Consider the following 57,108-nt stretch of genomic DNA (forward strand, 5'->3'; position numbering starts at 1 on the left):
ATGTTGCCTGTATAGATTTACCCTTAGAGAAAATCCCCCATCTTGTTAATCCAACTTTTCTTTTTGGCATCTCTTCAAATTTTAGAAAAATGGTTTATTTTGTAATGTCTTTAGCCCTTTTTGCGATTTGTGTTTTATTGCTTGTTAAAGGAAGTGTTAGTATGTGGGATGCTTTAGGGAATTTTAATAACTTAGATATTAAAGATGTTTTTGAAGCTACGATTTTAATCACACTTTCTTTAGCGATTTTTGATTTAGTGAGTGCTATTTTCGAAGAAGAAGTTTTAGGGAGGCATAAATCCCAAGATTCTAAAGTTGTGCATCAAACAATGATTCGATTTTTAGGTTCTATTATCATTGCTTTAGCAATTGAAGCCTTAATGCTTGTCTTTAAAATGACAATTACAGAGCCTGATAAGTTAATTTATGCGGTGTATTTAATTGCTGGTGTTACTTCACTTTTAATTGGTTTGTCGCTTTATGTTAAATTTACAGCAGTAGTGCGTAAAGGTTAATGCAAGAGTCTATGTTAGGGATTATTAATTATAAAATTGGGAATTTAGCAAGTGTGCAAAATGCTTTTAGAAAGCTCAATCAAGAAGCAGTTATTATAGAAGATCCACAGAGTCTTAAAAAGTGTAGCTTACTTGTATTGCCTGGTGTTGGTGCATTTGGCGATGCTATGGAGCATTTAAGCAGAAGTGGTATGCAAGAGGCTATTTTAGAATATGTAAAAAGTGGGAAGTATTTATTAGGGATTTGTCTTGGAATGCAACTTTTATTTCAAAGGAGTGAGGAGTTTGGAGAGCATTTAGGGCTTGGTTTGTTAGAAGGCGAGGTTCTTAAGATTGCAGGATTAAAAAAGGAGGAGAAGATACCGCATATGGGTTGGAATCTTGTTAAAAGGTATCAAGATAGTCCCCTCTTTAAAGGTGTACCCGCAGAGTTTTATTTATATTTTGTGCATAGCTTTTGTGTGAGGAATCTTAGCAATGCTATAGGCGTTAGTCGCTATGGTATGGAATTTGCCTCTATGGTGCAAAAGGATAATATTTTTGGGATTCAGCCCCATCCAGAAAAATCACATAATGTGGGCTTAAAAATCTTACAAAATTTTATACACTTAAAGGATTAAAATGCAAATTATCCCCGCAATTGATTTAAAAGATGGCTATGCTGTAAGATTAAAACAAGGCGATATGCAAAGTGCAAAAATTTATGATAAAAATCCTTTAAATCTTTGTGCTATTTTTGAAGATTTGGGTGCGGAATATCTCCATATTGTCGATTTAGATGGTGCTTTTTTGGGGAGACCCAAGAATAGAGCCATTATTGAACGAATTTGCAGGGATTGTAAGCTAAAAATTGAAGTGGGTGGCGGGATTCGGAATGAGGATACCATTAAGGGCTATTTAGATATGGGAATTACCCGTGTAATTTTAGGTTCTATTGCATTACAAAAGCTAGATTTTGCTTTAGCTATGGCGGAGAAATATCCTATTGTCATAGGGATTGATGCAAAAGATGGAAAAGTTGCTATTAATGGGTGGGGAGATACACAAAGTATTTTAGCCCAAGACTTTGCTAAAGAGTTTTTAGGGAGCAAGATAGAGGCTATTATCTGCACAGATATTGCACGAGATGGAATGCTTGAGGGGATTAATATAAGTTTTACCCAAGCAATCGCTAAAGCAAGCGGAGTTTTTACTATTGCTAGTGGAGGTTTATCAAGTCTAGAAGATTTGCAGATATTAAAAGATAATGGAATTAAAGCAGTGATTGTAGGTAAGGCGTTTTATGAAAGAAAAATCGATCTACAAAAAGCCTTCCAAAAATTTGGAAATTCGTAAAAATTTATTATTGTAAGTAGCAATTTATGCTATTATTATATTTAGCAAAAGCGAAATAATTAGTTGCAATTTTAAGGAGTTTATCTTGAAAATGGTTGTTGTTGATGATAGTTCAACTATGAGACGAATTATAAAAAATACTTTGGCACGACTAGGTTATAATGATATTTTAGAAGGCGAAAATGGTGTTGAAGGCTGGGATAAAATGGATAAAAACGCTGATGTTAAAGTGTTGATTACAGACTGGAATATGCCCGAGATGAATGGTTTGGATTTAGTTAAGAAAGTTCGTTCTGATGAACGATTTAAAGATATTCCTATTATTATGGTTACAACAGAAGGTGGTAAAGCAGAAGTTATTACCGCACTTAAAGCTGGAGTAAATAACTATATTGTTAAGCCTTTCACTCCTCAAGTCTTAAAAGAGAAATTAGAAGCTGTTTTAGGCATAAATGATTAGAAATGGATCCCTGTTATAATTCCCTCATTGTCAAAGCAGATAATTTTTTATGGCTTTTAAAGGATAAAGCATTAGAGATTACCAAAGAAGCTATAGAAGAAATAGAAAATGGTTTTATTATAAGAACTTTTAGTGATGTCCGAGATATTCGGCTTGAGCTTCAAAATTTTACAAAAAATATAGAAAGTGTTATGGGTCAAGAAATTTCTTTAGAATTTAAAGAAGCACAAGAAAAGAATCAAGATTGGATTGAAAAATATTATCATTCTGTTTCTCCATTGGAATATGGGAAATTTTATATTCATCCAACCTGGTATGCTAATAAAAAAGAAAAAATCAATATTATTATTGATCCTGCACTTGCCTTTGGAAGTGGTCATCATGGGAGCACTTTTGGTTGTATAAAAATGCTTGATAGTTTAGCATTGGAGAATAAGAAGATTCTTGATGTAGGCTGTGGAAGTGGAATATTATCTATTCTAGCAAAAAAATGTAAGGCAGAGGTGTGGAGTTGTGATACAGATAGTATAGCTGTAGAATCTACACAAGCGAATATGCTAAAAAATAATGTTACAATAGATACTATATGGCAAGGTTCTTTAGAGATGATAAAGGAAAAGGAAGGGTATTTTGATGTTGTAGTAGCTAATATTTTAGCTGATGTGCTTATTGCATTACCTTTAGATAGGTTTGTAAAAAAGGGTGGAGTTTTGATATTATCTGGTATTTTAGAGAAGTATGAATCTAAAGTTCTTGATAAGTTCAAAAACTTAAAAAAGCTAAATGGAGAAACTATAGAAGAATGGGTAACCTTAGCTTTCAATAAAAATTAATAAGGATATACCAAAATGAAACAACAAAAACCTAATAATAATCAAGAAAAAAAACCCGGTAACTTTTTTAATCAAAATCCTCTTTTGATGTTTGTTATTTTTGCCATCATTGCTATTGTGGTTTTCCGATTTATCTCTCCTAGTGGAGATAGTTTAAACGCCTTTAATGGGGTTAGTGCCACTAAAACAATTAACTATTATGAATTAAAAAAACTTATTGAAAATAAAGAAGTGAGTTTTGTAGCCATCGGACAAACCAATATTAAAGCAACTTCTATAAGCAATGGTTCTAAAATTGTTTATAACGCTCAAAGGGTAAATCCTGATAATACGCTTATTCCATTGCTTGATGAAAAAGGTGTAGAATACACAGGTTATAATGAGAGTAATTGGCTTAGTGATATGCTTTTTGGCTGGGTATTGCCTGTTTTTATTTTCTTTGCCATTTGGATGTTCTTAGCTAATCGTATGCAAAAAAATATGGGAAGTGGGATTTTAGGTATTGGTAGCTCTAAAAAGCTTGTAAATGCGGAAAAACCCAATGTGAAATTTGAGGATATGGCGGGGAATGTTGAGGCTAAAGATGAGGTTGTAGAGGTCGTCGATTTTCTAAGGAATCCTGATAGGTATGCTGCATTAGGAGCAAAGATTCCTAAAGGAGTGCTTTTAGTTGGTCCTCCTGGGACAGGAAAAACACTTCTTGCAAAAGCTGTAGCTGGAGAAGCGAATGTTCCGTTTTTTTCTGTGAGTGGAAGTAGTTTTATTGAAATGTTTGTTGGAGTGGGTGCTAGTCGTGTGCGAGATTTATTTGAAAACGCTAAGAAGGAAGCCCCTAGTATTATTTTTATTGATGAGATTGATGCCATTGGTAAAAGTCGTGCAGCAGGAGGAATGATAAGTGGCAATGATGAAAGGGAGCAAACTTTAAATCAGCTCTTAGCTGAAATGGATGGATTTAGTTCCGATTCTTCCCCTGTTATTGTTCTTGCAGCAACGAATCGTCCCGAAGTTTTAGACCCAGCACTTTTGCGTCCGGGTAGATTTGATAGACAAGTTTTAGTTGATAAACCAGATTTTGAAGGAAGGGTTGAGATTTTAAAAGTGCATATTAAAAATATCAAGCTTTCTAAAAATGTTGATTTATTTGAAATTGCTAAATTAACTGCAGGACTTGCAGGAGCAGATTTAGCAAATATTGTTAATGAAGCAGCCTTACTTGCAGGGCGTAATAATAAGAAAGATGTGGAACAAAATGACTTTTTAGAGGCTGTAGAGAGAGGCATTGCCGGATTAGAGAAAAAATCGCGGAGAATTTCCCCTAAAGAGAAAAAAATCGTTGCTTATCACGAGAGTGGGCACGCACTTATTGCAGAGATTACTAAAGGAGCAAAAAAGGTTACTAAAGTCTCTATTATTCCACGCGGTTTAGCTGCACTTGGCTATACACTTAATACGCCAGAAGAGAATAAATACCTTATGCAAAAACACGAATTACTTGCTGAAGTGGATGTCTTACTTGGTGGTAGAGCGGCAGAAGCAGTGTTTTTAGGAGAAATTTCAACAGGTGCGAGTAATGACTTAGAGAGAGCTACAGATATTATTAAAGCAATGGTGAGTTATTATGGTATGACCGATGTGGCAGGGCTTATGGTTTTAGAGAAGCAAAGGAATGTATTTTTAAATGGTGGGCTTGGGAATTCTAGAGAATATAGTGAAGAAATGGCAGAAAAAATGGATACCCATATTAAGAAAGTATTAAATGAACGTTTTGAAGCCGTTAAGGAATCTTTAGAAATTTATAGAGAAGCTATTGAAAATATGGTAAAAGAATTATTTGATAAAGAAAATATTGATGGAGAGAAGGTTAGAGAGATTATCTCTGCTTATGAGAAGGCGAATAATTTACCTACTCGCTTAGTGATTGAGCAAAAAGAAGAGGCTTAAAACCATAATGAGAACAACTACAGAAATCATCGCAAGAGAAGGGTGGAAACCATTAGTTATTGGTGTTATTGTTTTATTGCTTAGTTGGCTTTTTTCTTCGGGATTCTTAGGTTGGCTTGCTTTTATCTTTATAGTAGGTGTTTTGTATTGTTATTATAATCCCGAGAGAATCCCCGAAGATATCGCGGAGAATTTAATCTTATCTCCTATTGATGGCAAAATTGAGAGTATAGAAAAAACAGACAATGGAATTTATTTAGAGATTGATAAGCCTCTTTATTTTTGCGGATTATTAAGAATGCCTTTTGAAGGAAGTATGAAGCAAAAGGAAAAGATTAATGGTGTGTTGAATGCTTCACCCATTATTGGACAGAGGACACTTTTGGAGTTTTTTCATACACAGGGAATGAAAGTAGAAATGTTTATATACCCTAAAGCCTATCGTAATAATCTTCATTTGTATTTTGGTGAATCTAAATTTAAAGTAACACAGAGAATAGGCTTTTTTCTTAAGGGTAAAGCAAGGATTGGAATCCCTTTAAATACAGAATTAAAAGTTTCTGTTGGAGATAGAGTATTTGCTGGTTCTAGTGCTTTAGGTTATGTTTATTAATGAAAATTGACCCCTTGTATTTATTGCCAAACCTCTTTACAGGCGCAAGTATTTACCTAGGTGTTTTAAGCATTGCTTATGCCTTTGTAGAGCGATTTGAGATTGCTTGTTGGCTTATTTTAATTAGTCTTATTTTTGATGGATTAGATGGTAGGATAGCACGTTTAACAGGAACGACAAGTAGGTTTGGTGTGGAATTTGATTCTTTAGCAGACATTGTGGCTTTTGGTGTTGCTCCTGCCATAATTTTATTTTTTTATGGTGGATATAATTATGGTAAATTTGGTATTGTGATAGCCGGGCTTTATGTAGTCTTTGGTGCTATTAGATTGGCACGTTTTAATGTTACAACAAATCATAATGAACCTAATATGTTTATTGGGTTGCCTATACCCTCTGCCGCAGTTTTTATTGTGGGTTGGTTACTTTTTGAAATAAACTTTTCTAAAACTTATCCAGAAATTTCAGAATATATTTTAAAGTTTTTGATTATATCAAGCTTACTAGTAGCCCTTTTGATGGTTAGTAATGTCCGCTACCCTAGTTTTAAAAAAATGAATTTTGAAAAAGTAAATTTTGGGAAAATTGTTGTATTATTAATGATTATTTTAGCAATTTTATTTATTTATCCTATTTATACCATTGTTGTTGGGATTACTTGTTATGTATTATTTGGTCCTTTAAGGACTTTTTATCATCTTTTAAAAAAACGTTTTACTTAAGGGGTAATAGGTGAGAGTTTGTTGTATTTGGCATTATAGCTATATTTTTAAAAACCTTTTGACCTTTTGCAGGTTTCTTCCTCTGGGATTTTTTCTCTAGCATTCATTTAAACACATTCTAAGAAAATAAAACTTTAAGGAAATATTATGGAAATGGTAAAGATTTTTGATACAACATTAAGAGATGGTGAACAAAGCCCCGGTGCTTCTATGAATACAGAGGAAAAAATCAAACTTGCAATACAATTAGAAAAATTGGGGGTTGATATAATTGAAGCTGGATTTGCAGCGGCTAGTCCGGGGGATTATGAAGCAATTTCTAGAATCTCGCAAACTCTCAAAAAAACAACTATTTGCTCTCTTGCAAGGGCAATCCCAAGAGATATAGAAACTGCTGCTAGAGCCTTAGAAAAAGCTCAATCTAAAAGGATTCATACTTTTATCGCTACAAGTCCTATACATATGGAATATAAGCTTAAAATGCAGCCTAATGAGGTGCTTAAAAGGGCTATAGAGGCTGTAAAACTTGCAAAGAGCTATTGTGAAGATGTAGAGTTTAGTTGTGAGGATGCTTGTAGGAGTGATATAGGATTTTTAAAAGAAGTCGCACTTGCGGTTATTGAAGCAGGAGCTACAACGCTTAATTTGCCTGATACCGTAGGTTATCGCCTACCTTTTGAAATAGGCTGTATTATTCGAGAGATGAAGCAATGTGTTGGAGAGAGTGCTATATTATCGGTTCATTGCCATAATGATTTAGGTCTAGCGGTGGCTAATGCTATTGCTGGGATTCAAAATGGAGCAAGACAAGTAGAATGCACTATTAATGGATTGGGAGAGAGAGCGGGGAATACTGCTTTAGAAGAAGTGGTAATGATACTAAAGACGCGTCAAGATGTTTTTGAAGATTTAGATACGCGTATTAATACTAAAGAAATCTATGCTTGTAGTAAGCTTGTTGCAGATATTACCGGAATATGTCCACAACCTAATAAAGCAATCGTTGGTAAAAATGCTTTTGCACACGAGAGTGGGATTCATCAAGATGGGATGCTTAAGCATAGGGAAACTTATGAGATTATGAAAAGAAGTGATATTGGGATACCTGAAAATAATGGTTTAGTTTTAGGTAAGCATAGTGGTAGAGCAGCCTTTAAGGATAAATTAGAAAGTTTAGGCTTTAGTGGAATTTCTCAAGAATCTTTGGATGCCGCTTTTGAAAGGTTTAAAATACTTTGTGATAGAAAAAAGGAAGTCTATGATGAGGATATACGTTCTATTATGACAGAGGAATCTACCAAGATACCGCAAGTTTTTGAGCTTGTGAGTTTGCAAATTAGCACTTGTTCTAGCGGGTTTCCTTATGCGGCAATTTGCATACAAAAGGATAATGGACAAAAGGTTGATGCAGCCATAGGGAATGGAAGTGTTGATGCGATTTTGAAGACTATTGATAGAATTAGCGGTTATAATGGAGTCTTAAAAGATTATAAAGTAGAAGCTGTGAGTGAGGGTAAAGATGCCTTAGCTAAGGTTGTGGTAAAAGTAGAATTTGATCCAAATAAACCAGCGGTAATTGGACATGGGCTACATCTTGATACTTGCCAAGCAACTGCTAAAGCCTATCTTGGTGCGTTAAATAGCTATCTTTGTATGAAAGAATTAATTGTTACTAAGAAAATGCGGTAGATTTAGAGAATGGTTAAAAGATAATTTAAAAAAGGGATTGTGAGTAAGGAAAAGAGAATGCCAAATGCAATAGAGCTTATAGCAAGATTTGAGTCTAATTTAGCTTTCATAATGATAGCACCTGCTAAGGTCATTGTTGGCATTGCGGATTCTAAAATAGTTACTTTTGCAATGGTATTAAATTCTAAGTCTATTATCATCACTAAGAGAATAAATATAAAGGGTGCTAAAAGTGTTTTGCAAAAAATTACAAGAATCGCACTCTTATAAGAGGTTATAATCGCATTAAAGCTAAGAGAAAGACCAATAGCAAAAAGGGCAATAGGGGTAGCGGTGTTACCAAAAATTTCTATGGGAGAGAAGATAAAATCAGGAATGGGAAAAAGTCTTAATAAAAACCCTAATGCTAAGGCGATAAAGGGTGGAAACCTTATAATTTTTTTAATATTCTCCCACAAATTTATTTTTTGATAGGTGCCTAAAGCAAGAATGAAAGGACTTAAAAGCAACATAGGCAAAGCAGTGGCTAAAGAATCATAAAAAATAATCTCTCCAATAAATCTTTCACCATAAATACCGGCAATTACAGGGACGCCTACAAACAGTGTATTGCCAAAACTTGTGAGTAGAAATATACTTACTAAAGTGCTTTTAGAAAATTTTAGAATATAGCCTAAAGTTACCGCAAAAACTCCTGCAATAAAACAAGCAATCAAGCCCATACCAATAAGGAGCAATAAAGAAGTTTCAAAATTTAAATGGTAAATTTTGTCAAAAATAAGACAGGGAAGTGCAAAGGTAATGACAAAATCTAAAAACATTCGGGATTGTTTTTGTCTTAAAACCTTGCTTCGTTTAGCAATATATCCAGCAAATAAAAGAGAAAAAATTGTAAATAAAGGATTGAAAATAAGCATTTTTCACCTTTTTTAAAATGGATATTGTTGCTCCAAAGTGGAGTTAAGCTAACGTATGACTATACTAAAAACTCTCCCCCCACGATTGACTAATATTCGTTTAGATTGTCCTTTATAGTGATTGAGTGCTTCATTGAAACTTTCAGCATCTTTAATGCTAAAACTTTCTACCTGTGTGATAATATCGCCTTCAATCAATCCAACTTCCTCAGCTTTACTACCTTGTTGAACCCTAGTTACAAAAACACCTTGTAAATTATTAGGAATACTAAAACGCGTTTTAATCTCTGTATTTAATGTAACTATTTCTAAGCCATTAATGCCTCCAACTACGCTTCCATTTGAGCTTGTATTGTTTAGAGCTTTTGTAAGTGTGATATTAAGTGTTTGTTCTTTTTTATCGCGTAGGATTGTTAGGGTTACTTTATCTTTTGGATTATAAGTGCCAATGATATTTTTAAGCTCTGCAGCAGATCTAATAGGTATTCCATTGACTTTTGTAATTAAATCCCATACTTTCAAACCTGCTTTTTGAGCTGGAGAATCTTTTTCTATAGAAATAACTACAGCACCCTTTTGTTCTTTATAAACATCTTCTAAGTCATTATTGACATCTTGAATCCCAACGCCTAAATACCCACGTTCAATGGTTCCTTTTTCGATTAGGGTTTTAGAGATTTTTTTCACCATTTCAGAGGGGATGGCAAAACCAATTCCGTGGTTTCCTCCTGTTCTTGATAGAATAGCAGTATTAATCCCTATTAATCCTCCCCTGCTATCTACTAAAGCGCCTCCACTATTTCCGGGATTAATAGAAGCATCAGTTTGTATGAAGTTTTCATAATCATTAATTCCAATTCCTGTTTTATTAAGTGCAGAGATTATTCCTTGAGTTACACTCTCTCCAACTCCAAAAGGATTCCCAATGGCAAAAACAATATCTCCTACTTGGGCTTCATTGCTAGAAGCGAATTTTAAAAACGGAAGATTTTTAGTATTGATTTTGATAATAGCTAAATCAGTTTTTTCATCTTTTCCAATCACTTTTGCTTCATACTCTTTATTGGATTCTGGAAGAGCTACTGAAATCTTATCTGCACCATCAATAACATGGTTGTTAGTTACGATATAGCCATCTGAAGAGATAATCGTTCCACTCCCTAAACTTCGCTCAATTCTATCTTTTGGGACGATAGCACCAAAGGCATCCCCAAAAAATTGTTTAAAAAATGGATCATTTAAAAAAGGATGCCCTTGAATGTTAGGAGTTTTGATCTTTTTTTGTGTAGAGATATTCACCACAGCTTTTTTTGCTTCTTTGATAGAATCATAATAAGAATAAATAGTGTTTTGTGAAATATCTGGGGACTCTCTTGAAGTAATACTAGGAAGTTCCGCTACTTCAAAGGCGTAAAGATTACCCATTAATAAGGCACTTAGGAATAAGATTTGAATTTTCATTGTAGGATCTCCTTAAAGTAAAATCTATCTAACATTATCACAAAAAAATGTAAATGAATAAATAATAATACGAAATTTTAAGCATTGTTTTGTGATAAGAAGTTACTTTTGAAAGTATAAATAAATTTAATACAAATACTTAAGCAAATGCTTTCTAAAATAGCTGCGAGAATAAAGGCATAATATTCCTCATTACTAATAGCATTAAAATGCTTTCCAAGTTGTGCAGTAGCTACGAGAAAAGTTAAAGGCATAGAATGGCTAAAGGCAAAAAGAATAGTTTTTTTATAACTTTTAAAATAATTTTTATAAGCAATAAGTGCGGCTATAACTCTTAGAGCAACCATTATAAGGATAATAGAAAATGTTTGTGAAAAAAGACTTGGGTTGCTAATGATGAGTTTTAAATCTAAAGTGGAGCCTACATAGATAAAAAATAATGGAATAAAAAAACCAAATCCAAAATCATTAAGCTTTTCGCTTAAACCCTTTTGGTAGTGGAAATAAGTAGAGAGAATCATACCTGCTAAAAATGCTCCTAAAACAGTTTCTAATTCTAGAATCTGCACGATTCCAATCATTGATAAAAAAAGCATAATAGAAAAGCGAATATCTTGGTTTTTAGTAGAATCTTTAGGGATGGCAAGGAATTTTAAAGTTGGGAACCACCAAAAAAGTATATCCGCAATTTTGAAAATTCCTATGATAACACCTAAGAAAGCAAATAGGACAAAAAGTGTTTCATAGAGTTTCCAAGTTAATCCATAAGAATAAGTGCCATTTAAAATTACTAAAACAATAATACTAATAAGCTCACCTAAGATTCCAACATTAAGCGCAAGTTGTAGCCACGAAATATTTTTGGGATATTCTTTAAGCATCGCCATAATCATACCTAAGCTCATAATAGGCAGTGCTGCGATATAAAATTCACTTAAATCTTTGTAAAATACATAAAGTAAGGCTATCCCATAAATAATTAGCAAATAAAGGCTAGCGGATTTTAAAAATTTCCCACCAAATTTTTTAAATGTTTTTAAATCAACTTCTAAGCCACACAAAAACATTAAAAACAAAAATCCAATATGGGCTGTGAATTCTAAAGAAGGGGAATGTGTAAAAAAATTAAAATAAAAAGCAAAAGCACCTAATAAAATTTCTGTTACAACAAGTGGGATTTTCGTAAGAGAGCTAAGAAAGGGAGCAATAACAATTAACAAAGAAATAACACCAAAGGTAAGAATATTCTCCATAAAAATCCTAGCGTTAAGATGAGATTTTGAAGTATAACAAAAGCTTCTTTAAAAGAATCAATTTATCCTTATTAAGGCTCTTGCTTATGGTAAAATACTTTAAATTTAAGATTTTAGGAATTTGGTTGTGGAGAGAGGTTTTTTTAAATCTTTATTACCCACTTTTAAAGAGCAAGAACAAAAAGTGGAGATTTTGAAAAAGCAATGTATTTTAAAAGCAGGAATGTATTATTTTGATTGGACAGCTAGTGGATTAGCAGCATTTTGTGTGGAGAGCAGGATTCAAAATATTTTGCCTTTTTATGCTAATACGCATTCTGAAAGCTCCAAACATTCTGAAATAATGGGTAGGATTTATCAAAATGCTCGTGCAATTATTAGTAAATCTTTTAGCCTTGATGAGAGTTTTGCGGTAATCTCTTGTGGTTTTGGGTCAAGTGCTGCTATTAAGAAATTTCAAGAGATTATGGGGATATATATCCCCCCTAAGACTAAGCAAATCTTAGGAGATTCTTTAAAATCCTTAGAGTTACCTTTAGTAATTGTTAGTCCTTTTGAGCATCATAGTAACGAACTAAGCTTTAGAGAAGGGCTTTGTGAGGTAGTTAGGATTCCTCTTAATGAATATGGGTTGGTAGATTTAGAATCTTTAGAGTTAATATTAAAGCAAAATAGAGGGAGAAAAATTATCGCTTCTTTTGCTTTAGCTTCTAATGTGAGTGGGATTATCGCTCCTTTTGTAGAAATTTCTAATTTAGTGAGAAGCTATGGAGGGATTATGTGCTATGATATGGCAAGCTCTTCAGCATATTTTGATATACCTTGTGATTTTTATGATGTTGCCTTTCTCTCTCCTCATAAGCTCTTAGGAGGAGTTGGCAGTAGTGGAGTATTAATCATCAAGCGCGATTTAATTGATAAAACACTTTCCCCAACTTTTTGTGGTGGGGGTGTAGTAGGCTATGTTTCACGTAGTAGTGCTAGGTATTTTGCTAATGAGGAAGTTAGAGAGGAGGCTGGGACTCCAGGTATATTAGAGTTTATAAGGGGCGGATTAGCCTATTTGTTGCGGGATGAGATTGATAAACAATGGATTTTAGCGTATAAAGAAGAAATTGCTAGAATCTTTAAAGAATTTTTAGGGAATGAGAAGCATGTTATTGTCTATGGTAATTTAGATTATAACGCTTTAGGGATTTTTCCTTTTAATATTAGGAATAAATCCCCCTATGAAATGGCAGGAATTCTTTCAAGGGAATATGGTATTCTTGTGCGTGCTGGTTGCTCTTGTGCAGGTCCTTATGGACATGATTTATTGGGACTAAAAGATAATGAGACATTTTTACAAAAGCCCGGTTGGATTCGTGTGAGTTTGCACTATACGCATACGCCTAAAGATGTAGAATATTTATGCAATGCGTTAAAAAGACTTTGTGATTAGATATTTTAGGTTTGCTAAAGTGTTTTTAACATACAATCCAACAAAGACTTAATGAGGAGTTTTTATGCGTTTAAATGGTTCTGAAATGGTTATTCACGCTTTGAAAAATGAGGGGGTAAAAGTCGTATTTGGTTACCCCGGCGGTGCTGCTTTAAATATCTATGATGAGTTGTATAAACAAGATTTTTTTGAGCATATCTTAACAAGGCATGAGCAAGCTGCTATTCACGCTGCTGATGGCTATGCAAGAGCAAGCGGGGAAGTGGGGGTTGCCATCGTTACTAGTGGTCCTGGAATTACCAATGCCATTACAGGTATTGCTACGGCGTATATGGATTCTATACCTTTAGTTATCATTAGCGGACAAGTCCCTACAAGCTTAATTGGGACAGATGCCTTTCAAGAAATTGACGCAGTGGGTATTTCGCGTCCTTGCACGAAACATAATTATCTTGTTAAAAGCATTGAAGAGCTTCCTAGAATCTTAAAAGAAGCCTTTTATATCGCAAGGAGTGGTCGTCCAGGTCCTGTTCATATTGATTTACCCAAAGATATTAGTGCTACAATTGGAAAATTTGATTATCCTAAAGAGATTACCTTGCAAACCTATAAACCCACCTATAAAGGAAATATAAGACAGATTAAAAAAATCGCACAAGTGATAAAAGAATCTAAAAAGCCTATTTTATATTTAGGTGGGGGCTGTATCGTTTCAAATGCTGCTAAATGTATAAGGGAATTTTGCGAATTGACACATATTCCAGTTGTTGAAACTTTAATGGCACTTGGCGTGTTACCTGCTAATCATCCTGACTTGTTAGGCATGGTTGGAATGCACGGAAGTTATTGTTCTAATATGGCAATGAGTGAGGCGGATTTAATCATTGCTTTAGGGGCTAGATTTGATGATAGGGTAACAGGAAAATTAAGTGAGTTTGCTAAGAACGCACAAATTATTCATATTGATATTGACCCAAGTAGCATTAGTAAAATTGTTAATGCAAATTACCCTATTGTAGGAGATGTTGGAAATGTTTTAGAGGAGTTAATCCCACTTTTAAAAGGTTATGAGGGTAAAAATATTGCTAATTGGAGAGAAACGCTCAAATGTTATGAGAAGCTTCATCCTCTAAGCTATGAAGATTCCCAAGAAGTTTTAAAACCTCAATGGGTTATACAAAAAATGGGAGAGATGTTAGGCGATAGTGCATTTATTACAACAGATGTTGGGCAGCATCAAATGTGGGCGGCACAATTTTATCCCTTTTGCTTCCCTAGACAATTTGTAAGCAGTGGTGGTTTAGGAACTATGGGGTTTGGATTGCCTGCTGCTATGGGGGTTAAAAAGGCTTTTAAAGACAAAATCTCTATTAATATCACCGGTGATGGCTCAATTTTGATGAATATTCAAGAAATGATAACTTGTTTTGTGGATAATATCCCAGTTGTGAATGTTATTTTAAATAATAGTTATTTAGGGATGGTTCGCCAATGGCAGAGCTTTTTTTATGATAAAAGGTTTGCCCATACGGATTTAAGCACGCAACCAGATTTTGTAAAACTTGCGGAATCTTTTGGCGGTGTAGGTTATGTTTGTGATACTAAAGAAGAATTTATTGAAGCTTTACAATTAGCCATTGATTCGAATAAACCTGCTTTATTAGATGTCCGCATTGATAAGCTAGAAAATGTATTGCCAATGGTGCCAACAGGTGGGGCTTTGTTTAATATGTTATTAGAATATAAGGAGTAAGTATGGAGATTAAACGCATTATTACCGCCATTGTTTTAAATGAACATGGTGTATTATCTCGTATTAGTGGGCTTTTTGCCGGTAGAGGGTATAATATTGAATCCTTAACCGTCGCTCCTATTTTAGAAACTGAACTCTCGCGTATAACTATTGCTACCAAAGGGGATGAGAGGGTGCTAGAGCAGATTTTAAAACAACTCCATAAACTTATTCCTGTTTTGAAAGTTTTAGAAGATGAGCAAATTGTAGAGCAAGAATCCGTGCTTGTGAAATTTGACAAAAAAGAATTTTTAAGTGAATTAAGTGTGATTTTTGACTCTTATAATGGAAAGCTTGTTGAAGTGAATGATAAATATGCTATTTTTATGGCTTGTGATAATCACGAGAGGATTAATGGATTATTAAAAGCCATCCGTTCTTATAAGCCAAAAGATGTTGCAAGAAGTGGCATTTTAGCCATTGAATCGCATTAAAGTGTATTCTATGCAGTTAGATACACTCCTTAGTTTTTTGAAAGAAAAGGGAATTTTAGAGAGGGTGGTGCAAAATAGAAATGGAGAATGGGTAGAATATCACCTCTCTCAATCTTATGAAATACAAGCAATACAATCCCCAGAATTTGCTACTAAAGATGACCTTACCTTTTTAGAGAAAGAAAAATATGCTTCTTCTGTGCTTAGGACAAAAGCCTCCGCTGTAATGCTTCGTAGTAATGATTTAAAATATCTTCCTAAAGAAAGTCTTGGGGTTTTAACCCCTAATCCTTATCTTGCCTTTGCTTATTTAACGCAGTTTTTTGTTAAGCCTCTATTTGGAAGCCCTAAAGAACCTATTGTAGCAGAGGATGTGCAGGTAGCGTCAAATGCTGTAATTGGTAAAGGAAGCGTTATAGCAAAAGGGTGTGTGATAATGGCAGGAGTAGTGATTGGGGAGAATGTTAAAGTAGGTAAAAATTGTATTATCTACCCTAATGTTTGTATCTATAATGATTGTGAGATTGGAGATAATGTTAGGATTCACGCAAATTCTGTTATAGGAAGTGATGGTTTTGGTTATGCGCATACGCAAAATGGAGAACATATTAAGATTTATCATAATGGTAAAGTTGTCTTGGAAGAGGAAGTGGAAATTGGCTCTAATACTTCCATTGATAGGGCAGTATTTGGTGAGACGCGGATTAAAAGGGGCGTAAAGATTGATAATCTTGTGCAAATTGGGCATAATTGTTGCATTGGAGAATATAGCATTATTGTCTCTCAAGCTGGTTTATCAGGTTCGACAACCACAGGACGCAATGTAGTATTAGGAGGGCAATCAGGAAGTGCAGGGCATTTGCATATTGGAGAATTTACCCAAATTGGGGCTAGGGGAGCAATCTCTAAAAGCCTTCCTGCTTTTGGCAAGTTTTCTGGGCATCCACTTTTACCCTTACAAGATTGGTTGAAGTTACAAGTTTTTTTGAAAAAGATGATAAAAAGGCCTTGAAACGATTAATATTCATTCAATAATTTAGGTGTAGCACAATATCTTTGATAAACAAACTAGTGTAGAGATTTTGGCAAAGCTGTGTTTATCCTAAGGTGTAATTAATAAAAATAGTCCTACTTAAAGGATGGTTTGCTCTTGAACTTTTGTTTAAATTAACAATCACAAAAAGTCTTATTTCACAAAACTAAGCCTATCTAAGCCTTTGCTTTAAAAGGAATGTAGCCTAAAAAGAATAAATAAAAGTTTTATGAGCCTAAAAGACTTTTAAAGAGGCTTTAAAAGAATCTTAAAAGTAAAGATTATCTGGGTGGTGATTCAACCAAAAAACTTTGATTAAAAGGGCATTTAATATTCTTGTAATGCTTAATGAAATAAGGATTCTTAAGTATTAGGGCTTAGTAAAGAAATTTTCAGTCTATGGATTTTGATGATTTTTTAGCAAATGGAATCTTTTTGGAGCAGAGCAAAAACCTTTTCTATAATTATTTGGGGTTTTATATCTTTAGCATTTTTACTCTCACTTTGCAAACACCATTCAATCTTCCCCCAAGTTCCCCATCTAGCAATATTTACCTTATCAAAAATTGTAATTGCTTTAGCATTACACGCCCCAAAAATATGAGCCACCCCACCTTCAAAGGCAAGAGTCAGTAAAGCTCCTCTAGCAAGAGCTGCAACTTCATCAAGTGTTTTTGTGTTTTGGTATTGACAATTTTGTAATTTTGCTAATGCTTCACACCTAAACTTATCATCACTATCTCCTATTACAACAACAAAAGGCAGAGCTTTGATAATTTCTTCTAAATATTCTAAGGGATAGGGATTATTTTTTAATCGTCTGCTTGAGATATGAAAAAGTATATAGGGGGGCATATTTCTATTGTTATAGCAATGGGGATACGCATAAATGGTCTTCTCTCCCCCATATTCCACGCCTAGCGGTGCTAAAATATCAAAACATACCATTACTTCGTGGTGGCTAGTAATGGGGGTTTCCACAAAATTTGGTATGCCTTTAATCCTTGAATCTTCTTTGCTGCCTGCCCCATAGCAGATTTTCCCCCTTGCACATTTAGCAAATAAGCTAGAATATTTAGAGGGTGCTATGCGTAAGATGGCAACCACATCATAAGATTGTTTCAAAAGACAAAACAATATCCAACCTTTATGGAATAAGGCTTTTATTTTAGTATAAACTCCCTTTGTGTGTTTGGTTTTAGTGTAGATATAAATCTTATCCAAATAAGGATTGTGACCACCCTCCCCGATAATAACAGGGGCATTAAGACTATTTACAATAATATCAATTTGTGCTTTGGGGTATTTTTTCTTTAAGGCTTCAAAACAAGGGGTGGAGCAGACTAAATCTCCGATATTATCATTCCTAATGAGTAAAATTTTCATTTAACACTTTCTCATATACTGCTAAAATTTGCTTTCCCATAACTTCAGAGGAGAATTTTTGTAGGATAAAATAGGGGTTGATTTTTATGCAATGGGGATTGTCTAGTAATTCCTTTAGGGCTTGTGAAAATGTTTCTAAAGTTGGCTTAGGAATCAACAAAAAGTTCTTATTATGGTATAAATCCTTAATACTTCCAACATCACTAGCAATACTTGGAATCTCCATTAAAAGAGCTTGCATTAAGCTCTGTGGCACGCCCTCCTTTTCAGAAGTTAGCATAAAAATATCAAGCATTGCTAAAAACTCTGCTGGTTTTTCAATATATCCTAAAAGCTTAATATATGCCTCCGCATTCTCTTCCCCTTCCCCGCCTTTAATAAGTCCCTCTAAGTAGGGGAAACTATCTCCACTTCCACCAATAATAAAGTAAGTATGGGGATATTTTTTATGAATCTCTCTAGCCACTTGTATAAAAATATCCTGCCTTTTGGCATATCGCATAACCCCTAAATTTCCAATGATAATTTTATTTTTTGGGATTTTATAAGATTCTTTGAGCATTTCTTTATCATAAAGGCTCTTTTGAAATATCCTAACATCAATTCCTGTAGGAATGGAAGCTATTTTTTCTGGTTTTATATGATTATCTCTTATCATAGCTTCCCTAACGCTCTCGCCTGTGGTAATAATAAAATCTGCTAAATTATTAATGAAATTTAATCGTGAAGGGTGGATAGGCGTGGATAAATGCCTAGTGCGAATGAATTTCTTTCCGCTTCCAATGCTTGCTAAACCCCCACACCAAGTATCAATTCCGCTATGGGTATTAAGAATATCATAATGTTTTAATAACCGCTTTAATTGCCAAATACTAAGAATATCTGTTTTTCTCCTAAAAGGAAGAGTGAAAGTTTCAAACCCTAAATTTTGAGATTTATTTAAAATCTCTGCATTCTCCCTGCAAGCTAATGCACATTCCACACCAAGATTCCGCATTACTTGCATTTCAAGGAGGATTCTAATCTCTTGTCCTCCATAACCATTACTCCACTCTGTGTGTAAAACCTTAATCTCCATAAAGCACCTTTAAAATCGCTAAAGGGTATAAAAAATGCTCTAAGTTATGAATCCTTTGTGTATAAGATTGCAAACTCTCTTGTTTGTGTTTGATTAACACTCCTTGTGCTATTAACTCTCCACTATCAAGCTCGTTGCTGACATAATGCACGCTAACACCCCCTAATTGCATAGGAGCATTAAAGCTCTCCTCTATGCCTCTAGCTCCTTTAAAAAGTGGTAGAAGCGAGGGGTGGATATTGATACAAGGGATAGATTCTACAAAATAGGGTGTTAGCACTCTCATAAATCCGGCTAAAACACATAAATCAATCCTAAAAGATTGTAAGATTTCTACTAAATCTTTATCAAAAGATTCCCTACTAGAATAAACCTTGCTTTCTAAAACTTGTGTAGGTATTCCCAAAGTTTTAGCCCTTTGTATTCCATAAGCATTACTTTTGTTACTAAGAGCTAAAACAACTTCTATTTTAGGAGAATCTTGGCACTCAATGTATTGCTTATCTATCCCACTAATTAATAAGCCCTCCTTTTGAATGAAAGCTCCTGCTTGTTTGAAGGCTTTTTGGTGGAGAGTTTTAATAATTATTTCTAAATTACTGCCATTTCCGCTAAAGAGTATAGCAATCTTTTTTGCCACTTTATTTTCCAAAAAATTCGGGTTTATTTTGCTTTAACTTTTGGATATTAGCTAAAATCTCTTTGACCCCATATTCTAAGCTTTCCTCATCTAAGCCCTCAATATAAGAATCTAAAGCATCTTGAAGTTTAAATTCTTTAACACCTGAGAGTATTAAGGCGACACATAGCATATCACTAAGCTGAATGGCAAGCTCTTCTATCTCTTCTTCTAATTCTTGAATGGTTTTTTTATTCATGCTGCTCTCCTAAAATACTTTGGATATTTTCATAAATATCCTCATATAAAAAACTCTCCTTAAATCCCTCTATTTTCCCTCCACTTGCATTAGCGTGTCCTCCACCATTGAAATATTTTTTAGCTAAAACACTCACATCACAAGCATTATTAGCCCTTAAACTAACATTTCCTTTAGCATTAACATCTAAGAAAAAATGAAATTGTGGATTTTGCTTTAAAAATAAATTGGCTAAAACAGAAATACTCCCGATACTATAACTTAAAAATCCTTGGTATTCCTCGCAAGTAATATGGCATTTATCGAGGTATTTTTTCAATAGCTCTACTTGGAAGTTTGAAGCTAAATTATCTAGGGTATCACTCATTAAACTACCCTTTAAAAACTTTTTCTTTAAGCTCAAGATTTCATTATCTAAGAGGATATGCCCCCTCTCTTGGTTTAAAAATTTTGAAGCTTCCTTAAGGAGTGCAAGTTTATAAGTCCTATCTTCATTTTCAAACATAAAACGATTAAGTTCTTTGCACTCTACAATCAAACGCATAGCAACTTTGCCAAATTCAAACCCATATCCTTCCTCTCTCCATAAGTCAATGCTATTTATCATTTCAACCATTGGCTCTAGCCATAGTCTTGTAGAATCTGGTAAAGAAAATCTAGCTAAAAAAGTCTCATAAACAATTTTTGTTGCACAATTTTTAGTATCTAAATAATACCATTCATATTTATTTGCACATTCTTGTCCGCTTTTATGATGATCTAATAATTCAAGCTTGACTTTACCCCCTGTTAAATTTAGCTCTAAAATTGATTCTTTGAGGGATTGACATTCACTTAAGCTAAGGTTTAAATCACTAATAATAATCCACGCTTCCTCTGTAATATTAGCTTTAATATTTCTAAAGATTTGCTCTAACCTTGCTAAAACTTCCTTTCCATAGTTTGCATTATAAAAATATACATTAGTGTTCTTGCTAAAAAATTCATAACTCACTAACTGACAACCATAGCCATCTAAATCAATATGGGAGAGGTGGTGGATTTGCATATTTTTCCTTATAGGGAGAAGTCAATAGTCCCCAAAATTTCATATTTACTTTGATAATCAATTTCTGCGGTGCTTAGCACTACCATACTACGTGCAAAGCCATATTGTTCCATAAAGATTGCTAAAGGTTTCCTAAGCACCATAGGCACTCCCCCTACAATCATAGGCACAGCACCCATTGAAGCGGATTTTTGGTAAGACTCATTAAGGGCGTCTAAAAAGTTTTGCGATTCTGTTGGGCTAAGTTTTAATCTCTGCCCCATTTTTTGGGGTTCTGGAAGTCGTTCTAATAAAAATTGCTCTAAAGTAGGGGATAATATAAAATAACGCAAGATTCCATCATCACTTTGAAAATTATGACTAATAAGCCGCTTTAAGCAAGCCCGCACATATTCTGTAAGGGTTGGTAAATCCGATTTATAAGCAGGAGCACCATCAGCAATAGCCTCTGCAATGCTTAACATATCTTTAATAGGGATTTGTTCGTGTAATAGCTCTTTTAAAATATGTTGAATAGTCCCTATTCCAACGCCTTTAATCTCCTCTGCTAAAATAGGATAATCTTTGCTTAATTTTTCTAATAAATTATGCACTTCTTGACGCGTTAATAATTCTTCTGCGTATTGTTTAATAAGCTCTTGGATATGGGTGCTAATCACAGTTGCACCATCAATAATGGTATAACCCTCTATAATAGCATCTTCTTTTTTGTCTTCATCAATCCAATAAGCATCAAGCCCAAAAACAGGCTCTTTAGTTGGCACACCATCTGGAATCTCACCCACAAAACCACTAGAGGCAATGGCGAGGAATTTATCAACCATAATCACTCCGCGTCCAACTTCAATTTCTTTAAGTAAAATCTGGTATTCATCAGGAGCTAAGTTTAAATCATCCCTTAAATGCACCATAGGCACTAAAATTCCATATTCTGTTGCCATTGTTTTGCGGATAGCACGAATTTTATTCACAAGCTCCCCACCTTGTGCGGGGTCTGCAAATTTGATGAGTTGATAACCTAAACCAACGCGTAAAATCTTAACTTTTAAGGCTTTTTCAATCTCTGCTTCTTCTCTTTTTTTGCGTTCTTCCTCACTTTCTTGCGGAGCTGGAGGCGTGGGCTGTTGATCTTGGGTAGCGTTTCTTTTTAAAGGTTTGTCTAAAGATGGTGAAGAATCTGTTTCTAGGGATTCTTGTTTTTTAAATTTTTGTAGCAAGGATTCAACATATCTCCAAACCTCCCCATCTTTTTGCTTGTTTAAAAGTAAGGCTAGAGATAAAAAAAGTATGCCTACAAAACCCAAAGAAATGGTAGGAAGTCCTGGAACAAGTGCAAAGAGTAATAAAATACTTCCAACAATCATTAAAGTTTTAGATTCATTAATAAGTTGGTCGATAATCCCCGAGGCAAAATTTTCTCCCTCTTTGCTGAAACGTGTTACAATAATGCCTGTGGCGGTAGAAACAACAAGGGCTGGTATTTGTGAAACTAGACCATCTCCAATGGTTAAAATGGTAAAAGTCGCTGCAGAATCTGCAACAGACATATCTTTTTGAAAAACACCAATTAAAAATCCGCCAATGATATTAATAAGTGTAATAATAATCCCAGCAACCGCATCCCCCTTTACAAATTTATTAGCACCATCCATAGAACCATAAAAATCGGCTTCGGCAGCTAATTCATCGCGTCTAGCTTTAGCCTCCTCTTGCCCGATTAATCCTGTATTTAAATCCGCATCAATTGCCATTTGCTTCCCGGGCATCGCATCTAAAGTAAATCGAGCCTTAACTTCAGAAACCCTTGTAGAACCATTGGTAACAACCATAAAGTTAATAATTACTAAGATAATAAATAAAATAATCCCAATAACATAATTTCCACCAACAACAAATTGTCCAAAAGCTGTAATAATGCTACTTACTGCCTCTGTCCCTAAATGCCCATTACTTAAAATCATCCTTGTAGTGGCGATATTTAAGGATAATCTAAAAAGGGTAATGATTAAAAGCAAAGTTGGAAAAGCAGAAAAATCTGTAGGTTTTTTGACATATAAAGCGATTAAGATAATTAAAGCAGAAAGCGCAATAGAGGTTGCAAGAAAAAAATCTAATAATCCGCTAGGTAAGGGAACGATGATAATAGCTAAGATTGCAATAATAAAAAATACAACCGTTAAGTCTTTTGAACCTGTTAAATAAGATAAAAAAGGCGTGATTTTCGCTAAAATAGATTTCTCTGCATTTGTCTTTGCCAATTCTACTCCAAAAATTTACAAAATTAGTTTGTAATTCTAGTGAGTTTTAACCTATAAAATCATAAAATCAAGAAATAATTTTTAGTATTTTTCATAAAATCTATGTTAAAATACATCCTTTTAAAAATTACCAATCAGGAGGTCTATGATGGCTCAAGATTCGGCGAAAAAAAGAGAAATTACTTCTGCTTTTGCTAGAAATTCCAAAGATACAGGTTCTGTAGAAGTGCAAGTTGCACTTTTAAGTGATAGGATTAAAACACTCACTGAACATTTAAGGGTGAATAAAAAAGATCATTCTAGTCGTTTAGGATTAAGAAAAATTGTTTCACAAAGAAAAAGATTGCTTTCTTATCTTAAAAAAACAGATTTTACCCGTTATGCAAGTCTTATTGAAAAATTAGGTCTAAAAGATAGAGGATAATCTCCTCTTAAGATCCTAGAAGAGTTTGTGTAAAACTCTGTAACTCTAAGAGAAAGTCTTTTGTTGAGTCTATTTGTGTAATATGTTTAACAAAGGCACTCCCAACTACTACAATAGGGACAATCCTTCTAAGAGCTATAATCTGTTCTTTGCTCTGTATGCCAAATCCTAAGGCAATGGGTTTATTGCAATTATTTTTAACTTTATGAATATAGGCTAAAAGTTCAGGGGTGATTTGTGTGCAATCCCCTGTAATCCCATTTCTTGCTACTACATAAACAAAACTCCCGCTTTTTTGGGTGAGTTTTTTTATCCGTAAGGGAGGGGTGTAAGGTGCAAGTAATGCAATGTTTTCTAATCCAAATTCCTTAGCTAAGGAAAAAAGATTTTCATCGTTTTGTAAAGATAAATCTGGGACAATAAGTCCAAATACTCCAGATTCTTTGGCTCTTTTTAAAAAAGATTCTATCCCATAGGCAAAAAGAATATTTGCATAAGTCATAATTAAAAGTTTGGTTTTGCAATGATTTTCTAATAGTTTTGTATGTAGTGTTTGTAGTAGTGTAAAACCTAAATCCGTATTAAAACCAGATTTTAGAGATTCCTCACAAGCGTTTCTAATCACTTCTCCATCGGCATTAGGGTCAGAAAATGGAAACTGCACTTCTAGAAAACTTGCTCCCCCTAAAGCAATTCCAAGTGCTGCTTCTAAACTCTTTTGAAAATTAGGATACCCTGCAATAATATGTCCCATTAAGGTAACTTCTTTCATAACTCTCCTATCTCTGTAATTTCATTACTTAAAAAGTCTTTCCACCGCTCTTTTTGTAAAGCTTTAGCGGTAATAAAAATATCTTTATCGCCTCTTCCTGAGACATTAACAATAATCTTTTTAGAATCAACTTCTTTACAGATTTTTAAAACCCCAGCTAATGCGTGAGAGGATTCTAAAGCAGCAATAATGCCCTCATTTTTTGCAAAGAATTCTAAGGCATTTAAAGCTTCTTTATCATTTGCACTTTTAAATTCTAAGACCCCTATTTCTTTTAAATGAGCAAGTTGAGGACCAATCCCTGCATAATCAAGCCCAGCAGAGATAGAATAAGTCTCTAGTAAATTGCCATATGTATCGCTTAAAAAATAACTCTTATACCCTTGAACAATCCCTAAATGGGAATTTGTATTATCAATCCTTGTGGCATTCTCCCCTATACCTTGTCCTATTCCCCCTGCTTCTATGCCAATTAAGCGGATATTATCCTTTAAATAGGGGGTAAAAAATCCTATTGCATTACTTCCTCCCCCTACACAAGCTATCATAATATCCGGATTTCCTTTGAAAAATTTTTGCGTTTGTGTTTTCACTTCTTTGCCAATAATGCTTTGCAAATCCCTTACAATATCTGGATAAGGATAGGGACCAAGAGCACTTCCAAGCACATAAAAAATATTTTTAGAATCTTTGCTCCATTCCCTTAAAGCTTCATTGACAGCGTCTTTTAAGGTTTCACTCCCGTTTTTTACGCTTATAACCTTTGCTCCTAGAAGCTCCATATTGAAAACATTAGGAAATTGCCGCTTAATATCTTTGCTTCCCATAAAGATTCTACATTTTATCCCTAATTTCGCACAAGCCGCACTTACTGCTAATCCGTGTTGCCCTGCTCCTGTTTCTGCAATAATGTGATTTTTACCCATTTTTTTAGCGAGCAATACCTGTCCAATAGCATTATTAATCTTGTGTGCTCCAGTATTTGCTAAACCTTCAAATTTCAAATATATCTCATTATTTAAGATTTTACTAGCATTTTTAGCAAAGATTAAAGGCGTAGGTCGTCCTACAAATTCCTTTAACAAGCCCACAAAATCTTGTTGAAAGCTTTTTGTAGGAAGAATGTGCTTATAAGCTTCTTCTAGCTCTTTTAAAGCAGGGTATAAAATCTCTGCCACATATTGCCCACCAAAGGCGTGTGTTTTAGAATCTTCTAATCCAAAAAAACCCTTTTTTGAACGCAAAAAAATATTATCTTTCATTCTATTTAGCTTTCTTTTTAAGTATGAAGTATTATATCTAAATCCAAAATTTTTTTAGCAAGAATCTATTGTATAATACGCCTAAATCATTTAGAGAGTTTATAAAAGAATGTTTAGTTTTTTATCCCCTAAAGAATCATCTTTGCAATCTCCTTTAGATGCTAATGATTTACAACCTGCCATAGCCTTTGAAAAGATTGAGAGCCACTCTTTTACTCCTTTAATGCTCTGTCAATCTCTTAATGCTCCGGTATTACTTGAATCAGCTTATTTAAAAACTGGAAAAGGACGTTTTTCTATTTTGGTTTTAAAAGAGGCTTTTAGGATTACCCAAGAAGGTAAAGCTTATTATTTAAGAAGTGGCGAGCAAAAATATTCCCTAGAGCTTATTCCTATGCCTAAAAACCCAAATTTTTTAGATTATTTAAAGATTTTTAGAGATTTAACCCCACCTTTAGGTGAGGAATTTATGGATTTACCTATTCCTTTAGGGGGAGTTGGGTATTTGGGTTATGAATTTTTTGGTGATATTGAAGCTATTACTTTTAATAAACCAAAGCTTTATGATTGTTATACAAATGCTTTCATCTTTGGGAGAGATTTTATAATTTTTGATCATTTTTATGAAACCCTCTTTATCTTTAGTGTAGCTTATGCCAAAGAGGTAAATCCCTATAACCCTAAACAAAGAATCCAAGAAATCTTACAATCTCTAAAACATTTATCCCAACAAGAATGCACTCAAGAGAATATCACTTCAGAGATAATCTCTGCTAATAAAGAAAATTATTACACCACAATGGTTCAAACCCTAAAAGATGAAATTTACAAAGGCAATCTTTTGCAATGTGTGCCAAGCCAAAGTATGCAGATAAAAAGTAATCTTCCACCCTTACAAGCTTATAAAAATTTACGCACTACTAACCCAAGCCCTTATATGTATTTTTATAATTTTGGAGATTTTCAAATTATTGGAAATTCCCCTGAAGTATTGATTAAAGTTTCTACTCCTAAGGATTCTAATATTGCTAAACTCACTCTATGTCCTATTGCTGGGACGCGTCCTAGAGGCAAAACACAATTAGAGGATTTACAAGCAGAAGAAGAGTTAAGGAATGATCCTAAAGAAAATGCCGAACATCTTATGCTCCTAGATTTAGGACGCAATGATATAGGAAAGGTTGCTATGGGTGGAAGTGTAAAAGTAACACAACAAAAAGTTATTGAAAAATACGCAAGGGTTATGCACCTAGTCTCTGAAGTGCAGGGGGATATGGATTTAAAAATCCATAATAAAATAGATGCTCTTTTTGCGGCTTTTCCTGCAGGGACTGTTAGTGGGGCACCAAAAATTCAAGCTATTAAAACCATAGAAGAATTAGAGGAACATCAAAGGAATATTTATGCGGGAGCTATTGGGTATTTTACGCAAAATTGTGATATGGATTTTGCTATTGCTATCCGCACAGCCATTTACCAAAGTGGTATTTATTATCTACAAGCTGGAGGTGGGATTGTTTATGATTCAAACCCCACATTAGAATATATTGAAACACAAAATAAAATGCTCTCTTTAATTGAAGCTATTATCGGAAAAGAGGGAAATACACAATGATAGTCCTTATTGATAATTATGATTCCTTTACTTATAATATCTACCAAGCTTTTTATCAGTTTAACTACCCTATTAAAGTCTTGCGTAATGATAAAACTTCCATTGAGGAAATTATGGCTTTAAAACCAAAATTTATTGTTATAGGACCTGGACCAAAATCCCCAAAAGAAGCGGGAATTAGTGTTGAAATTGTAAAAAAGCTTAAAGGAATTTATCCAATTTTAGGGATTTGTTTAGGGCATCAAGCGATTTTAAGTGCCTTTGGTGTAGAGATTAAAAATGCTAGAAATATTGTGCATGGAAAAGTAGAACAGCTATTTCATAATAACAAAGGAGTTTTTAGGCATATTAGTCCTAATACCCCTATTGTGCGATACCATTCACTAGTAGGTAAGAAAGAGGAGATTCCTGATTGCTTTTTAGTGAGTGCAATGAGTGAAGATGGTGAAGTTATGGCAGTAGAGCATAGGTATTATCATCTCGTAGGTTTGCAGTTTCATCCCGAATCTATTGGGAGCAAAGAGGGGATTAAAATGCTCTTAAATTTCTTGCATTATACAAGGGAAGAGATACCCATTAAAGCCTATCTTAAAAAAGCATTGACTCAAAGATCTCTAAATTTTCAAGAAAGCTACAACTTTATGGACGAGCTTACAGAGGGGAATCTCACAGAAGCACAAATTGGGAGCTTCCTAACAAGTTTAGAGATTAAGGGCGTGGATGAATATGAGTTAGCCGGTTTTGCTTCTGTGCTAAAAAAGAAAGCCATTGCCTTTGAAATGGATAAAACCTTACCTATTTATTTTGATATGGTTGGCACAGGAGGCAGTGCTGTAAAGACTTTTAATGTCTCTACAACTTCTAGTTTGCTTTTAGCAACTTTAGCTAAAAAGCAAGGTTTTGGAATTATTAAGCACGGCAATAAAGCTATTACTTCTAAGAGTGGCTCTGCAGATTTACTTGCTGCTTTAGGGGTTAATGTCAATATGGATATAGCTAATATTTATGCAATTTTTAGAGAAATCAATCTCACTTTTTTATTTGCCCAAAAATTCCATTCTGCTATGCGTTTTGCGGCTTCTGCTAGATCTTCTTTGGGCTTTAAAACCGCCTTTAATCTCATAGGTCCTCTAAGTAATCCAGCACCCATAACCCACCAACTCATTGGTGTTTTTGATAAAAGCTATACAGAGATTATGGCAAAAGCTTTAGCGATTTTAGGTATCAAAAAAGCCCTTATAGTTAGTGGCTTAGATGGTTATGATGAAATCTCTTTGTGTGCTCCCACACAAATTACTACCTTAAAAAATGGAGAGATTAAAACAACTATTTTTAATCCTATTGAAGTGGGCTTAGATTTTGTTAATCATTCTTTATTGGTAGGTGGGGATTCTTCAGAGAATTTACGCATTGCCTTAGATATTTTTGAAGCTAAACCCTCCCCAAAGTTAGATTTAGTCGCTTTGAATATGGGTGCTGCATTGTATGTATGTGAGCAAGTAGAATCGATTAAAGAAGGATATTTTTTAGCTAAAACTATTATCCAAAAGGGTGAAGTCTTTGAGATCATCCAAACCTTTAAAACACTTAGCCAACAATATATGGAGGATTAATGCCACAATCAATACAAAGTAGGGTTACTATCCTTCAAGAAATTATAGAAGCAAAATCTAAATATCCCATAAGGGCTACAATAAGGAATACCCCTATTACTAAGCCCTCCTTTGAAAACTTCCCTTTTATTATCGCAGAAATTAAACGTTCCAGCCCATCTTTGGGTAATATTAACGATATTCCCTCACCCCAAAACCTTGCTAAAGACTACCTAAATGCAGGTGCTAATGCTATTTCTATTTTATGTGAAAAGGATTATTTTAAAGGGGATTTAGAGGATTTGCAGGAGGTAAAAACTACCTATCCTAATGTTTGTGTTTTGCGCAAAGACTTTATTACCCAAATAGAGCAGATTCAAGAATCTTATGATTTTGGTGCGGATATGTTGCTTTTAATAACCGCTTTATTTGTGGAACAAGTCAATGGTTTTAATCAGCTTAAAAAACTCTATGAGCAAACCTTAGCACTTGGATTAACGCCTTTGCTTGAAGTGCATAACAAGGAAGAAATTGATTTTTTAAAGCCCCTTAAGCCTCTGCTTATTGGGATTAACTCCCGCAATTTGCATAACTTTAAGATTGATAAAATCGCTGCTTATAATCTGCTTTTTTATGCCAAAGAGCAACTCAATAGCCAAGTGCTCTTTGAATCTTCTATTAACTCGAGCTTTGATGGCTTTATCGTTGGTAATATAGGATTTGATGGTATCTTATGTGGGAGCTATTTAGTCAAAAGCCCTAATGCCTATGAGGCTTTAAATGCCTTGAAATATTCTGTAAGTGTTGCTAGAAACTCTCCTAATGCCTTTTATCAAAATGTTTTTAGAATCCTGCAATCTCCTTTGGGATTCTTAAAAATATGCGGAATTACTACCAAGGAGGATGCGTTAATGTGTGCTAAGGCATTAGAGAACCATTTGGGGGGCTTGTTGCCTTTTGATAAAATAGCCGCATTAGGTTTTATTTTTATCAAAGATTCACCACGTTTTGTTTTGGAATCTGTAATAAGAGAAATTTCACAATCCCTTAAAGACTATCCTAAAATCTTAAAAATTATCGTTATACAAGATGATAAAGAGTCTATGCAACAAGCCATAAAGCTCTATGAGGAGGGGATTATTGACGCATTACAATTACACGGGGTTTGTGGGGAGAGTTTTGGCGGAATTTCACTCAAAGCGGCTAATTTTCCCTTTTATGAAGTGTGGAATATAGAAAAACCATCAGACTTTAATGCTTCTATAAGTCCTTTTGTCTTATTTGATTCTAAGAGTATCTTAGGTGGGGGTAGTGGGGTAAGCATTGATAAGGAAGTATTACAATCTCTTAAAGCAAAAGTTGATAATTATCTTTGTGTAGCTGGTGGAGTAGGAATAGATAATATTCAACAATATAAAAATTTGGGGGCAAAAATGTTGGATGTTAATTCAAGTTTAGAATCTACCCCTGCTAAAAAAGATTCTAAAAAACTTCAAGCTTTTTTAGAAAAATTTACTTCTTTGATAACACATTCTTAAGTAATGTATTATTTTGTAAAATGCTAGAATAACGCAGGAATTTTATTGTTTTTAAGGAAGTAGAAATTTATGCGTTTTGGAAAAATTGATTATTTAAATCTTTTGCCTTTTGAAGTTTTTATACGCTCTTACCCAACACCTTCTCATTTTAAATTATTTTATCAGAAGAAAAAATCTTATCCTGCTAAGCTTAATACAGAGTTTCTATTTGGTCGCCTTGATGCTGGGTTTGTTTCTTCTATTACCGCACTCTATAATAAAAAAAATAAAAGATTCTTAGCTTCTTCTATCGGAATTATTGCAAAGAGTAAGGTTTTAAGCGTTATTTGTCTTAATACAGAAGAGGGAAATGATTACCAATCGGCAACTTCTAATGCACTTTTAAAGGTTTTAAGGCTTAAAGGACGCGTGCTAATTGGAGATAGGGCTTTAGTAGAAGCTTTGAAAAGAAAAAAAGAACAACAAGATTTTATCGATATGGCACAATGTTGGAGCGATAGGGAGCATTTACCTTTTGTGTTTGGTAGGCTTTGTGTAAGGGGGCATTATGGTTTTTTTATAAAAATGATCCAATCTTTTCAAAAAAAGTCTATTAGAATCCCTCATTATTGGCTTATGAAATATTCTTACAAAACAGGAGTGAGTAAGAAAGATATTTTAGAATATTTAAAACTTATTTCTTACAAAATTGATAAAAAGGCATATTATGGAGTGGAAAGGTTTTATAGAGAATTACGAATTTTAGGAATAAAATCCCCAAAAAGATTCTAAAAACATTGCTAAGAAACTATCCTTTAATATTAAATGCAGTTTTTTTTTGTATAATATTAGCCCTAAAAATATTTAGAAATCCCCAAGAAATTTGGGTATAGGAGTAAAAATGGAGCAGACATTATCCATTATCAAACCTGATGCGGTTAAGAAGAATGTTGTTGGAAAGATTATCGATAGGTTTGAAAGTAATGGCTTAAGGGTTGCTACGATGAAAAAAGTGCAGCTTAGTCAATGTGATGCAAAAGAATTTTATGCCGTGCATAAGGAGCGTCCCTTTTTCGCAGATTTGGTAGATTTTATGGTAAGTGGTCCTGTAGTTATTATCGTGTTAGAGGGGCTAAATGCTATTGCAAAAAATCGTGAGCTTATGGGTGCTACAGATCCGAAAGAAGCAGCAGCGGGGACAATTAGGGCAGATTTTGCTGATAGTATTGATGCTAATGCTGTTCATGGTAGTGATAGTTTAGAAAATGCTAAGAGAGAAATTGCATTTTTCTTTGCTAACAGAGAAATTTATTGATTATAGAATGTCTAAAATACCTTTTAGTAAAGTTTTTCAAGTTTGTAAAAATGGAGAAAAACTACCCTTTAGGGTTGAGCTTGAAGGCGTAGTGCTAGAGGGCTTTTTATCACTTAAGAATGCTTTGGGATTGGTTAGATTAGAGGCATTCTTAAAAGGGCAAATGCCTTTGATTTGTGATTTAAGTGGAGAAACCTATTTTCAAAACTTAAATGAAGTATTAGATTTTTATTTGAGTGATGGAGTGATTAGTTTAGAAAGTGGAAATTTTAGCGATATTGTTGAATGTGAAAGTGGAATGATTGATTTAGAAGAGATTCTAAGAAGTGAATTAGAAATGATTCGTTGTGATTATCATATTAAAAATTAAATAAGGAGTGTAAAATGGCAGTTCCAAAAAGACGAGTAAGTAAGACAAGAGCGGCAAAAAGAAGGACGCATTATAAAGTTGCTTTAGCAACCCCTATAAAGGATAAGGATGGAAGTTGGAGAATGCCTCATCGTATTAATAAATTCACTGGAATTTATAAAAGTTAATGGTTTGGATTGAATCTCTATGAGAATCGCTATTGATGCAATGGGCGGTGATTTTGGTTCTTTACCGCTTGTAGAAGGTGGTTTATTGGCATTAAAAAAATCTAATTTTACCTTAGTGCTTGTGGGGGATAAAAATATCCTTTCTCCCCTTATCCCTTCTAAGCTTAGTAGTAAAATCGAAATTATCCATTGTGATGATGTTATTACAATGGAGGAGGGTGCCACTTCTGCTTTGAAGCGGAAAGATAGCTCTATTTATGTAGCTATTGAAATGCTAAAGGATAGAAAAGTCGATGCCGTTGTCTCTGCAGGACATAGTGGTGCTACAATGAGTCTTGCTACGCTTAAGATTGGTCGTTTAAAGGGTGTATCGCGTCCTGCTATTTGCACCTTGATGCCTCGTATTGATGGGAAAAGAAGTTTGGTTGTCGATGCAGGGGCTAATGTAGATTGTAAGCCAGAAAATCTTTTTGAATTTGCGGTTATGGGCTATGAGTATGCAACCGCTATTTTAAAGTATCCACAAGCAAGAATAGGGCTTTTAGCTAATGGTGAGGAAGAATGTAAAGGGAATGAAATCACAAAAACCGCCTTTGACTTTCTTAAAAATCATCCTAATTTTGTCGGAAATGTAGAAGGCAATAATATTTTTGATTCTTCTGTGGAGGTAATTGTTTGCGATGGTTTTACCGGAAATGTTGCCTTAAAGGCAAGTGAGGGTGTTGCAGATTCTATTATTTATCTGCTTAAGCATTACATTAAATCTTCACCTATGGGTATATTTGGCGCACTTTTTATGAAAAATGTTTTTAAGAAGCTTAAAAAGCAAATTGATTATGCAGAATATGGAGGTGCTCCGCTTTTAGGCGTTGATGGTAATGTGATTATTTGTCATGGTAAAAGTAACGCTAAAGCGATGAAGAATGCCATTTTTCAAGCTATTGCTACGATTGAAAATAATATTAATGATAGAATCTTACAAGCACTGCATCAGTATAAAATTTAATCAATTAAGGGAATTATGGAGATGGAAAAACCAATTTATGCTTCTTTAAAATCTATTGGTGCTTATGCTCCAGAAAATATTGTAACCAATTATGATTTAGAAAAAATAGTGGATACAAGTGATGAATGGATTGTGAAACGTACCGGTATTAAAGAGCGTAGATTCGCAGAGGCTAATGAGGCTACAAGCGACCTTGCGACAAAGGCAGCAAAGATTGCATTAAAGAGAGCAAAAATAACCCCCAAAGAAGTTGATATGGTAATTGTAGCGACTATCTCTCCAGATTTTTTTTGTATGCCTTCCACTGCCTGTATCGTTGCTAATAAGCTTGGGATTGTAGGAAAACCAGCTTTTGACATTTCTGCGGCTTGTAGTGGGTTTGTTTATCTACTCTCTTTAGCTAATGCTTTTATTCTCTCAAAAATGTATAAAAATATCCTTATCATAGGGGCGGAAAAAATTTCAAGCATTTTAGATATGCAAGATAGGAATACTTGTGTGCTTTTTGGGGATGGTGCTGGGGCTGCATTAATTGGCGTTACTAGTGAGAGGGAAAAAAGTATTGTAGATGTCCAAGTTTCTTCTAATGGGGAGTATCAAGATTTTTTGATAACCCCAGGTTGTGGGAGTAGGTATCCAGCAAGTCAAGAAGTGTTAGAGCAAAGATTGCAATTTCTTAAAATGAAGGGTAATGAAACTTTTAAAGTCGCGGTAAAAACGCTTAGTAGTGATGTTGTTGAGATTTTAGAGAAAAATCATTTAAGCATTGATGATATTGATTTTTTTGTTCCTCATCAGGCAAATCAACGCATTATTTCTGCTGTGGGTGATGCGTTAAATATAGATTCACAAAAGGTGGTGCTTACGGTGCAAAAATATGGCAATACTTCAGCGGCTTCTATACCTATGGCTATTAATGAATTCTATGAAGAAGGTAGAATCAAAAAGGGTTCAAAGCTGCTTTTAGATGCTTTTGGTGGGGGTTTAACTTGGGGTTCTGCTATCCTTACTTTCAATGGGGAGTGAGAAGTTTTGCTTAAAAAACTATGAATCTCCTTAGACTTTCTTTCTTAATTGTCGCCTTGTATTAACCAAACAAAAAGTTGTAATAAAAGTGAAAGCTATAAGCTTAATACTTTTACAAAGATTCTACTAAACACTAAACAAATAGTGTTGCATTTAAAATTGAAATTGTTAAGGGGAGATAATGAAAAAAGATGACTTGAATCTAAAAGTGTTTGAGGCTAGTAAGGGAGGTAAAATTGATGATAATATTGAGATTAAAGATAGTAAAAATATTGTTAAAAAGGGATTACGCTATTTTTAAAGTATTTCATTTCCTAAAACTTTGTATTTGCCCATATAGTAACTTTTGTAGAGGTTAAATATCAAGGTGATCAGGAAGTTTTAAAAAATATCACATAAAGATTCATTGTTGTGGAGTTTATCACTTTTGGTAGGTTGGCATTCTAAGATACCATTTTTTAGGATAAAGGATATTTTTTTATCGCCATTAATAGCTATAAATCCATTTTTTTGTGTTTGGAAAGAGCAATTACTAGGTTTTAAATCTAAATGTGTATAGAGTCCCATTAAGTCGATATTTGGATTGTTTGTTTGGTTGATTTGTTTTTTAAGTGCAATTTTGAAATTAAAAATTTGCATTTGAAGTTTTGTCATACAAGAACTTTGTTGGTAATTGGTAAATTTTGGTAAGGCAAAAGAAAACAAAACCCCCATAATTAACAAAGCTAAAATAACTTCTAAAAGGCTAAAAGCCTTTTTGGAGTTAAAAAACAATAGAGCTACTTAGGAGAGGTATAATAAGTGGGGTGTTAGGGATTAAACGCAATTCAAAAACGAGTTTTTCACAAAGATCTCCTTTTTGATTAGCAACAATAGGCGTAGAAATTTCTAAAAATTTTACAGATTGTGGAGTGGTTGCCTGTGTGCCATTTTCATCACTTAATAATCTTGCACTAATGCAAGGAGTAGCATTGTTATTAAGTTTGGTAGAGATTTTATAGTCCCCAATATCCCAATTAGAGGGGCTTAAAGTAATAGCGGTATTAAAAGTTCCTTGCCCTTGGGATAAGAAAAAAGCTGGAAAAGAGCTTTTTAATGTATTAATATCACTTTTGAGGGCAACGAGTTTTGCATCCTCCCTGCTTGCAGAGATTTTAGGGATTGCAACAGCAGCTAATATCCCTAAAATTACTAAGATAAAGATTAATTCTAGCATTGTAAAGGCTTTTTTACTTTTCAAAGGGATTCCTTAATAGAGTAAAACATAAGTTACGCGTGAGCCGTGAACCCCAAAAACGGTTTGGAGTTCAATATCAGCAGTTCTTGAAGGACCTGCTACAAAAATGATATTAGAAGGTAATATCTCCCCACCACTTCGGTTTTTTTCATAAGTTTTAATGGCGATTGTAGCTTCATAGAGATTTTCAACAATGCTATTTTTTTCTAAAAGATAAATGCAAGTGTTGGTAATGAGTGAAGATAGACGCGGAGCGTTGGTATTGGAGCTAAGCCCAATAATCCCTAGATTGGCTACAGCACAACGTGCCTTAACAATAGAAGTATCAATCCCAAAACATTGCTCACGCATAGTATCAATACTCTTTGTGTAAGGGATTAGCCTAAAATCTGATTGGAGGTTTTCTAAAGGCAGCTTAATATCTGTATTATACAGCACTTCTTTAGCTTTAATTTCTTTTAAGGTATCTTGCAATGTTGTAAGGAGTGTATCTAAGGTGCATTCTTTAATGATGGCTTTATTATTAGTTTGGTTGATTTTATATTCTTCGATGAGATTAGATTGCGTGATTTTCATAGGGCTTTGGTAGGATATGGGTGTGTAATTAATAGTATTTTGTTGCAAAGAATCTCTAATGTTTTTGAGAATAGCTTCTTTACTCATAAATTACTCCTTGCATTTGGGATACTTTTTTGTGAAGATTCCCATTTATTGCTGGAAACTCCCTATAGGTAACCCATTGCTTTAATAAGGGTAGGATAGGAGAGATGGGTTTGCTAAGTGGGGCTAAGAGATTGGAGAGATAGAGCATAAGACGCCATTGTTTTGGGCTTGTTGCTAGATTAGAAAAACTTTGCATGGCTTTTATTTCAGCAGGATTTTTTGTCTCCTTTGTAGTTCCTATGACATTTTTTCTCCCTTGTCCCACTCTCTCACTTCGTAAATCTCTAATAAGCTCTGCTAAGGGTATTTTTACAGGACATACTTCAGAGCATCTCCCACAAAGTGAGCATAAATCAAGCATAGGACTAAATTTGTTTAACCCAAAGAGTTGAGGAGAAATAACCTTACCAATAGGGCCAGGATAAGGGCTAAGATAAGCGTGTCCGCCAATTTTATCATAAATAGGGCAGTGATTAAGGCATGTCCCACAGCGGATACAGCTAAGGGATTGGTAATAATGAGAATCTTTTAGCATATTAGAGCGGTTATTATCTAAAAGTATAATATGCACTTCTTTAGGACCATCTAACTCACCCTCTTTTCTAGGGGAGGAAATAATATTGTTATAGCAAGTAACAGGAGCTCCTGTAGCAGAGGGTATTAAAAGAGCGTTTAAAATAGAAGCTTCTTCAAAGCTTTCAATAACCTTTTCAATACCACAAAATGCGATATGTATATCACAAGCGGTTGTGCTCATTCTGCCATTACCCTCATTTTCTAAGAGCCATATCGCACCTTCATTGGCAATAGCGAAATTGACCCCGCTTAAACCTATTTTAAATTCTTGAAACTCTTTGCGTAGATGAATCCTTGCAATTTCATTGAGTTTTTCTGGTTCTGTTTCTAAAGGAGCATTGAGCTTATCGCGAAAAATCTCACCGATTTGATGGCGATTTTTATGAATGGCGGGAACTACGATATGCACGGGTGGTTCATCAATAAGCTGAATGATAAGCTCTCCTAAATCGGTTTCAATAGGATCTAATCCTTTTTGTTTTAAGAAAGCATTAAGATGCGTTTCTTCACTTGCCATAGATTTGCCCTTCAAGATTTTATTGACACTATTTTGTTGCATAAGCTCATAAACAATTTCATTAGCTTCTTGGGGTGTGCTAGCCCAATGCACTTTTAAACCATTTTGGGTGGCATTTTTTTCAAAGGTTTCTAGCAAAGAATCAAGTTTGCTTAGATTCTTATTTTTGAGTTGTTTTGCCTTTTCTCTTAGGGATTCCCAATCTATAAAACGATTAGCAATAAGATTTTTGCGGTTGGTTTTAAGCGTATCCATACCATTTAAGAGATTATTGCGTAATTGTGCATCTTGAAGCTTGCTTTGGATAATGCTATGGTATTGCTCTTTGGTGGTTTCCATACCCTATGCTCCTATTCTTTGGGCTAAGAAATCATAAAAGTGCATAGTTTTTATATTGACTCCTTGTTTTTTCATTGCTCCACTAATGTTTAATAAACAGCCAGAATCTGCACTTAAGAGATATTCTACCTTACGCGATTGTATGTCTTGTATTTTTTGGCTTACCATAGCATAGGATATTTCTGGTTCTTTAATGCTAAAAGTTCCTCCAAAACCGCAACATTCTTCTTCTCTTTCTAGCTCGATAAGTTCGACATTTTTTAAGCTTTTGATAAGAGATTTTGCAGAAGCAATACATTTAGTTACCCTTAGGGCGTGGCAATTGCTGTGCCAAGTTACTTTAGTGGGGCTTCCTTTATCCTCATAGCATACTTTAAGCTCTTTTTCTAAAAATTCGCTAAGTTCAAATACTCTTTGGCTAAAGTCTTTTGCTTGTGATTGATAAGGAGTATTTTTAAAAAGCTCTTGATAATCTACTCTCATCATACCCGCACAAGAACCACTAGGGACGATAATGGGTTCCTCTCCTTTAAAAAGATTCATTATATAAAGAGCAATTTTTTTACTCTCTTCATAATAGCCAGAATTATAGCTTGGTTGCCCACAGCAAGTTTGGTCTTTTTTAAAAATGACTTCTACCCCTTCTCTTTGCAATAATTTAATGCTATTAATACAGGTATCTGCAAACGCAACTGCTCCAATACAGGTCGAGAAAAAGAAAACACGCATTTAAACTCCTTGTGTTATTTCAAGGTTGATCTGAAGAAATTGTATCTGTGAAATTTATCACAAAAAACTATATTTTTTATTGAAGTTTAGAATAAAAGCAATTAAGGTAAGTATTGTCTGTAAAAGTTTGTAACACATTTAGAAGTGTGAAGGAATAGTTTTTTAACAAAAGATGTAGAGGTAGTAGAAATTTAAGAATCAATTTTTTATAATGATTTTGTTGAATGTATGAATTATTTAAGGAGAAAAGATGTGGTTTCAAATTTATGATCCACTAGGGAATCAATGGCTAAGTGCTTTTGTGGCGTTGTTGCCTATTCTTTTGTTTTTTGTTTCTCTAGTTTATTTGAATTTACAAGGATATGTTGCGGGTTTTCTAACCGTGGTTTTAGCAACATTAATTGCTTTATTTGTCTATGATATGCCATTAACTAATGCTATAGGAAGTTTGATTTATGGCGGTTTGTATGGATTATATCCTATTGCGTGGATTATTATTGCGGCGATTTTTCTTTATAAATTAACCGTAAAATCTGGATATTTTGATATTTTAAGGGAATCTATTATCGCCATTACTCCTGATCAAAGAATTCAAGTTATATTAATAGGATTTTGTTTTGGAGCTTTCTTAGAGGGTGCAATTGGATTTGGGGGTCCTGTTGCCATTACTGCAGCACTATTGGTAGGTTTGGGGCTTCGTCCTTTGTATGCAGCAGGGCTTTGTATGATTGCCAATACTGCTCCAGTAGCTTTTGGGGCAGTTGGGATTCCCATTATTGCAATGGCGGGTGCGTTGAATTTTCCAGCGCTTGAAATCTCATCAATGGCAGGACATATGCTCCCTCCCCTTTCTGTGTTTATTCCTTTTTTCTTAGTGTTTTTAATGGATGGGTTGAAAGGTGTTAAAGAAACTTGGCCTGTGGCATTAGTAGCAGGTGGAAGTTTTGCCCTTATTCAATACCTCACAGCGACCAAGCTTGGGCCTGAGTTGCCAGATATTGCTTCGGCAGTAGTTTCTATTATCGTAGTGGCATTATTTCTTAGGATATGGAAACCTAAGAATGTTTTTAAATTTGATGAAGAAGTCGGTGGAAAAGCTAATGTGGAAAATAAACCTAATTATAGTGTAGGGCAGATTATTTTAGCGTGGTTACCCTTTGTTATCTTGATTTTAGCCATTATAGTTTGGACCCAACCTTGGTTTAAAGCCTTGTTCGCTAAAGATGGGGCTTTGAATTTTCTTGTTTTTAGATTTGAGATTTCGGGGCTTATAGGGATTATGCAAAATATTCCTGTTGTGCCAGAGCCAAAAGCTGTAAATTCAATCTTTACCTTCCCATTAATTAATACGGTTGGAACTTCTATTTTCTTAGTGGCAATTATTACGATGATAATACTTAGGGTTAAAGTTTCTACTGCTATAAAAACTTTTGGTGAAACTTTAAATGAGATGAAGTTTGCGATTTTAACGATTGCCTTAGTTGTCGGATTTGCTTTTATCTCAAATTATAGTGGAATTTCAGCAAGTTTAGCTTTAGCACTAGCACAAACAGGTGATGCTTTTGCATTTTTCTCTCCAGTGGTTGGTTGGATAGGAGTATTTTTAACAGGAAGTGATACAAGTTCGAATCTACTTTTTGGTGGATTACAACAATTAACCGCAAGAGCACTTGACATCCCAGAGGTTTTATTCCTGGCAGCGAATTCCGTAGGAGGAGTTGTAGGCAAAATGATAAGCCCACAGAGTATTGCTATTGCTTGTGCGGCAGTTGGATTAGTAGGCAGAGAATCAGATTTATTTAAATTTACGGTGAAGTATTCTATAATTTTTGTGATTGTTATCGGTCTTTTTACTTATGCTCTTGCTATGCTTCATAAAAATGGAGTGATTGATTTATTAGCTATTACTACATCATAAGATTAATCCCTAAGATTAATCCCTGCTTTGGGGATTAAATTATTCCTAATGTTGCATAAATAGCAGCATTCTCACTGCGTAAAATATTACAATTTAATGCACTATATACGGATTTGTTTTTAAATAATATCCTCTCACTTGGGCTAAATCCCCCCTCAGGTCCTATTAAAATAGATTCCTCTTTTAGGTTTTTTAAAGATTTACCGTTGAAGTCTAAAATTGCTAAATTAGGGTATTTAGTTAGTATCTCTTCAAGATTATTAAGAAATTCAATTTCTAAAGCCGTAATTCTCCCGCATTGCTCACACGAATTTTCTAGGATTTTTTTAAGCCTTTCTTTAGAGAGTTTAAAGTTTTTTTGTGAATATTCTGCATAGAAAAATGTGATTTTTCGCAAATTAAATTCATTGAGTATAGGGAGTGTTTTTTCTATATTTTTTGGTTCGATGATTGACCAAATCAAATGCCCATTTGGTGGATTAATAAGTTCTGTCTTTTTAGAAGAAATTAAATGGAGTAATGCTTCTTTTTTGTCTAAGGAAGCAATGGAATAGGTATAACAATTTAAATCCCTAAGATTCCTAAGATATAAGAATTGTGTTTTTTTGGTTCTTCTTGTTCGAAAGAGGTGATGATAACTATCGCCTTGTAGTTTTAAGCACTGCTCTCCAGCGTTTTTATGGATAAGGAATTGCATTATAAAATGAAAATGAGTAAAAATAAGCCAATAAAGGCACATGTATCAAAAAGATATTTTCTTAATGCCCATTGGAAGAATAGCAGTCTTATATTAGGGTTAGATTCCACTTGTATAAGTTTTTGTTTTTTATGTCGTTTGATTTCAAGGATAAAGATGAGTAGCCAAAGAATAAGCATAATAAAAACTTCGGGGATTATTGTAAATCTAAGCATTGCCCAAGATACTAATCCACTAAAAAGACTTGCACTAAGAAAAGTGTAATAAGCAGGAGCCATAAGGGCTAAAAATTTTAATTTTTGCGTATGTGAGGTTTTAAAAAGAAGTGCATAAAGATTAATAAGTGGAGGCAAAAATAACAGAAGTGATAAAAGTAAATGCACATAGATTAGTTCAAGTTCTATAAAATCCATAATTTTCACTTTATATAAATAAGTGAATTCTAACAAATAAGTCAGCATTTTGTAAAGATGAGTATTCTAGAGGGGTTAGAATTTTATAAAGTGAGTATCAAAAGTAGTTGGGAATTAGAGTTTTTTTGTTATACTTCTTACTTTGAAAGTCACTTTTTTGAAATTCCATTAAATCTTCGCATTTCTTTAAGTTAAGGGAATATAGTATGCCAATTAAAATTTATGATAGTGTAAAAAAGAAGAAAGTAGATTTTATTCCACTTAATCCCCCAGAAATTCGTATGTATATTTGCGGTCCTACGGTTTATGATGATTCACACTTAGGACACGCAAGGAGTGCAATTGTCTTTGATTTATGGCGTCGAGTTTTGGCTGAAAATGGATATAAAGTTTTGTTTGCAAAAAATTTCACCGATATTGATGATAAGATTATTAATAAATCACTCCAGAGTGGCTTAAGCATTGAGAATATTACACAACACTATACACAAAAATATCTTGAAGAAATGGAGGCTTTAGGGGTTATTAGGGCAGATATAGAACCTAAGGCTACACAGAGTTTAGAGAGTATTTTTGCGATGATACAACAGCTCTTACAAAAAGGATTTGCTTATAGGGCTGCTAATGATGATATTTATTTGTCTGTCAAAAAAGATTTAGAATATGGTAGTTTAAGTGGTAGAGATGCGGAATTAGAGACACAAAGTAGAATTCAAGATAGTCAGCAAAAAAAAGATTCTAAAGATTTTGCTTTGTGGAAAAGCTATAAAGGAGAGGGTGATATAGGATATGAATCTCCTTTTGGCAAGGGTCGTCCAGGTTGGCATATAGAATGTAGTGCAATGATTAAAAAACATTTGGCTTATGCAGGTGAATACGCTATTGATATACACGGAGGAGGGGCAGATTTGCTTTTTCCTCATCATGAAAATGAAGCTTCACAAACGCGATGTGCGGATAATCAAAAAATTGCTAAATATTGGATACATAATGGGTTTGTAACTATTAATGGTGAAAAAATGGCAAAATCTTTGGGTAATAGTTTTTTTATTAAAGATGCGTTAAAAAATTATGATGGTGAGATTTTGCGTTTTTATCTCCTAAGCACCCATTATCGTATTGGGTTAAATTTCTCTGAAGAGGATTTGTTAAGTTCTAAAAAGCGATTAGATAAAATTTATCGCTTAAAAAAGCGAATCTCTCCTATACAAGGCATAGAAGAAAAAGGTTGTTCCAAATTTAAAGCAATGCTTTTAGAGGCATTAGGGGATGATTTGAATATTTCAAAAGCTTTAAGTGTGGTTGATGAATTTGTTAGCAAAGCTAATGAATCTTTAGACAATAAACAAACCAAAGAAATTCCTGCTATTACGGGGGGTTTAGCTATTATACAAAGACTTTTAGGGATTGGGGGTAAAGATGCCTTTGCTTATTTTCAACTAGGTATTAGTAAAGACCAAAGAATGGTAATAGAATCCTTAATCCGCAAACGTTTAGAAGCAAAATTACAAAAAGATTTTAAACAAGCTGATGCCATTCGTTTAGAGCTTTCTTCTATGGGTATCCAAATTATGGATACCCCCTCTGGGAGTGTTTGGGAGAAAATATAGTGGAAGGTTGGGAATTAATTAGTCTTTTTATGATTGCATTAATAGGCAGTTTTGGGCATTGTATTGGGATGTGCGGAGGCATTGTTTTAGCCTATTGTAGTTCTTTGCCTAAAGATTTAAATAAAAGACATATCTTAGCTTATCACTTACTTTATAATTTTGGACGCATTAGTGTTTATATTGTTTTAGGTGCTATAGTTGGATTTTTAAGCAGTATGTTTGCAATTAATCCTTATTTTCGTGGAGGACTTTTTATATTTGCTGGAATAGTTATGGTATTAGCTGGAATATCTCTTTTGGGTAAAATCAAATTTTTGGTTTTTTTAGAACATTCTTTACAAAACTCTCAATGGTATCAAAAGGAATTTAAAAAATTTTTATCCCTAAAAACACCTTTAAATTTATACTTGTTAGGGATTTTAAATGGTTTATTGCCTTGTGGTTTTGTGTATGCGTTTTTATCAAGTGTAGTGGGTTTTGCCAATGCTTTTACAGGAGGGGTGATTATGGCAGTTTTTGGAATGGCTACTATGATTCCTTTGTTAATAATGGGGTTTTTAGCTAATACTTTATTCTCTCAAGCAAGATTAAGAAAAATTGTTATGAATATTGCCGCTTTAGCTATTGTTATTTTTGGTGTTTTGATGGTGCAAATGGGGGTAAAGTTTTTTTATCCTACAGAAATGGAACACAAAGTGCATATGCATTAGGTAAATATTGCAAGAAGATAATCATCACAATTCTTAAAATTGGGTAAAGATATTAAGAATTAGTTTATTCTTAAGGCAAAATTATTTATTATATTATGGTTTAAGAATGGGAGTTTAAGTCAAGATGAATCTCAAAAAAGCAATCCGCTATCTTTTAGCTACTGTTGTAATAGGGGTTGAAATCGATAATAGGTTTTGTTACATTACAACAAAAATTTATAAACGTGCTAAAGTTATTGAGACCCAAACAAAAACATTTAAAACAAACCCTGGCGAGTTACCTATGTCAGCAGTTAGATACATTAATTCAATTCGGTTTAAAAAGCCTTTTACCTATATTTCTTCTTTATCTACTTCGATTATTCAAGGGGTGATGGATACTGCTAATGAAGATGATTTTATTAAATATGGGGTGAATGTATCAGATATTGAGTCTAAAAGAATTGATGATTGGTTTGTGTATTGCTCTAAAGAGGGTATTGCAGAGACCAGAAAACAATTTTTAAAAGTTGGAGTGGATTTTGTGATTTCCCCTTTTGCGTTGTTGTATTCTTTGATTAAGAATACTGTCGAAGATACTTGTAACCTCTATATTTTGTTTCAAAAGTCTAATATTACAATGATGGTGGCCAAAGGAAAGAATGAGATTCTTTTTGGTGCTTATTATATTCTAGAGAGCAAGATTAATTTGAGAGACAATACTGCTAAAAAGCATTTAAGTGAAGATTTAGACGATATTGACGAATCTGATGTAACCAATGATATAAATCACGAATTATATAGTCTTGGAGACTTAGATTTAGCAGATGAGTCTGATTCTGATGAGGAGTTAATTGAGTTTTTAAAAGATGAGTCTGATGATTCCATTGAAGAAAATATTGAAGAAAGTATTGAAGAAAGTATTAACGATAATCATCAAGAATCTTTTGATGATTTTTCACGTGTAAGTTATGCGGCTAAATTCATTCAATCTGCTGTTAGTGAGTTTTATAATAATAAGATTTATAAAAGTGATTTTATCACACAAATTATTTTGTTTAATCCTCACAAGATTGATAAAGAAGTGTTAAAACATATTGCTAATGTTACAATGTTGGATTTAGATGTTCGAGCTTGTAATATTTCTGATATTCTATCAAATTTAGGCTATGAATCTTATAAATTCTTTGAAGAGAAAGAAATGATATGAATTATAGTTTTACGCTTCCCAATAAGAAAACTTTATTAAAAAAAATCTCGCGTATTTGGTGGGGTTATATTTTTTTAACCATCTTTATTTTATTGGGATTTGTCGTTACACTTAAGATTCAGGGATTCATTATGAGAGAGGAGATTGAAGCATCACTGCTTGAGAGAGAAAACTTATTGCAAGACATTAAAAATTATCAAACACTTCAGATACAAGAAGAATATAAGGTTAGATTTGGTAGTGCCATTGCTTCACAGAATATTATCCTTAAAGAAAGTGTTGAAAATCTCTTTGGGATGATACCTGAACAGATTACTTTAAAAAAAATAGAGATGAGTAAAACCCAACTTACCCTCTATGGAGTAACACCCTCTAAACAGGTTTATACATTTTTACTTGAAGTGCCATTGCGTTCTATTTTTAATCAAAGTCGGGCTGATTTTTATGCTTTGCCAAATGGTTGGTATAATTTTATCTCTGTTAGTAAAATAAATGAAGAGAATGAAGAATGAAGGCATTTTTAGCACAAATTGATTGGATTAGAAATACTTTCTTTTTTGTTTTTTATTTCTTTTTGGTTGTGATTATATTTCTATCTTTAGTGAATCCCCAACTACAAGAATTTAAAAAGGAAAATACGAATTATCGTAAGGAATTACATATTACCCAGCAAGTGCAAAAGCAAAAAATGCAAACTGCAGAGACTTTAGCAAAATACCAAATGGATAATCATACCCTCTTAAGTGCCTTTAAAGCGAATATTACACAAGAAAAAATCAAGAGCAGACTTTCTTCTATTTTTGAAAAAGTAGATGTTGTTAAAAATGGTGAAGCTTATCTTAAAAATGGTTATTTAGCGCAAAATTACATTGTAAGCGGTAAAATTGTGGATATAAAGGCTCTTAATGATGCATTAATACAAGTTATTAGTTTGGAAGGCATTGTGCATCTTGTATTCCCTATTCATATAGAAGCAGAAGAAGGAGTTTTGGTATTTTCCTTCTCCTTAGAAGTATATTCTTTGCCTTAAATATCAAGAGTTTTCTTAATTGCCCCTTCAATAGCATTTTTAGAATCAGGCTCTACGACTCTCTCTCCCATTTCTATACCATTTTTGTAAAAGATTAAAGTTGGGATTCTTCTAATTCCAAGAGATTCTTTTAAGCTCTCTTCCTCATCGGCTCTCACTGCAAAGAAGTTGACTTGTTTGTCATACTCTTTAGCTAAAATTTCAAGAATAGGCTCTATTTTTCGACAATCTGGACACCAAGGCGCACCAACAGCTACAAGAGATACCCCTTCTTTGATGGAGTTTTCATAAGTTTGTTGTGTTAATTTTGTCATTGTTTATCCTTTCAAAGTTTAAGTTAATTAGGCGATATTGGTAAAAACTGCTTGAACATCATCGTCATCTTCGATTTTATCAAGCAATTTTTCAATATCCACAAGCTGTTCTTCACTAAATTCTACAGGAGTATTGGCAATCCTCTCTAAAGCGGCTTTTTTAACTTCTATTTGGAGGGATTGTAGAGCATTAGCTAAAGTCCCAAAGCTCGTATAATCTCCATAAATATGCACAATTTCTTCTTCAATCTCCATAGAATCTAATCCTACATCAATGAGAGTAAGCTCTAATTCTTCTAAATCTTTAATATTTGTTTTAGCAACTTCAAAATGTGCTTTGCGGGAAAACATAAATTCTAAGGAATTATTAGTAAGCATTGTGCCACCAAATTTATTCACATAGCTTTTAAGATTAGCAACAGTTCTTGTAGGATTATCGGTAGCACATTCTACAAAAAATAAAGCTCCATAAGGGGCTTTTATTTCATAATTTACTTCTGTAATTTGGATTCCATCTTTACCCAAAGCCCTTTTAATAGCAGCTTCAATATTATCTTTTGGCATATTTTGGGCTTTAGCAGCTAAGATAGCACTACGCAATTTAGAATTCATATCAGGATCTCCACTCCCGCCTTCTTTAACCGCAATACTAATTGCTTTGCCTAATTTTGGAAAGAGTTTAGACATTTTATCCCAACGTTTTTCTTTGCTTGCTCTTCTGTATTCAAATGCTCGTCCCATAAAACCTCGAATTCCTATAAACTTGATATGAAATTATAGTATTTTACTATATTGTTTTTCAAGTTTCTATATTATTTTTTTAAAACTATTGACACCCTAAGGGTTTTTCTATATAATTCTACCTCTTTTATTCCGGATTAGCTCAGCGGTAGAGTAGGCGGCTGTTAACCGCTTGGTCGTAGGTTCGAATCCTACATCCGGAGCCACATTTATAATATCCCCCTCTATTTATAAGATCTTAGTTGAATTCTAATAAACCATCATTTGGAGAGCTTGCGGTTGCATAAGGTTTTTTAGGGATTCTACCTGCAAGATAACTTGCTCTTCCAGCTTTTATTGCATCACGCATAGCTTGAGCCATTAAAATAGGGTTTTTTGCCTGTGCTATAGCGGTATTTGTTAAAACACCATCTGCACCAAGCTCCATTGCTATGGCACTATCAGAAGCACAACCAACCCCAGCATCTACGATTACAGGAATTTTGACTGCAGCTTTAATAAAGGCTATGTTATAGCGGTTTTGGATACCAAGTCCGCTACCAATGGGTGCAGCTAAAGGCATTATAGCACTTGCTCCTGCATTTTCAAGCTTTTTTGCCATTACGGGGTCATCATTAGTATAAGCTAAGATATTAAATCCTTCTTTGGCTAATACCTCACAAGCATTTAAGGTTTCAATAACATCAGGATAAAGAGTTTTTTGGGTATCCCCTATAATTTCAAGTTTAATAAAGTCAATTCCAGTTGCTTCTTTGGTTAAACGAAAAAGTGTAATAGCCTCTTTAGCATTGACACAACCTGCAGAATTAGGGAGAAAAGAGATATTTGTATGTTTAAAATAATCTAACAAATTCTCCTCATTAGGGTTTGTGATATTAACGCGTCTTACCGCTACAGTTATCATCTCTGCCTCTGAAGCTATTGTAGCATCATAAGTGGTTTTAAAATCCGGATATTTTCCACTACCTACAATCAAGCGACTTTTAAAATTTTTATTCCCTATTTGTAAAATATCATTTTCCAACATTATCTCCTTAATTTTTTGCTTAAATGTAGCGGATTTGCTCGATTAAATCAAGGGGACTAAGTGCAAAATTTGCATTTTTTGTGGCAAATTTTTTCGCACAAAGGCTATGGGTTAAAATTCCTTGTATGCAGGCTTCTAAGCAATCATATCCTTGCGCTAAATAACCCCCAATGATTCCTGCTAAAACATCCCCACTTCCACCTTTTGCAAGAGTATTTGTTCCTAAAGGATTGATAAAAACTTCTCCTTTTTTGGCTAAAAGGGTATTTGCACCTTTGAGCACTAAGGTGGTATTTGGGTAGTTTTGGCTAAATTCTAAGGCTAAAGGAATGCGGTTTTTTTGCACTTCAGAGATAGAAATTTCTTGATTATTAAGTTGTTTAAGAATCTCTATAAATTCTTTAGGGTGTGGAGTAAGGATAAGATTGGTGAAGTTTTTTAAAAAAGCTTTAAAGTCTTCGTGATAGAACATATCTGCATCTAATAAAAGGGGAATTTCTTTATAGGGTTGTAGAGTTTTTATCAGGGATGGAGACTTTCTCCCATACCCCATTCCAAGCAAAATAGCTGTGGTATTAGCAGGGAGATTCTTTGTTTGCATAATCTCTATAGGGCAATTTGGGCATTCCCCAATGATGCTAACAAGCCCAGCACCTATCCTAAGTCCAGCGAGTGCAGCAAGAATCCCAGCACCTCCCTTTTCACCTATAAAAATACTTAAATGCCCAAAATCTCCTTTGTTGCAATTATTTGTTTCTCTTAATGGGGGGTTAAAATCTTTTTCTTCTAAGAGATGAAAGGGGGAATTTGGGGTAAAAAGATTTTCTTCTATGCCTAAATGTAGTAAAAGAATGTCTCCTACAAAATCTTTAGCATAATCACTAAAAAGCCCTGTTTTTAACGCTCCCATTGTAAGTGTGAAATTTGCCCTAAAGGCTAAGGGTTTATTTTGGATAAAACGAGGATTTCCTGCTTTATCAATCCCACTTGGAATATCACAAGCAATCTTTAAAGCCTGCATTTGATTAAGCAAAAGGAGTAAATTTTCTAAGTTTTTTGGAAGATCCCCTCTAAATCCTATGCCAAAAATACCATCAACAATAATATCAAATTTTTCTTTATGTTCTAAAGTTTGTATAAAGTTTAGCTCACAATGTGATTCTAGACTTTTTAGTCGTTGAAATTGTAGAAGAGCAAGCCTACTTTTAAGGGCGAGGGGTAACAAGATAGTTATTTTACATCTTCCACAAAGCATTCTAGCTAAGGCTAGGCAATCAGCACCATTATCTCCAGCTCCACAGATAAACAAAATCTTTGAATCTTCTTTACAAAAGGGTAACATAAATTCTCTCATTCCTCTAGCTGCATTTTCCATAAGAATTTCAGGAGATAAATAAAACTTATCAATGGCATTTTTATCAAGCAAACTTGTATTAGTAAATATTTTTTTCATCTTTTTTCCTTGATTTGCTTTTTAAAATCTTAAATAAAATATGTTATAAATTCAATCAAAGATATTTTGAATTTAAGGTGTTTATGAATTATAGTTGTTTTTTGTTACTTTTGGTGGTATGTTTAGTAGGGTATCAAGGGAATGCTAAAGAATCTATGAATAAAGAAAGTATTGATATGGCTTCTGAAACATTGTTAAAAAAAGAAAAGCCATCAAGCTTCAGACAGCATTTGGATAATTTAAACTTACAATTACAACAAAAAAATTTGCGTAATTTGCAGCTTGATAGTGCAGGGTTTAAGAAACATCAAGAGTATTTTGAAGATTTTTATAATCGTAAAGATTTATCAAAACCCTCTTCTAATAATCCTAAAGGTAATTTTGATAAAGCCTTACAAAAGCAGTTAAAGCAAATAGAAAAATTACGCGAAGATAATAATAAAATTTGGTAGATAACGCTTAGTCTTTACTTATTCATAAGTAACTTTTTAATATAATGCTTCATTTGAAACTCAAAGGTTTTGTGATGATAAAGCGCGTGTTGGTAAAGTTTTCTGGTGAAGCATTAGCAAGTGAAAGTGGTTTTGGGATTGAGAGTTCTATTTTAGATTATGTTGCCCTAGAGCTAAAATCCCTAGTAGATATAGGTGCAGAAGTTGGTATTGTCATTGGCGGTGGGAATTTCATCCGTGGTGTGAGTGCGGCAAAGAGTGGATTGATTAAACGTACAAGTGGAGATTATATGGGTATGCTTGCTACAGTGATTAATGGAGTGGCTATACAGGAAGCTTTAGAATACCACGGGCTTGATGTTCGCGTTCAGAGTGCTTTAGAGATTAAAGAAGTTTGTGAAACTTATATTAATCGTCGCTCTATTAGGCATTTAGAAAAAGGACGCGTTGTTATTTTTGTCGCAGGAACGGGGAATCCATTTTTCACAACAGATACGGCGGCTACTCTAAGGGCGGTAGAGATAGGTGCAGAAATAATTATCAAGGCGACAAAGGTTAATGGGGTTTATGATAAAGATCCTGTGAAATTTAGTGATGCTGTGATGCTTAAGCAGCTTAGTTATGAACAAGCCCTAAAGGATAATATTAAGGTAATGGATGATACGGCTATTGCCTTAGCAAAGGATAATGCTCTTCCTATTATTGTTTGTAATATGTTTAAAAAAGGGAATCTTTTAAATATTGTTCAACAAAACGAAGATGCTATTTATTCAAAAGTTGCGAATCTAAATTTATATAAGGAAATAAAATGAGAATAGAACAAATTGCTTCTAAGGCATTAGAAAAAGTAAATTTTGATAGATATTTGCTTTCTAATATTTTATTTGTGAGAATTGATGAGTTAAGTCGTGGGGCTAAACCTCTAGTTAATAAAAATGTTAAAAGTGATAAACTCTCCGATATTGCACTTTTAGAAGTCGCAGAGGGAAAGATTGGGTTAGAGAAAATTGAGGATTTTAAAAATTAAGGATAATTTTTAAGGATTAGCAAGGTTGATTTTTGGATTTTTTAAAAAAAGTTAGAGAAATTACAAGTCCAAATAAAGCAATAGAGTTGCTTTATTCTATGGTTGAAGAAGTTCCTAGCATACAAAATGCCATTGCTTTTGCTACACAAGCCCATCAAGGGCAGGTAAGAAAGAGTGGAGAGCCTTATATTGTCCATCCCTTATTGGTTTCTTGTATTGTAACTTATTTTGGTGGAGATGAAGAGATGGTGTGTGCTGCACTTTTGCACGATGTTGTAGAAGATACACCTTATACTTTAGAGGAAGTAAAAAGGGATTATGGGGCAGATGTTGCTTCTTTAGTGGATGGATTAACAAAAATTGTTGCCATTCGTGCAGAAGAATTACCCTCTTCATATTCTAGTGAAAAACTTGTTGTAGCAGCCCTAAGCTTTCGTAAAATGTTAATTACTTCTGTAAAAGACGTTAGAGTGCTTGTTGTGAAGCTTTGTGATAGGTTACACAATATGCTAACCCTAGATGCCCTAGCATCTAATAAACAAAAGAGAATCGCAGAGGAAACTTTAGTTGTTTATGCGCCCATAGCACATAGACTTGGTATTTCTTCATTAAAAAATGAATTAGAAGATAGAAGTTTTTATTATATTTTTCCTCAAGAATATAAAAAAATTGATGATTATTTTTCTAGGCATAAGCAAATGATTCAATTAAAACTGAATGCTTTTATCCAAAAAGTTGAAAAGAGCTTAATTCAAGGGGGAATACCTGTAGGAGATTTTAGTATTACAAGTCGTATTAAACGGCATTATTCTATATACCTTAAAATGCAACGCAAAGGAATTTCTATTGATGAGGTTTTGGATTTACTAGCTATTAGGGTAATTGTCAAAAATCCTTTAGAGTGTTATAGGGCACTTGGAATCTTGCATTTAAAATATAAACCTATAATGTCTAGGTTTAAAGATTATATTGCCTTACCTAAAGAAAATGGATACCAAACTATTCATAGCACACTTTTTGATGATTCGGCAATTTTTGAAGTGCAAATTCGGACAGAGGATATGCATAAAAGTGCAGAGTATGGGATTGCAGCACATTGGAAATACAAAACAGGTGGCAATAATAATGCCCCAAGTTTAGAATGGCTTAATAAGTTACAATTTCAAAATAATTCTGTTGAGGAATTTTATGAGCTTGTTAAGAATGACTTATACCGTGAGGATATTGTAGTCTTTTCTCCTGATGGGGATAATTATTCTTTGCCTATTGGTGCAGTTGTGCTAGATTTTGCCTATGCAGTGCATACGGAAGTTGGTAGCAGGGCTAAAGAAGCGTATGTAAATAACCAAAAAACCTCTCTTTTAACAAGATTAAAAAGTGGAGATATTGTAAAGATTGTAACTGCTAGTGAGAATATTTTGCGTTGCTCTTGGGCTGATGCGGTTAAAACCTCTAGGGCAAAAAGCCAGATTCGTAATAATTGTGCTTCTAGGATAAAAGAGATTGAACGCAAAAGTGCTATTAATATTATCGCAACAATTTTTGGTAAAAGTGCAGAAGAAATTGAGAGATACTTAATAGAAAGTGATTTAGAGGATATGGCTTATCGTGCTACAACCGATATTAGCTTTTTAAAAGATATTAAAAATCGGATTGAAAATAATTATCGTCAAAATATCGGGTTTTTAACGCGGATTAAAACGAGGATTTTAAAACTTAAAGAATTGCGTTTTGATAATTTAGCTATTTATACCAATCATACGATTAATCAAGCCGTTTTTGATTATTGCTGTCATCCAAAATTTGGCGATGGAATTATTGCTTTTAAGAATGGTTCTAAGGCTTTTGTGCATCATAAACTTTGTGATAGGGCGTATTTGGAGATTCAAAAAGGTGTTAAAATGCTTTATGTAAATTGGTTTGGGGATAAGTTACAAACTTATAAACTCATCGTTGCTTTAGAAAACCAAAAAGGTGTTTTAGCGAATTTTTTACAATTCTTAGCAAAAATGGATATTAATGTTTTAAGTGTGGAATTAGGTTCACAAAAAAGTAATTATGCCACCCATTGTGAAATGTGTTTTGAATCCCATATTCGCGATACAAAAGAAATTAAGGCAAAACTTGGTAATCGTTATAAGATTATTGATGTCTATGCCCTAAAAGATGCCTATGCGAATTAAGGAGAGAGGATGAGTTTGCAATCAAAAGTTAATTTAGCTTTAGCAGAGATTGAAAGGGGGACGCAAGAAATTATAGGCTTAGAGGGAATTAAAACCTTGCTATCTGCTTATTTTGAGAGGGGAGAAACTTTTAGTATTAAAGCAGGGTTTGACCCAACGGCTCCGGATTTGCATTTAGGGCATACAGTGCTTTTACAAAAACTTGCTATTTTTCAGAAATATGGAGCTAAGGTTTATTTTCTTATTGGGGATTTTACGGGGATGATTGGAGATCCAACAGGAAAAAATGAGACAAGAAAACCTTTGAGTAAAGAGCAGGTTTTAGAAAATGCAGAGACTTATCAAAAGCAGGTGCTTAAGGTTTTAGATTCTTCAAAGATGGAAATTGTCTTTAATTCCACTTGGCTTGAAAAATTAGGCACCAAAGGAATGATTGAATTATCCGCAAAGTTTTCTGTTGCAAGAATGTTAGAGCGGGATGATTTTGAAAAAAGGTATAAAGCACAAAACCCTATTAGTATCGTAGAGTTTTTTTATCCGCTTTTACAAGGTTATGATTCTGTGGCTTTAAATTGTGATATTGAAATAGGTGGGAGTGATCAAAAATTTAATTTGTTGATGGGGAGGCATTTGCAGAGATCTTATGGATTAAATAAAGAGCAATCTGTAGTAATGATGCCTTTATTAGAAGGTTTAGATGGTGTGCAAAAGATGAGTAAGAGTTTAGGGAATTATGTAGGAATCACCCAAGAACCCAAAGAAATGTTTGGGAGAATTTTAAGTATTTCTGATACTTTAATGTGGCGTTACTATGAGCTTTTAAGCACAAAAACTTTGCAAGAAATTGGAGCTTTAAAAATAGGGGTAGAGCAAGGAAAATTCCATCCAAAAGCCATAAAAGAGGATTTAGCCTTAGAAATTATTGCACGTTATCATGATAAGCAAAAGGCACAAGAAGCAAGAGAGGAATTTATACGCGTTTTTAGTAAAGATGAGTTACCTAGTGATATGCCAAGTTTTATAAAATCTAAAAATATCTGGATAGCACAGCTTATGAGTGAATGTGGATTAAGTGCTTCTAATTCTGAATCTCTAAGGCTTATTAAACAAGGTGCCGTAAAACTTAATCACCAAAAATTAGAGGATTGTAAGCTTAATTTGCAAGAGGGTGAATATGTTTTACAAGTTGGAAAAAGAAAATTTATTAAAGTTTTGATTCAATAAAAGGAAATTTATGCTACAAAAAGTTCAATTAAAGCCCCTAAAAATTGGAAAATATACTCTTCCAATTCCTATATTTCAAGGTGGAATGGGTGTTGGTATTAGTTGGGATAATTTAGCCGGAAATGTTTCAAAATGTGGTGCATTAGGGATTATTTCTTGTGTAGGGACAGGTTATTATAAAAATAGTGCTTTTATTCAAAAAGCTGTTAAAAATCGTCCTTTTGATACTATTAATTTCTACTCTAGAGAATCTTTGTTTGAAATTTTTAAAAATGCCCGAAAGATTTGTGGCGAAAATCCTCTTGGGGCAAATATCCTCTATGCTATTAATGAATATGGCAGAGTTGTAAGAGATGCTTGTGAAGCAGGGGCTAATATGATTATTACAGGGGCGGGATTGCCTACAAATCTACCAGAATTTACTTCTAATTTTCCGCAAGTGATGCTTATTCCTATTGTTTCTTCAGCAAAAGCCTTAAAGATCCTTTGTAAGCGTTGGGAGGGTAGATACAAAAGAATCCCTGATGCTATTATTGTAGAGGGACCCTTAAGTGGAGGACATCAAGGGGTAAGTTATGAAGATTGCTTTAAACCTGAATACCAGCTTGAAGCCGTAGTTCCACAGGTGTTAGAGGAATCTAAAAAATGGGGAGATATTCCCATTATTGCTGCGGGAGGAATTTGGGATAGAAAAGATATTGATAAATTTATGGATTTAGGTGCTAGTGGTGTGCAAATGGGAACTAGATTTTTAGGGGCTAAAGAATGTGATGCCAAACATTATAATGCTTTAATGTTAAAGGTTACTAAAGAAGATATTGAACTGATTAAATCTCCTGTGGGTTATCCCGCAAGGGCTGTTGTTACAGGAATTATTAAGGCATTAAGAGAGGGAAGAGGGGAGAAAATTGCTTGCATAAGTAATTGTGTGGCTCCCTGCCATAGAGGAGAAGAAGCAAAAAAAGTAGGATATTGCATTGCTGATGGCTTGGGTGATGGATATTTAGGGGACATTAATAAGGGTTTATATTTTACAGGGGCGAATGGTTATAGGATTGAAAAAATTCAAAGTGTGCAAGAAATTTTAGATGAATTAACACAATGATGAGAATTTTTTTAATTTTTCTTTTCTTTGGTAATATTCTCTTAGCACAGTCTTTGAAGATAATTTCAATCCAACAAAGTCAAAATAGCATTATTTTAAATTTTAACCAAAATATCAAAAAACAAGATTTTAAAGACTTTGCTTTAAAAAACAATGGTGGGATTCGTTATGTTTATGATATACAAGCGGAGCTTATGGGGAGTGCTAAAGTTTTTAAGTTTGAAGATAATATAGAATTTAAGATAGCACAAAATTCTAAGGAGAGGGTACGTTTTGTGATTAACTCCTCTAAAGAGATAAAAATCCCCTTAGAAGTATCAGCTAAAAAGGCAGTTTTGATATTTCCTAACGCTAAAAGTCTCAATTCACCTTCTATTGCTTCTTTGTTTGAGGAACCTAAGATAGCTAAAACACCTCCAAAGACTACAACCACCAGTACAGCTAAGGTTACCACTACAGCAAATGGGGTTGGCAAAAAAAAGGTGATTGTAATAGATCCAGGACATGGGGGGAAGGATTGTGGTGCTATGAGTGTAGGGAAAGTTTGTGAGAAAGTGATTGTCTTAAATATTTCTAAATATCTTAATGAGGAGTTAAAAAAGAGGGGGTATCAGGTCTATATGACTCGCTCTAAAGATATTTTTATAGGACTTAGAGAGAGAACAAGGTTTGCTAATAATAAAAATGCGGATTTATTTATTTCTATCCACGCTAATGCTATTTCTGAAAATAGAGAGAAGCTAGAAGGTGTTGAAAGTTACTTTCTCTCAACAGCTAGAAGTGAGAGAGCTAAGAAAGTAGCGGCTTTAGAAAATAAAGATGATACAGAGGTTATGAATTATTTTTCGAAGCAGTCTTTTTTAAACATCCTCAATACGCAACGTATTATTGCTTCTAATCGTTTAGCCATTGATATTCAATATGGAATGCTACAAGCAGTAAGAGGAAAGTATAAAGTCGTAGATGGAGGTGTAAGGGAGGGTCCATTTTGGGTGTTAGTAGGGGCATTAATGCCTTCAGTTTTGTTAGAGGTTGGTTATCTAACGCACCCTAAAGAGGGAGAAAGGCTTAATCAAAGTGCTTTTCAAAAAATGCTCGCATTAGGAATTGCCGATGGTGTTGATAATTACTTTGCCAAGAATCCTTAATTTATAAAAAGGTTAAATGATGAAAAAAAATATACCCTTTCATCTAGTATTTTCTTCTTTATATTTTGTTTTAGCACTTTTTACTATTTTAATGCTTCTACTTTCGGGATTTGCAGAAGATTTTAAACAAATGTTTCGCTTAATAACACAGCCTTATGGCGTGTATTTTATGATAGCAATTATTTTATTATTAGGGGGAGTCGTAATTAGTCTTTTTCATCTTGTTAGGATTTATACAAGCTATATTTCAAAAATTTATAGTCTTTGTATAGCTAGTGTATTGTTAATTTTTGTTTGTTTGCTTTATTATCAATTTTTTATTGAAGAGAGGGTATATTTGAATCTTTTTTCTTTAGAAGATTCTTTAAAGTTTGTTAAAGAAGGAATTCTTGATAAACCTTTCTATATTAGGGTTGTGGATTATCTCTTTTATAGTTTATTTGTTGTTATTCCTTGTGCGACATATTTTTTAAATTTGCATTTTGATAAAAATAAGATAATAGGAAGAATCATCGAGTTAATGCAACCAAATTTTAATGTTATTATTGGTGGGATTTTTGGTTTTAGCATTTCTCCTTTTTTCAAAAATGGAATTATAGGTTATATAGAGCTAATATTTTTGGTTTTAGGATTTTTAGTCTTTATTTATA

59 protein-coding genes and 1 tRNA gene (2 of these 60 running past the window's edge) are annotated in these 57,108 nt (G+C 33.9%); 38 read left to right on the top strand and 22 right to left on the bottom strand.

All coding sequences use genetic code 11. From position 1 onward, the window contains the following. The 9 genes from LS72_RS01085 to LS72_RS01125 all read left to right on the top strand — a co-directional run. Window positions 1-515 carry the 3' portion of a PDC sensor domain-containing protein gene (locus LS72_RS01085; protein ID WP_034553434.1) on the top strand. 391 nt of this gene lie to the left of the window's left edge, so 515 of the gene's 906 nt are visible here — the last part of the coding sequence; its start codon lies off the left edge, out of view; it ends in the stop codon at window positions 513-515. Window positions 516-526: 11 nt separating this feature from the next. Beyond that, entirely contained in the window at window positions 527-1,135 is a 609-nt protein-coding gene (hisH, locus tag LS72_RS01090) for an imidazole glycerol phosphate synthase subunit HisH (RefSeq protein WP_034553460.1), read from the top strand. 1 nt (window position 1,136) lies between these two features. Then, window positions 1,137-1,850 carry a 1-(5-phosphoribosyl)-5-[(5-phosphoribosylamino)methylideneamino]imidazole-4-carboxamide isomerase gene (gene hisA, locus LS72_RS01095; protein ID WP_034553432.1) on the top strand — a complete coding sequence of 238 codons (714 nt, stop codon included), beginning with the start codon at window positions 1,137-1,139 and terminating at the stop codon, window positions 1,848-1,850. An 85-nt stretch (window positions 1,851-1,935) separates the two neighbouring features. Beyond that, window positions 1,936-2,310, top strand: coding sequence for a chemotaxis response regulator CheY (locus LS72_RS01100; RefSeq protein WP_138154887.1), 375 nt, complete (start codon window positions 1,936-1,938; stop codon window positions 2,308-2,310). 2 nt (window positions 2,311-2,312) lie between these two features. Next, complete coding sequence (locus tag LS72_RS01105) at window positions 2,313-3,143, top strand: 50S ribosomal protein L11 methyltransferase (protein WP_034553267.1); 831 nt, start codon at window positions 2,313-2,315, stop codon at window positions 3,141-3,143. 15 nt (window positions 3,144-3,158) lie between these two features. Further along, the gene (gene ftsH / locus LS72_RS01110) at window positions 3,159-5,087 is read left to right on the top strand and encodes an ATP-dependent zinc metalloprotease FtsH (RefSeq protein WP_034553264.1); all 1,929 of its coding nucleotides are present in this window, start codon (window positions 3,159-3,161) and stop codon (window positions 5,085-5,087) included. A gap of 7 nt (window positions 5,088-5,094) precedes the next feature. Then, window positions 5,095-5,700 (top strand): phosphatidylserine decarboxylase, encoded by a 606-nt coding sequence (locus tag LS72_RS01115; RefSeq protein WP_052087245.1) that lies wholly within the window; start codon window positions 5,095-5,097, stop codon window positions 5,698-5,700. Then, window positions 5,700-6,422 (top strand): CDP-diacylglycerol--serine O-phosphatidyltransferase, encoded by a 723-nt coding sequence (gene pssA, locus LS72_RS01120; RefSeq protein ID WP_034553263.1) that lies wholly within the window; start codon window positions 5,700-5,702, stop codon window positions 6,420-6,422. Before LS72_RS01115 ends, pssA begins: the two co-directional genes overlap by 1 nt. Window positions 6,423-6,569: 147 nt before the next feature. After that, window positions 6,570-8,111 carry a 2-isopropylmalate synthase gene (locus LS72_RS01125; protein ID WP_034553260.1) on the top strand — a complete coding sequence of 514 codons (1,542 nt, stop codon included), beginning with the start codon at window positions 6,570-6,572 and terminating at the stop codon, window positions 8,109-8,111. Between the two features lie 2 nt (window positions 8,112-8,113). Here LS72_RS01125 and LS72_RS01130 read toward each other — a convergent pair whose 3' ends face one another. From LS72_RS01130 to LS72_RS01140, 3 genes are all read right to left on the bottom strand, one after another. After that, window positions 8,114-9,028 (bottom strand): AEC family transporter, encoded by a 915-nt coding sequence (locus tag LS72_RS01130; protein ID WP_034553258.1) that lies wholly within the window; start codon window positions 9,026-9,028, stop codon window positions 8,114-8,116. Window positions 9,029-9,076: 48 nt separating this feature from the next. Continuing rightward, entirely contained in the window at window positions 9,077-10,489 is a 1,413-nt protein-coding gene (locus LS72_RS01135) for a Do family serine endopeptidase (RefSeq protein ID WP_034553256.1), read from the bottom strand. Window positions 10,490-10,566: 77 nt separating this feature from the next. Continuing rightward, entirely contained in the window at window positions 10,567-11,742 is a 1,176-nt protein-coding gene (locus tag LS72_RS01140) for a cation:proton antiporter (protein WP_034553253.1), read from the bottom strand. Window positions 11,743-11,965: 223 nt separating this feature from the next. On the opposite strand from LS72_RS01140, the gene LS72_RS01145 reads away from it, so the two are divergent. The 4 genes from LS72_RS01145 (at window position 11,966) to lpxD (ending at window position 16,421) form a co-directional block, all read left to right on the top strand. Continuing rightward, the gene (locus tag LS72_RS01145) at window positions 11,966-13,183 is read left to right on the top strand and encodes an aminotransferase class V-fold PLP-dependent enzyme (protein WP_052087244.1); all 1,218 of its coding nucleotides are present in this window, start codon (window positions 11,966-11,968) and stop codon (window positions 13,181-13,183) included. A gap of 64 nt (window positions 13,184-13,247) precedes the next feature. Continuing rightward, a complete protein-coding gene (locus tag LS72_RS01150; protein WP_034553250.1) occupies window positions 13,248-14,936 on the top strand; it encodes an acetolactate synthase large subunit in 1,689 nt (562 codons plus the stop codon). 2 nt (window positions 14,937-14,938) lie between these two features. Further along, window positions 14,939-15,409, top strand: coding sequence for an acetolactate synthase small subunit (gene ilvN, locus LS72_RS01155; protein WP_034553247.1), 471 nt, complete (start codon window positions 14,939-14,941; stop codon window positions 15,407-15,409). Between the two features lie 10 nt (window positions 15,410-15,419). Next, the gene (lpxD, locus tag LS72_RS01160) at window positions 15,420-16,421 is read left to right on the top strand and encodes a UDP-3-O-(3-hydroxymyristoyl)glucosamine N-acyltransferase (RefSeq protein WP_034553244.1); all 1,002 of its coding nucleotides are present in this window, start codon (window positions 15,420-15,422) and stop codon (window positions 16,419-16,421) included. 438 nt (window positions 16,422-16,859) lie between these two features. On the opposite strand, the gene LS72_RS01165 is transcribed toward lpxD, so the two are convergent. The 6 genes from LS72_RS01165 to flhA are packed head-to-tail and all read right to left on the bottom strand — an operon-like array spanning window position 16,860 to window position 23,090. Beyond that, on the bottom strand, window positions 16,860-17,828 hold the full coding sequence (locus LS72_RS01165) for a glycosyltransferase family 9 protein (RefSeq protein WP_034553243.1): 969 nt from the start codon (window positions 17,826-17,828) through the stop codon (window positions 16,860-16,862). Further along, window positions 17,809-18,906: a glycosyltransferase family 4 protein gene (locus LS72_RS01170; protein WP_052087243.1), complete on the bottom strand. Its 1,098-nt coding sequence runs from the start codon at window positions 18,904-18,906 to the stop codon at window positions 17,809-17,811. The genes LS72_RS01165 and LS72_RS01170 overlap by 20 nt, the downstream gene beginning before the upstream one ends. Continuing rightward, window positions 18,896-19,546, bottom strand: coding sequence for a phosphoribosylglycinamide formyltransferase (gene purN / locus LS72_RS01175; protein ID WP_034553240.1), 651 nt, complete (start codon window positions 19,544-19,546; stop codon window positions 18,896-18,898). Before purN ends, LS72_RS01170 begins: the two co-directional genes overlap by 11 nt. Window position 19,547: 1 nt before the next feature. Further along, window positions 19,548-19,784 (bottom strand): hypothetical protein, encoded by a 237-nt coding sequence (locus tag LS72_RS01180; protein WP_034553238.1) that lies wholly within the window; start codon window positions 19,782-19,784, stop codon window positions 19,548-19,550. Beyond that, on the bottom strand, window positions 19,777-20,832 hold the full coding sequence (locus LS72_RS01185; RefSeq protein ID WP_034553235.1) for a DHH family phosphoesterase: 1,056 nt from the start codon (window positions 20,830-20,832) through the stop codon (window positions 19,777-19,779). The genes LS72_RS01180 and LS72_RS01185 overlap by 8 nt, the downstream gene beginning before the upstream one ends. Window positions 20,833-20,840: 8 nt before the next feature. Then, on the bottom strand, window positions 20,841-23,090 hold the full coding sequence (gene flhA, locus LS72_RS01190; RefSeq protein ID WP_138154891.1) for a flagellar biosynthesis protein FlhA: 2,250 nt from the start codon (window positions 23,088-23,090) through the stop codon (window positions 20,841-20,843). A 148-nt stretch (window positions 23,091-23,238) separates the two neighbouring features. Between flhA and rpsO the strand changes: the two genes are divergently transcribed. Continuing rightward, window positions 23,239-23,514, top strand: a complete 276-nt coding sequence (gene rpsO, locus LS72_RS01195; RefSeq protein WP_034554594.1) for a 30S ribosomal protein S15 — start codon at window positions 23,239-23,241, stop codon at window positions 23,512-23,514. Between the two features lie 7 nt (window positions 23,515-23,521). Here rpsO and trpA read toward each other — a convergent pair whose 3' ends face one another. Together trpA and trpB are read right to left on the bottom strand one after the other, a co-directional pair. Then, on the bottom strand, window positions 23,522-24,286 hold the full coding sequence (gene trpA / locus LS72_RS01200; RefSeq protein WP_034554589.1) for a tryptophan synthase subunit alpha: 765 nt from the start codon (window positions 24,284-24,286) through the stop codon (window positions 23,522-23,524). Continuing rightward, window positions 24,283-25,548: a tryptophan synthase subunit beta gene (trpB, locus tag LS72_RS01205; protein WP_034554587.1), complete on the bottom strand. Its 1,266-nt coding sequence runs from the start codon at window positions 25,546-25,548 to the stop codon at window positions 24,283-24,285. The genes trpA and trpB overlap by 4 nt, the downstream gene beginning before the upstream one ends. A 109-nt stretch (window positions 25,549-25,657) precedes the next feature. On the opposite strand from trpB, the gene LS72_RS01210 reads away from it, so the two are divergent. The 9 genes from LS72_RS01210 to LS72_RS01250 all read left to right on the top strand — a co-directional run bounded on the left by LS72_RS01210 (window position 25,658) and on the right by LS72_RS01250 (window position 34,156). Beyond that, a complete protein-coding gene (locus LS72_RS01210) occupies window positions 25,658-27,163 on the top strand; it encodes an anthranilate synthase component I family protein (protein WP_084590179.1) in 1,506 nt (501 codons plus the stop codon). Beyond that, window positions 27,160-28,776: a bifunctional anthranilate synthase component II/anthranilate phosphoribosyltransferase gene (locus LS72_RS01215; protein ID WP_034554586.1), complete on the top strand. Its 1,617-nt coding sequence runs from the start codon at window positions 27,160-27,162 to the stop codon at window positions 28,774-28,776. The genes LS72_RS01210 and LS72_RS01215 overlap by 4 nt, the downstream gene beginning before the upstream one ends. Further along, window positions 28,776-30,293, top strand: coding sequence for a bifunctional indole-3-glycerol phosphate synthase/phosphoribosylanthranilate isomerase (trpF, locus tag LS72_RS01220; RefSeq protein WP_034554584.1), 1,518 nt, complete (start codon window positions 28,776-28,778; stop codon window positions 30,291-30,293). The genes LS72_RS01215 and trpF overlap by 1 nt, the downstream gene beginning before the upstream one ends. A gap of 69 nt (window positions 30,294-30,362) precedes the next feature. After that, entirely contained in the window at window positions 30,363-31,064 is a 702-nt protein-coding gene (locus LS72_RS01225; protein ID WP_138154893.1) for an MqnA/MqnD/SBP family protein, read from the top strand. Window positions 31,065-31,173: 109 nt separating this feature from the next. After that, window positions 31,174-31,587 carry a nucleoside-diphosphate kinase gene (gene ndk, locus LS72_RS01230; protein WP_034554914.1) on the top strand — a complete coding sequence of 138 codons (414 nt, stop codon included), beginning with the start codon at window positions 31,174-31,176 and terminating at the stop codon, window positions 31,585-31,587. Continuing rightward, a complete protein-coding gene (locus LS72_RS01235) occupies window positions 31,538-31,957 on the top strand; it encodes a hypothetical protein (RefSeq protein ID WP_238700654.1) in 420 nt (139 codons plus the stop codon). The genes ndk and LS72_RS01235 overlap by 50 nt, the downstream gene beginning before the upstream one ends. 14 nt (window positions 31,958-31,971) lie before the next feature. Next, entirely contained in the window at window positions 31,972-32,124 is a 153-nt protein-coding gene (gene rpmF, locus LS72_RS01240) for a 50S ribosomal protein L32 (protein ID WP_034554913.1), read from the top strand. A 19-nt stretch (window positions 32,125-32,143) separates the two neighbouring features. Continuing rightward, window positions 32,144-33,130 carry a phosphate acyltransferase PlsX gene (gene plsX / locus LS72_RS01245; RefSeq protein ID WP_034554912.1) on the top strand — a complete coding sequence of 329 codons (987 nt, stop codon included), beginning with the start codon at window positions 32,144-32,146 and terminating at the stop codon, window positions 33,128-33,130. A 21-nt stretch (window positions 33,131-33,151) separates the two neighbouring features. Next, window positions 33,152-34,156: a beta-ketoacyl-ACP synthase III gene (locus tag LS72_RS01250; protein WP_034554916.1), complete on the top strand. Its 1,005-nt coding sequence runs from the start codon at window positions 33,152-33,154 to the stop codon at window positions 34,154-34,156. A 381-nt stretch (window positions 34,157-34,537) separates the two neighbouring features. On the opposite strand, the gene LS72_RS01255 is transcribed toward LS72_RS01250, so the two are convergent. Genes LS72_RS01255 through LS72_RS01275 form a run of 5 tightly spaced genes read right to left on the bottom strand, consistent with a single transcriptional unit; the run spans window position 34,538 to window position 38,217 of the window. Then, on the bottom strand, window positions 34,538-34,930 hold the full coding sequence (locus tag LS72_RS01255) for a type II secretion system protein (protein ID WP_034554911.1): 393 nt from the start codon (window positions 34,928-34,930) through the stop codon (window positions 34,538-34,540). Continuing rightward, window positions 34,920-35,396, bottom strand: a complete 477-nt coding sequence (locus tag LS72_RS01260; RefSeq protein WP_238700655.1) for a type II secretion system protein — start codon at window positions 35,394-35,396, stop codon at window positions 34,920-34,922. Before LS72_RS01260 ends, LS72_RS01255 begins: the two co-directional genes overlap by 11 nt. Window positions 35,397-35,405: 9 nt before the next feature. Beyond that, a complete protein-coding gene (locus LS72_RS01265) occupies window positions 35,406-36,056 on the bottom strand; it encodes a LutC/YkgG family protein (protein WP_034554910.1) in 651 nt (216 codons plus the stop codon). Then, window positions 36,049-37,488 (bottom strand): LutB/LldF family L-lactate oxidation iron-sulfur protein, encoded by a 1,440-nt coding sequence (locus tag LS72_RS01270; RefSeq protein ID WP_138154900.1) that lies wholly within the window; start codon window positions 37,486-37,488, stop codon window positions 36,049-36,051. Before LS72_RS01270 ends, LS72_RS01265 begins: the two co-directional genes overlap by 8 nt. Window positions 37,489-37,491: 3 nt before the next feature. Next, entirely contained in the window at window positions 37,492-38,217 is a 726-nt protein-coding gene (locus LS72_RS01275; RefSeq protein WP_034555276.1) for a (Fe-S)-binding protein, read from the bottom strand. A gap of 250 nt (window positions 38,218-38,467) precedes the next feature. Here LS72_RS01275 and LS72_RS01280 point away from each other — a divergent pair, with 250 nt between their 5' ends. Beyond that, entirely contained in the window at window positions 38,468-40,135 is a 1,668-nt protein-coding gene (locus tag LS72_RS01280) for a lactate permease LctP family transporter (RefSeq protein ID WP_138154903.1), read from the top strand. A gap of 34 nt (window positions 40,136-40,169) precedes the next feature. On the opposite strand, the gene LS72_RS01285 is transcribed toward LS72_RS01280, so the two are convergent. Together LS72_RS01285 and LS72_RS01290 are read right to left on the bottom strand one after the other, a co-directional pair. Continuing rightward, window positions 40,170-40,832: a 16S rRNA (uracil(1498)-N(3))-methyltransferase gene (locus LS72_RS01285; protein WP_034554766.1), complete on the bottom strand. Its 663-nt coding sequence runs from the start codon at window positions 40,830-40,832 to the stop codon at window positions 40,170-40,172. Beyond that, window positions 40,832-41,245, bottom strand: a complete 414-nt coding sequence (locus LS72_RS01290) for a hypothetical protein (RefSeq protein ID WP_034554762.1) — start codon at window positions 41,243-41,245, stop codon at window positions 40,832-40,834. Before LS72_RS01290 ends, LS72_RS01285 begins: the two co-directional genes overlap by 1 nt. A 206-nt stretch (window positions 41,246-41,451) precedes the next feature. Between LS72_RS01290 and cysS the strand changes: the two genes are divergently transcribed. The 5 genes from cysS (at window position 41,452) to LS72_RS01315 (ending at window position 45,784) form a co-directional block, all read left to right on the top strand. Further along, window positions 41,452-42,855, top strand: a complete 1,404-nt coding sequence (cysS, locus tag LS72_RS01295) for a cysteine--tRNA ligase (RefSeq protein WP_034554763.1) — start codon at window positions 41,452-41,454, stop codon at window positions 42,853-42,855. Next, a complete protein-coding gene (locus LS72_RS01300) occupies window positions 42,855-43,565 on the top strand; it encodes a sulfite exporter TauE/SafE family protein (protein WP_034554767.1) in 711 nt (236 codons plus the stop codon). The genes cysS and LS72_RS01300 overlap by 1 nt, the downstream gene beginning before the upstream one ends. A 124-nt stretch (window positions 43,566-43,689) precedes the next feature. Continuing rightward, window positions 43,690-44,754 (top strand): hypothetical protein, encoded by a 1,065-nt coding sequence (locus LS72_RS01305; protein ID WP_034554764.1) that lies wholly within the window; start codon window positions 43,690-43,692, stop codon window positions 44,752-44,754. Continuing rightward, window positions 44,751-45,266, top strand: coding sequence for a hypothetical protein (locus LS72_RS01310; protein ID WP_034554765.1), 516 nt, complete (start codon window positions 44,751-44,753; stop codon window positions 45,264-45,266). Before LS72_RS01305 ends, LS72_RS01310 begins: the two co-directional genes overlap by 4 nt. Next, complete coding sequence (locus LS72_RS01315) at window positions 45,263-45,784, top strand: hypothetical protein (RefSeq protein ID WP_138154906.1); 522 nt, start codon at window positions 45,263-45,265, stop codon at window positions 45,782-45,784. The genes LS72_RS01310 and LS72_RS01315 overlap by 4 nt, the downstream gene beginning before the upstream one ends. Here the strand turns inward: LS72_RS01315 and LS72_RS01320 are convergent. Beyond that, complete coding sequence (locus LS72_RS01320) at window positions 45,781-46,098, bottom strand: thioredoxin family protein (protein ID WP_034554047.1); 318 nt, start codon at window positions 46,096-46,098, stop codon at window positions 45,781-45,783. The genes LS72_RS01315 and LS72_RS01320 overlap by 4 nt on opposite strands. 27 nt (window positions 46,099-46,125) lie before the next feature. Beyond that, window positions 46,126-46,839 (bottom strand): YebC/PmpR family DNA-binding transcriptional regulator, encoded by a 714-nt coding sequence (locus tag LS72_RS01325; RefSeq protein WP_034554048.1) that lies wholly within the window; start codon window positions 46,837-46,839, stop codon window positions 46,126-46,128. A gap of 131 nt (window positions 46,840-46,970) precedes the next feature. Between LS72_RS01325 and LS72_RS01330 the strand changes: the two genes are divergently transcribed. Continuing rightward, a tRNA-Asn gene (locus LS72_RS01330) sits at window positions 46,971-47,045 on the top strand. A gap of 32 nt (window positions 47,046-47,077) precedes the next feature. Here the strand turns inward: LS72_RS01330 and LS72_RS01335 are convergent. Further along, window positions 47,078-47,863 (bottom strand): thiazole synthase, encoded by a 786-nt coding sequence (locus LS72_RS01335; protein ID WP_414458054.1) that lies wholly within the window; start codon window positions 47,861-47,863, stop codon window positions 47,078-47,080. Window positions 47,864-47,885: 22 nt separating this feature from the next. Continuing rightward, complete coding sequence (locus tag LS72_RS01340; RefSeq protein WP_034554053.1) at window positions 47,886-49,319, bottom strand: bifunctional ADP-dependent NAD(P)H-hydrate dehydratase/NAD(P)H-hydrate epimerase; 1,434 nt, start codon at window positions 49,317-49,319, stop codon at window positions 47,886-47,888. An 83-nt stretch (window positions 49,320-49,402) separates the two neighbouring features. Between LS72_RS01340 and LS72_RS01345 the strand changes: the two genes are divergently transcribed. The 8 genes from LS72_RS01345 to LS72_RS01380 form a co-directional block, all read left to right on the top strand. Further along, window positions 49,403-49,771, top strand: coding sequence for a hypothetical protein (locus tag LS72_RS01345; protein ID WP_052087300.1), 369 nt, complete (start codon window positions 49,403-49,405; stop codon window positions 49,769-49,771). Window positions 49,772-49,845: 74 nt separating this feature from the next. After that, complete coding sequence (pyrH, locus tag LS72_RS01350; protein ID WP_034554055.1) at window positions 49,846-50,583, top strand: UMP kinase; 738 nt, start codon at window positions 49,846-49,848, stop codon at window positions 50,581-50,583. Next, window positions 50,580-50,798, top strand: a complete 219-nt coding sequence (locus LS72_RS01355; protein ID WP_034554058.1) for a DNA-directed RNA polymerase subunit omega — start codon at window positions 50,580-50,582, stop codon at window positions 50,796-50,798. The genes pyrH and LS72_RS01355 overlap by 4 nt, the downstream gene beginning before the upstream one ends. Window positions 50,799-50,830: 32 nt before the next feature. Beyond that, window positions 50,831-52,981, top strand: a complete 2,151-nt coding sequence (locus tag LS72_RS01360) for a RelA/SpoT family protein (RefSeq protein ID WP_034554060.1) — start codon at window positions 50,831-50,833, stop codon at window positions 52,979-52,981. A gap of 9 nt (window positions 52,982-52,990) precedes the next feature. Continuing rightward, window positions 52,991-54,205, top strand: coding sequence for a tyrosine--tRNA ligase (gene tyrS / locus LS72_RS01365; protein ID WP_034554062.1), 1,215 nt, complete (start codon window positions 52,991-52,993; stop codon window positions 54,203-54,205). A 10-nt stretch (window positions 54,206-54,215) separates the two neighbouring features. After that, window positions 54,216-55,310 carry a nitronate monooxygenase gene (locus LS72_RS01370; protein WP_034554063.1) on the top strand — a complete coding sequence of 365 codons (1,095 nt, stop codon included), beginning with the start codon at window positions 54,216-54,218 and terminating at the stop codon, window positions 55,308-55,310. Continuing rightward, entirely contained in the window at window positions 55,310-56,458 is a 1,149-nt protein-coding gene (locus LS72_RS01375) for an N-acetylmuramoyl-L-alanine amidase family protein (RefSeq protein ID WP_331250507.1), read from the top strand. Before LS72_RS01370 ends, LS72_RS01375 begins: the two co-directional genes overlap by 1 nt. Window positions 56,459-56,477: 19 nt before the next feature. After that, window positions 56,478-57,108, top strand: partial view of an LTA synthase family protein gene (locus LS72_RS01380; protein ID WP_034554065.1) — the 5' portion only. It continues 209 nt past the right edge of the window; only the first 631 of its 840 coding nucleotides appear in the window; it begins with the start codon at window positions 56,478-56,480; its stop codon lies off the right edge, out of view.

This window comes from Helicobacter apodemus (assembly GCF_000765745.2).
In the GTDB taxonomy this organism is placed as follows: domain Bacteria; phylum Campylobacterota; class Campylobacteria; order Campylobacterales; family Helicobacteraceae; genus Helicobacter_D; species Helicobacter_D apodemus.

What these genes read in the sequence shown, in the direction of transcription:
- LS72_RS01250 (WP_034554916.1), top strand. Translation starts at nt 33,152, where the DNA reads ATGGAAAAACCAATTTATGCTTCTTTAAAATCTATTGGTGCTTATGCT.
- trpF (WP_034554584.1), top strand. Translation starts at nt 28,776, where the DNA reads ATGCCACAATCAATACAAAGTAGGGTTACTATCCTTCAAGAAATTATA.
- LS72_RS01265 (WP_034554910.1), bottom strand. Translation starts at nt 36,056, where the DNA reads ATGAGTAAAGAAGCTATTCTCAAAAACATTAGAGATTCTTTGCAACAA.
- LS72_RS01210 (WP_084590179.1), top strand. Translation starts at nt 25,658, where the DNA reads ATGTTTAGTTTTTTATCCCCTAAAGAATCATCTTTGCAATCTCCTTTA.
- rpmF (WP_034554913.1), top strand. Translation starts at nt 31,972, where the DNA reads ATGGCAGTTCCAAAAAGACGAGTAAGTAAGACAAGAGCGGCAAAAAGA.
- LS72_RS01315 (WP_138154906.1), top strand. Translation starts at nt 45,263, where the DNA reads ATGAAGGCATTTTTAGCACAAATTGATTGGATTAGAAATACTTTCTTT.
- hisH (WP_034553460.1), top strand. Translation starts at nt 527, where the DNA reads ATGTTAGGGATTATTAATTATAAAATTGGGAATTTAGCAAGTGTGCAA.
- LS72_RS01105 (WP_034553267.1), top strand. Translation starts at nt 2,313, where the DNA reads ATGGATCCCTGTTATAATTCCCTCATTGTCAAAGCAGATAATTTTTTA.
- LS72_RS01235 (WP_238700654.1), top strand. Translation starts at nt 31,538, where the DNA reads ATGCTAAGAGAGAAATTGCATTTTTCTTTGCTAACAGAGAAATTTATT.
- LS72_RS01115 (WP_052087245.1), top strand. Translation starts at nt 5,095, where the DNA reads ATGAGAACAACTACAGAAATCATCGCAAGAGAAGGGTGGAAACCATTA.
- LS72_RS01305 (WP_034554764.1), top strand. Translation starts at nt 43,690, where the DNA reads ATGAATCTCAAAAAAGCAATCCGCTATCTTTTAGCTACTGTTGTAATA.
- LS72_RS01150 (WP_034553250.1), top strand. Translation starts at nt 13,248, where the DNA reads ATGCGTTTAAATGGTTCTGAAATGGTTATTCACGCTTTGAAAAATGAG.
- plsX (WP_034554912.1), top strand. Translation starts at nt 32,144, where the DNA reads ATGAGAATCGCTATTGATGCAATGGGCGGTGATTTTGGTTCTTTACCG.
- LS72_RS01325 (WP_034554048.1), bottom strand. Translation starts at nt 46,839, where the DNA reads ATGGGACGAGCATTTGAATACAGAAGAGCAAGCAAAGAAAAACGTTGG.
- LS72_RS01140 (WP_034553253.1), bottom strand. Translation starts at nt 11,742, where the DNA reads ATGGAGAATATTCTTACCTTTGGTGTTATTTCTTTGTTAATTGTTATT.
- LS72_RS01135 (WP_034553256.1), bottom strand. Translation starts at nt 10,489, where the DNA reads ATGAAAATTCAAATCTTATTCCTAAGTGCCTTATTAATGGGTAATCTT.
- LS72_RS01345 (WP_052087300.1), top strand. Translation starts at nt 49,403, where the DNA reads ATGAATTATAGTTGTTTTTTGTTACTTTTGGTGGTATGTTTAGTAGGG.
- LS72_RS01280 (WP_138154903.1), top strand. Translation starts at nt 38,468, where the DNA reads ATGTGGTTTCAAATTTATGATCCACTAGGGAATCAATGGCTAAGTGCT.
- LS72_RS01320 (WP_034554047.1), bottom strand. Translation starts at nt 46,098, where the DNA reads ATGACAAAATTAACACAACAAACTTATGAAAACTCCATCAAAGAAGGG.
- LS72_RS01290 (WP_034554762.1), bottom strand. Translation starts at nt 41,245, where the DNA reads ATGGATTTTATAGAACTTGAACTAATCTATGTGCATTTACTTTTATCA.
- LS72_RS01130 (WP_034553258.1), bottom strand. Translation starts at nt 9,028, where the DNA reads ATGCTTATTTTCAATCCTTTATTTACAATTTTTTCTCTTTTATTTGCT.
- rpsO (WP_034554594.1), top strand. Translation starts at nt 23,239, where the DNA reads ATGGCTCAAGATTCGGCGAAAAAAAGAGAAATTACTTCTGCTTTTGCT.
- LS72_RS01125 (WP_034553260.1), top strand. Translation starts at nt 6,570, where the DNA reads ATGGAAATGGTAAAGATTTTTGATACAACATTAAGAGATGGTGAACAA.
- ilvN (WP_034553247.1), top strand. Translation starts at nt 14,939, where the DNA reads ATGGAGATTAAACGCATTATTACCGCCATTGTTTTAAATGAACATGGT.
- ftsH (WP_034553264.1), top strand. Translation starts at nt 3,159, where the DNA reads ATGAAACAACAAAAACCTAATAATAATCAAGAAAAAAAACCCGGTAAC.
- cysS (WP_034554763.1), top strand. Translation starts at nt 41,452, where the DNA reads ATGCCAATTAAAATTTATGATAGTGTAAAAAAGAAGAAAGTAGATTTT.
- LS72_RS01165 (WP_034553243.1), bottom strand. Translation starts at nt 17,828, where the DNA reads ATGAAAATTTTACTCATTAGGAATGATAATATCGGAGATTTAGTCTGC.
- LS72_RS01370 (WP_034554063.1), top strand. Translation starts at nt 54,216, where the DNA reads ATGCTACAAAAAGTTCAATTAAAGCCCCTAAAAATTGGAAAATATACT.
- hisA (WP_034553432.1), top strand. Translation starts at nt 1,137, where the DNA reads ATGCAAATTATCCCCGCAATTGATTTAAAAGATGGCTATGCTGTAAGA.
- trpA (WP_034554589.1), bottom strand. Translation starts at nt 24,286, where the DNA reads ATGAAAGAAGTTACCTTAATGGGACATATTATTGCAGGGTATCCTAAT.
- trpB (WP_034554587.1), bottom strand. Translation starts at nt 25,548, where the DNA reads ATGAAAGATAATATTTTTTTGCGTTCAAAAAAGGGTTTTTTTGGATTA.
- LS72_RS01310 (WP_034554765.1), top strand. Translation starts at nt 44,751, where the DNA reads ATGAATTATAGTTTTACGCTTCCCAATAAGAAAACTTTATTAAAAAAA.
- pssA (WP_034553263.1), top strand. Translation starts at nt 5,700, where the DNA reads ATGAAAATTGACCCCTTGTATTTATTGCCAAACCTCTTTACAGGCGCA.
- pyrH (WP_034554055.1), top strand. Translation starts at nt 49,846, where the DNA reads ATGATAAAGCGCGTGTTGGTAAAGTTTTCTGGTGAAGCATTAGCAAGT.
- ndk (WP_034554914.1), top strand. Translation starts at nt 31,174, where the DNA reads ATGGAGCAGACATTATCCATTATCAAACCTGATGCGGTTAAGAAGAAT.
- LS72_RS01170 (WP_052087243.1), bottom strand. Translation starts at nt 18,906, where the DNA reads ATGGAGATTAAGGTTTTACACACAGAGTGGAGTAATGGTTATGGAGGA.
- LS72_RS01185 (WP_034553235.1), bottom strand. Translation starts at nt 20,832, where the DNA reads ATGCAAATCCACCACCTCTCCCATATTGATTTAGATGGCTATGGTTGT.
- LS72_RS01225 (WP_138154893.1), top strand. Translation starts at nt 30,363, where the DNA reads ATGCGTTTTGGAAAAATTGATTATTTAAATCTTTTGCCTTTTGAAGTT.
- LS72_RS01275 (WP_034555276.1), bottom strand. Translation starts at nt 38,217, where the DNA reads ATGCGTGTTTTCTTTTTCTCGACCTGTATTGGAGCAGTTGCGTTTGCA.
- LS72_RS01270 (WP_138154900.1), bottom strand. Translation starts at nt 37,488, where the DNA reads ATGGAAACCACCAAAGAGCAATACCATAGCATTATCCAAAGCAAGCTT.
- LS72_RS01355 (WP_034554058.1), top strand. Translation starts at nt 50,580, where the DNA reads ATGAGAATAGAACAAATTGCTTCTAAGGCATTAGAAAAAGTAAATTTT.
- LS72_RS01375 (WP_331250507.1), top strand. Translation starts at nt 55,310, where the DNA reads ATGAGAATTTTTTTAATTTTTCTTTTCTTTGGTAATATTCTCTTAGCA.
- lpxD (WP_034553244.1), top strand. Translation starts at nt 15,420, where the DNA reads ATGCAGTTAGATACACTCCTTAGTTTTTTGAAAGAAAAGGGAATTTTA.
- tyrS (WP_034554062.1), top strand. Translation starts at nt 52,991, where the DNA reads ATGAGTTTGCAATCAAAAGTTAATTTAGCTTTAGCAGAGATTGAAAGG.
- LS72_RS01215 (WP_034554586.1), top strand. Translation starts at nt 27,160, where the DNA reads ATGATAGTCCTTATTGATAATTATGATTCCTTTACTTATAATATCTAC.
- LS72_RS01180 (WP_034553238.1), bottom strand. Translation starts at nt 19,784, where the DNA reads ATGAATAAAAAAACCATTCAAGAATTAGAAGAAGAGATAGAAGAGCTT.
- LS72_RS01145 (WP_052087244.1), top strand. Translation starts at nt 11,966, where the DNA reads ATGTATTATTTTGATTGGACAGCTAGTGGATTAGCAGCATTTTGTGTG.
- LS72_RS01340 (WP_034554053.1), bottom strand. Translation starts at nt 49,319, where the DNA reads ATGAAAAAAATATTTACTAATACAAGTTTGCTTGATAAAAATGCCATT.
- LS72_RS01285 (WP_034554766.1), bottom strand. Translation starts at nt 40,832, where the DNA reads ATGCAATTCCTTATCCATAAAAACGCTGGAGAGCAGTGCTTAAAACTA.